Consider the following 55,332-nt stretch of genomic DNA (forward strand, 5'->3'; position numbering starts at 1 on the left):
GTTCGGGCAAGATCATGCGTCGCCTGCTCGAGGACATCGCCTCGGGCAACGAACTCGGCGACACCTCGACGCTCCGGAACCCGGACGTCGTCGAGGACATCGCTGCCCAGGTTGGGGACGACTGAGGAGGGGCCTGGGTAGATCACCGCTTATCGATTATCGAGACCACAATCACAGCACACGATACACGAACGATACAATGTCAGATAATACCACTCACGAATCGGAGCGAGAGGAACGGACGGTCGTGACAGACGGCGGCCGTTCGGACGTCGAACGAGAGAAGGAGATCGACTACCTGGACGTCGAGATCAACCTGCTGAAGCCGGGAACGCCGTTCATGCGGGATCACAACAGAGTCATCCTGACGGGGTTCTTCCTCTGGGCGATCATCGTCTTCGGGCCGGTCACTGCGACGCGGCTGGCGCCGGATCTGATGACCCAGCCGATTCCAGGGCTGGGGTTCCCGCTTCACTACTTCCTGATCGCAGTCGGCGGCCCGGGCGGCGCACTCCTCCTGTCGGTCTGGTACGTGCGTAAGCGCGACAAGATCGACGAGAAGTACGGAATCGAGCAGGTACAGACGCCAGAAACGACCCGAACCGACACGAGCTCGGAGCCGGCGGCAACTGACGGGGGTGTCGATCGATGAACGGCCTCGCGTTCGCGGCGCTCTCGCTGATCGGGGACGCCGCCGTCGTGCTGCAAGCGGACGAAGAACTGCTCCCGGAGGGCCTGAACATCGGGTTCAAGCCGATCCCGGCGATCATCGTCATCGCGATGATGGGCCTGTTCCTGGCGGCCGGCGTCTTCTACAAAGTCGCCGACACGTCGGACATGTGGGTCGCCGGCCGCTCGATCGGGAACGTCGAGAACGGGATGGCTATCGGCTCCAACTGGATGTCGGCAGCATCCTATCTCGGCATGGCTGCGCTCATCGCACTGTCGGGCGTCTACGGGCTGGCGTTCGTCGTCGGCTGGACCGCCGGCTACTTCGTCCTGCTCATCTTCCTGGCCGCCCAGATGCGCCGGTTCGGGAAGTACACCGCGCCGGACTTCATCGGCGATCGATTCAACTCCGACGCCGCTCGCGCTATCGCGGCGGTCACGACGTTCCTCATCGGGTTCGTCTACGCGCTCGGGCAGGCCCGCGGGATGGGACTGGTCGGCCTGTACATCCTCGGCGACCCCGGTATTCCTGGCCTGAGCGGCTATCAGGCGATGATGGTCATCTTCATGGTCATCACGATCGCGTACCTTTCGCTGTCGGGGATGCTCGGCGCGACCAAAACGATGGTCCTCCAGTACGTCATCCTCATCGGCGCGTTCCTGATCGGACTGTGGGTGACCGGGTACACCGCTGGCTACTCGTCAGTCCTCCCCCAGCTCGAGTACGGAATGTTGATCAGCGAACTCAGCGCCGAGTTCTCCGAGCCGTTCGTGAACCAGAGTTACTACGTCTGGATCGCGACGGCGTTCAGCCTGATCTTCGGAACCTGCGGACTCCCGCACGTCCTCGTTCGTTTCTACACGGTCGAGAACGAGCGAACCGCCCGCTGGTCGTGTACCTGGGGACTGTTCTTCATCAGCCTGCTGTACCTCTCGGCGCCTGCGTACGCGGCATTCGGGACCGATCTATACAGCAGCGAGGTCCAGCCCGCATACGGTGACCCGGGCATGAGTGCCGAGGCCGGCGACGTCATCGTCGTGCTGGCAACGCAGCTGGCCGGCCTGCCCACCTGGCTCGTCGGCATCGTCGCGGCGGGCGGCATCGCCGCGGCGGTCGCGACCGTCGCCGGACTGTTCATCGCCGGCTCGTCGGCGATCTCCCACGACATCTACGCGAACATCATCAACCCCGACGCGACCCAACGCCAGCAGGTCCTCGTCGGCAGACTGAGCATCGTCGCACTCGGCGCGCTGACGATCCTGTTCTCGCTCGACCCGTCCGCCCCGATCGCCGCGCTGGTCTCGTTCGCGTTCTCGCTGGCAGCCACGGTGCTGTTCCCGATGTTCTTCCTCGGACTCTGGTGGGAGAAGACGAACCGCCAGGGGGCACTCGCCGGGATGTCCACTGGGCTGATCCTCTGGCTCATCCCGATGTTCAACGAGGGGCACTTCCAGATCGCGCCCCTGGGAATCGAGTTCCTCGAGACCTGGATGCCCGCGATCGGCTCCGGACTGATCGGCGTTCCGGTCGTCTTCGCCGTCACGATCGTCGTGTCGCTGGTGACGCCCGAACCGCCCCTCCAGACCAAGCAGATGGTTCGGCAGTGTCACAGCCCGGATCCGATGCCGAAGGACAAGACGGCGGCCGACGTCGTCAGGGAACGAAACGGAAACGGACCCACCCCAGCGGACGACTGACCAATGTACGAACGCATACTCATCCCGACGGACGGTAGCAGCGTGGCGGAAGTAGCGGTCGATCACGGGCTCGACCTCGCGGAGAAGTACGGCGCGGAAGTACACGCGCTGTACGTCGTCGACACCGACGCGGTGGCCTACGGCCTCGGAACGGAACAGGTCGATCGCCTCAGACAGGGCGACTTCCAGGGAATGACCGAGCTTCGCGAGAAGGCGGAGGCCGCGACCGGGTACGTTCGTGACCTGGCCTCGGCGAGGGGCCTCTCGGTGGTCGAACACTACTCGGGCGGTCGACCGCACGCCCTGATCGCCGACTATGTCGAGGACAACGACGTCGACCTCGTCGTCATGGGCAGCCACGGTCGCTCCGGGGTCAGACGCGCCCTGCTGGGCAGCGTCACCGAACGGACCCTGCGGTCGACGACCGTTCCGGTGCTCGTCGTCGACGCCCGGAAGTCGGTCGACGAATAACGGTAGACCCGGTAACCCGTTCCGTTTTTCGTGTTTTCATCGCTCAGTAGTATCGGTCTCGAGACTACGGTTCGCGTTCGCAGTGACCATCGGCTCGCGTTCGGTGACGACCTCGAGAACCCCGCCCCACCCTCACCGCTTCTCGCCGGAGCCGGACCACTCCCGGGCCAGTTCGAGATTCCAGACGAACGCGAAGTAGGCGACGATTCCCGCGAGCATGAGCGCGTAGTACGCCCAGGTTGGTCCCTCGAGGGCGCTGAAGATGAGCTCGACGATCGTCACCCAGATGATCGCGAACAGCAAGTCGACCAGCATTCCCCACCGCTCCTCGCGGGCGGTCTCGAGCCACGCGCCCGGCTTCATTGCGAGTCACCCTGCGCCGCCAGCGATCCAGTCGAGTGCATGCCAGTGTGTGTCCCGGTGCGAGCAAAAAGCTACCGCCGAAGCGGCTCTCGGGTTCCGCCGTCGATTTCGGCCGATCGAGCACAGGGTTGCGGGGCCAGACGTGCGATCGCGGATCCGGGCACGCCAGTACGGATCCGAACGCACATATGTCCCAGCAAGCTACGCGTTCGTATGAACGAGCGTCGCGACCCCGAGGTCGCCGTCCTCCGACTCGGCCACCGCCCCGGGCGAGACGAGCGAATGACGACTCACGTCGGCCTGACGGCCCGGGCGCTGGGTGCCGACCGCGTCCTCCTCCCGGACAACGCCGGCCAGTCCCTCGAGACGGTCGCGGACATCACCGAGCGCTTCGGTGGGCCGTTCGCAGTCGAGTTAACCGGCTCCCCACAGGGAGTCATCCGCGGGTGGGAGGGCAAGGTGGTCCACCTGACGATGTACGGCGAGCGCGTCCAGGACGTCGAGGACGCCGTTCGAATGACCCACCACGAGAACGGCGCCCCCCTCCTGGTCGTCGTCGGCGCCGAGAAAGTGCCCTTCGACGTCTACGAGGAGGCTGACTGGAACGTCGGCGTGACGAACCAGCCCCACTCCGAGGTTGCGGGACTGGCCGTCTTCCTCGACCGCCTGTTCGAGGGGCGCGAACTCGAGCACGAGTGGGAAGACGCGGATCGGCGCGTGGTTCCGATGGAGACGGGCAAGCGGGTCGTCTCGGCCGACGAGGAGTGAGTGAGTGGCGGCAGATCGGCTGACGGAGAGTGTCGGCAGATGGCACCGAGGACACCCCCACTCGAGCGGCACGGACTCGCGGTTCGACGCCGACACGGTATACAGCGTCGTGGTCAGCGTACCGTGTAACAAGCACCGAGTAACAAGACTTAATGGCCGCATGCGATTAGTACGGGGTAATGGCTTTTGAGGACCTGCTCGAGGACCCGGTTATCCAGAAGTACTTACACGAGCTCGTCGGTCCCAAGGGGATGCCCGTCGCGGCGGCACCACCGGACGGAGAGGTGACCGACGAGGAACTCGCCGAGACGCTGGACCTCGAACTGAACGACGTGCGGCGGGCACTGTTCATCCTGTACGAGAACGACCTCGCCACCTATCGCCGCCTCCGTGACGAGGATTCCGGCTGGCTCACCTACCTCTGGACGTTCGAGTACGAGAACATCCCGGAGAACCTCGAGGAGGAACTCTACCGGCTCTACGACGCCCTCCTCGACCGCCGGGAGTACGAGCAGAATCACGAGTTCTACCTCTGTGAGATCTGTTCGATTCGCTTCGAGTTCGGCGAAGCGATGGACTTCGGCTTCGAGTGTCCCGAGTGTGGTTCGCCCGTCGAATCGATGGACAACAGTCGGCTCGTCCGCGCGATGGACGACCGCCTCGACGCCCTCGAGGACGAACTCAACGTCGAATCCACCGCCTGATGGTCGTCCTCGCAACCAAACTGTACGTCGACGGCGATGCCCGACAGCGGGCGCTGGATTCCCTGCGATCGCTGGTCGACAACGAGATCGGCGAACTCGACGTCGAGTTCGAGATCGGCGTCCGACACGACGACTTCCCCTCCGTCACGATCGAGGGCGAGGACGCCGTCGTCGCCCGCAACGTCCTCCGCGAGGAGTGGGGCGAAATCGTCCCCGACCTGGAGGCCGGAGAAACCTACGTCGGCACGCTCGAATCGTGGGACGACAACGGGTTCGTCCTCGACGTCGGAACCGAGACCGGGGTTCGAATCCCGGCCGACCAGCTGGGCCTGGGGCCGGGATCGCCTGCACAGGTCAGAGAGCGCTTCGGCCTGGTCCAGCACCTGCCGTTGCAGTTCGTCTACCGACCGGACGAGGCGGACGGTTCGCGGCTGACCGACGCCGAACGCGACCGCCTCTTCGAGTGGACGCGCGGGACCGGCCGCCTGAACGTCAACAGCGCGACCCGCGCGGAGGTCCGGGCGACGCTCAACCGCGCCGGCCACGCCCAGGACTACGTCACGATCGAACGGCTGGGCTTACTCGAGCAGAGCGTCATCTGTACGGACGACACGGACCCGCCGGGGCTACTCTCGAGCATCGGCTCGTACCTGCCGGCGGAGTTGCGCTGCGTCGTTCCCTGATATGGCACCTGTCACCCGCCGCCTCGTCCTCGCAACGCTCGCCGTCGCCCTGCTCGCGACGACTGCCGGGTGTACGATGCTCTTTGGCGGCATCTCCGACGAGACCCTCGACGAGTCCCAGTCGTACGATGATCTCCGGGACCGCGAGGCGGACGTCGCCATCGACGTCGAGAGCGGATCGTTCATCAGTGACGGAGAATTCCGCGCCGTCTACGACCTGAACGACACCGAAGACGTGTCGCTGTACCGGTCGACCCTCTACCGCGAGGAGCCACTCGAGGTTCGGGCCGTTCGCTACTGGTACCCGAACGGCACCGAACTCACCGGCTCCGAACTCGAGGTCGACCAGGACCGCTCGAGCACCGACATCCGAGTTCCGGACGGCAACGGGACGCTGGCGTTCACCGGGCCCGCGAGCCAGCGTCAGTTCTACCTGCCGGCGTACGTCGAGGGGTCCTACGAGGTCATCCTCCCTGCCGGATATCGATCGACGAACTACCTCTTCGGGTCGGTGAACCCGGGCGGGCACGAGCGGGAGGTCGTCGACGACCGGGAGCATCTCCGGTGGGACCACGTCGATAGCTCGATCTCGATCCGGTACTACCTGGGACGGGACGTCTTCATCTTCGCCGGCGTCGTCCTCGTGGTCGTCACCGTCGGTGGTGCCGGCGTCGCCTACTACTACCGGAAGATCAAGGCCCTCGAAGAGAAACGGAAGTCGATGGGCCTCGACGTCGAGCTCGAGGACGACTCGGGAAAGGGGCCGCCCCCGGGGATGTAGGCAGCTCGAGGCGTGGGTACAGTGGATACAGGCAGCTCTCGAGGCGTGATGCTCAGGACAGCGACAGACCGCGGATCTCGACCGTGTCACCTTCCTCGACGCGTCCGATGACCTCCCCGTCGGTCTCGTCGACGAGTGCCTCGGCGTCTGACTCGCCCAGAGCCACCACGAATCCGGTCCCCATGTTGAACGTGCGGTGCATCTCCTCGTCGGCGACGTTCCCCTCCTCGGCGACGAACTCGAAGATCGGCTGGGCCGGCAGGGGATCCTCGATCACGTACCGGTTCTCGCCCATTCGGAGCAGGTTCGTCCACCCGCCGCCTGTGACGTGTGCGGCGGCTCGAACGTCGTGGCGTCGCATCGGCTCGAGCAAGTGTGTGTACAGACGGGTCGGTCGAAGCAGTTCCTCGCCGATGGTGACCTCGGGGTCCAGCGGAAAGGTGTCGCCGTAGTCGTGGTTCCGGGTCACAGCCTCGCGGGCGAGCGTGAGGCCGTTCGAGTGGATGCCGTTCGAGGGGAAGCCGACGAGGACGTCGCCCGCCTCGGCGTCTTCATCGAGAATTTCGTCTTTGAGCGCGAGACCGGCGCAGGTTCCGGCGAGGTCGAAGCCGGTGACGACCTCGGGCATGACCGCGGTTTCGCCGCCGAGGAGGGTGAGGTTCGCTTCTTCGAGACCGGTCGCCAGCCCCTCACCGATTTCGGCGGTGAGGTCGTGGTCGGGTTCGTCGACCGCGAGGTAGTCGACGAACGCGACCGGTTCGACGCCCGCGGCGACGAGGTCGTTGACGTTCATCGCGATGCAGTCGATACCGATGGTCGAGAAGTCTTCGATGGCCTCGGCGACGAGGAGCTTGGTGCCGACCCCGTCGGTCGCCAGCGCGAGGTAGCGGTCGCCGATGTCGAGCAGGCCGGCGTACTCGGTCGTTATGCCGCTCCCGAACGCCTCGAGGAGCGCGGCCGTGGCGTCTTCGCTGGCGTCGATGTCGACACCCGTCTCGGCGTAGGTGAGTTCCTCTGGCTCGCTATCACTGTCCTTGTCGACGTCCCCAGCGCTGTCGCCGTCGCCGTCGCCGGAACCACCCCCCACCTCGTTCGCCTCGTTGGTCATGCTCGAGAGAGCACGGGGCGAGGCCAAAAGGTCACCGGTCCAGCGTCGGAGGGGGCGAGGCGGCGGATCCCACGCCGAGCGGCAGCATCGCGTGCGGCGGTGTCGAGTGCGGCATTGTCGAGTACGGCAGTGTGGCGTTCGGCAGTTCGATCAACCGCTCGAGGTCAGGCGTCACCGACAGCCAGTTCGAGGGCGCCCTCGGACGTGACGGACTCCGCCTTCTCGAGTAATGCAACGTCGCCCTTGTCCCTGTCGTACTCGACGAGCCCGTGATCCGCTACCATCGGGAGATGCACGTGGACGAGCGAAACGTGAACGTCCCGCCGAACGCGTCGACGGTCCTCGGCGTCGTCGTCCGGCAGACACTCCCGTCTCGAGATCGTCTCGGCAAGGCCATCGACTGTATCCTGCCCTCGCATCGTGAGTATAGTGAGGAGCCGTCGTCGTCGTGGATTCGCGAGTATCCGATGTGCGACCTCCTGATTGCGAACCGTCGGTCGTGTCTTTGACATCGTACCAGTCCATTTTCGAGTATCGAGGTGAGAACTGCGCCTAACCATGCAGGTGCGTCGACAGGAGGCCGCATCCAGGCACTGTCGACGGCGAAACACGCAACGGCAGCAATAGCGAACCGCGAACCCGCTCGAGTCGGTACCCGATCAAAACGGACTCGAGAGGTAGGCCTTCGGAATCGCGTTCCGAACCGTAACCAGCGGGTCGACAACCTGGCTGATCTCGAGGCCGCCGACCAGGCTCGAGAACATGTACGCCTCGGTATCGTCGAAGTCGTGCTCGGCGCCAAGCAACGCGATGGCATCCTGGTTCGCGAGCTCGCAGGCCGCCTCGAGCGTCTCGGCGCTCGCCAGCGACTTCCAGGCGTCGCTCGTCTCGACCAGCGGGCGCTCGAGGCTCGTCGCAGGGTCGGAGAGCACCTCGAGGGTGACGTCGATCTCGGTGGCGATTTCGGCGCCGGTGCCGCACATCTCGCCATCGGCCATCGCGGCCTTGCAGTCGCCCATCGCGAGCATAGCGCCCTCCTGGAAGACGGGGAAGTAGACCGCGTTGCCGGTCGTGATATCGGTCGTATCGAGGTTGCCGCCGTGGTCGTGGGGCACGAGCGTGCTGTAGCCGTCCTCGGCGGTGGCGACGCCGATGGTTCCAATCACCGGCGCGAGCGGCACCTCGAGGTCCTCGAACACGAGCGCGTCGTCCTCGACCGGCGTCATCTTCGATCGCGGAGCATCGACGTTCTCGTGGCCGTCGAGCAGCCCGAAGCCGTCGATGGTGACGACCCGGCCCGCGTTCTCCGCGACGCGGATTTCCTCGATCTCGACCCGGAGTACGTCCCCTGGCGAGGATCCGTCGACCGCGATGGGACCGGTCGCCGCGTTCACCTCCTCGGGAACCGCCTCGAGGACGTCCGAGTCCTCCTGAATCGCACCCTCGAGGCTGTCGGCCGTCTCGACGGTCAGGCTATCGCCCGAGTCGACGGTGATCGTTGGCTCGAGATCGGGAGTGAACTCGTAGAGTTTGCCGTCCTCGTAGCTGATCGTGTGGTCGGTATCGATATCGGTCATGGCTCGAGTACAAAGAGGGATGGCCCGGCCATCAAACCGCGTGGTCGTTCGCGGCCGTCGACCGTTCCAGTTCGATGAGGTGGCCCTCGAGTGCTCAGAACGTCACCCCACCCTCGAACGTCGCCACCAGCGTCCCGTCCTCGAGAGGATCCGGCGCCGTAGTCTCGCGTTCCTCCGGGTCGAGGGCAGCACCCGCGTCCCGGTAGTCGGCTCTCGCGACGCCACCCCTGTCGATGGCGTAGACGACCGCGCTGAATCCGATGTCGGCCTCCCAGACCGCTCCGTCATCGGAGAAACCCGCTGTCGCGCCGGCCGCACGCAGCAAGAAGACGGTCGTGACTCCCTCGTGCCAGTCGAAGGTCTCACGTTCTCGAACGCTGTGACCGATGCGGAGAATTCGACCCGAACCGGATCGGTCACACAGCAGGTCGTGAGTGAGGTACGCTTCGTCGAACGCGATGAGGTAATCGATCACCGCCTCTTCGTCGAATCCCTCCGGCATGACGGGGTAGGGGATCGTTTCGGCCGTCTCGTACTCTTCGTGGTCATCCCCGTACTCTACCTCGACCGTCTCCGACTCGACGTCGCACTCGGGCCGGGTCGGTTCGCCGTCGAACGCCTCGAGGACGCGGCTCTCGTCCCCACCGCCGTCAGCCCCACCGTCATCGCCGTTCCCACCGTTTTCAGCGTCGTTTCTGTCGTCCACACTCGAGGGCCTGGCTTCGTCGGCCAGACAGCCCGCCGCGGCCGCCGTCATGGCACCGAGTGCAGCCAGTATCGCTCGCCTGTTCATACCCGTTCGTACGAGAACAGCGGTGAAAAAGCCGATGAAGGGTAAAATCGTCGTTTTAGCTTGAAAGAACGGATCGAGATTAGAACGGGAGACCGAACTCGAGGTAAAACAGCGCGAGCAGGCCGGCACACGTCGCGAACGTCACCGCGAAGACCGGCTTGCTCCACTCGAGGACGGACTTGCCGTCGAGCGGCCCGAATGGGATCATGTTGAACGCGGCCAGGAACAGGTTGATCACGACGCCCATGTGTCCGACCTGCTGGAGGAGTGCGGGTCCCTCGAGCGCCCGCGTCCCGACGAGCATCGGCAAGAAGAGCCCGGCGAGGATCAGGTTCGTCACCGGGCCGGCGACGGAAATCAGCCCGTTCTCGCGATAGGTAATCCGTCCCCGGTGGTAGACGGCGCCCGGCGCGGCGAAGAGGAAGCCGATCAGCGCGCTCATGATCGCGAGAAAGAGCATCTGGTAGTCCGCCCGAAACGCCGCGACCTGGCCGAAGCGAACCGCGACGACCTTGTGAGCGAGTTCGTGCAAGAGGAACGCGACGCCGACGGTGACGAAGCTCAGCGCGATCATCGTCGCGAAGTGGCCAGCCGAAGCCAGTCCGAGGTGGATGGGGGCGAGCAGGAGGGCGAACGCGACGCTCAGGACGATCCACGCGAGCGCCAGGTCGAACAGTTCCCGGTCGCTGAACGTGAGTGGGGAGGGTCGTTCGTAGCTCACGAGAGGACCTCGTAGATCAACTCGAGGCTGTTCTGTGCGCCCCTGATGAGTTCGTTCATCAACGCGTCGACCCCGCCGAGTTCACCGCCGGCCAGCCACGGTAAGACGACCAGCGGGAAGAGGAACGTCGCGATCATGCTCCCGACGTTCGTCAGCGCGACGATCATGATGAGTCGGAACAGCGGCACGTCGAACATCTCCTCGATGGACTCCGTGATGGGTTTCGACGTGTCGCCGATGATGGTGTTGAGCGTCCTGATGTCCGTGACGTTCACCGGGCGGTACCGGAGTTCGACGTACCCGGCGAACCAGCCGGGAGCCAGCAGCGGGTTGATGCTCGTGAGCCAGGCGATGGCGCCGCCGACGCCGGCGCTGGTCCAGCGCGCCCCGGCCAGGCGAGCCAGCGTGAACGCGAAGACGCCGTTGAACAGGAACCACGCGAGAAACACCTTGAGCAAGAAGATGTCCCGGACGCCGGCCATCAACAGGAGGAAGAAGAAGCCGACGAACGCGACCATCACGAGATAGCCGATGACCTTGAAGATCGAGAACCGACGACTCGATGCCGTTCCCGTGATCGACTCCATGGGCGGCAGGGTCTCGGGCGCCGCGAGGTAGCGTTCGATGCCGGCCTTGTGACCGGCGCCGACGACGGCGACGACGTCGTAGCCCTGGCCCCTGAGCGTGTGGAGTTTGTGGGCGATGAAGGCGTCTCGCTCGTCGATCAGCGCGTTGGCCCCGCTCGGACTGAACCGGCGGAACTCCTCCATCATGGCGGCGACGACGTCCCCGTCGGTCATCTCCTCGATGTCGATCTCCTCGATGTTCTCGACGTCCGACGTGAGCGCTTCGAGCAAGAGACCGACGGCCGCGCCGATGGCGACGCCGATCCCGAGTCCGACGAGTCCGCTGACGATGCCACGGATAGCGAAGTCCCCGGCCGCCTCGAGTGCACCGGCGTCGAACGGGCCGACGAACGTCTCGGTTGCGACCAGTACCCCCATTCCGACGACGCCGAGCGCGGCACCCGTAACCACCCGGAGCGAGGACCCGCTGAGCAAGCCACCGGTGTACTCCCCCGCGTGCTCGAGTGACGGGAGAAAGAGCAATCCGACGAACAGCCCGCCGATCAGCCCGATGCCGATGGCGCCCACGTACTGGAGCATCGTCGGATTCGTAATTCCGAGGCCGAGTGCGCTCTCGAGGCCGGCCGTCGTGGCGAACAGGGTTCCGAAGAGGAGCCCGAGGGCGAGACCGAACACCCCGCCGAAGGCGACTGAAAGCGTCCGGGGGTCGGTGACTCCGAGGGCGAGCCCGCCGACCATCTTGAGCTTCTCGGTGGCGGTGAGCCGTGCCCAGAACCGTTGGATCGTCACCTGAATGTCCCGGTCGACGAGGGCGACGCCGTGGCCGTTTCGCTCGGCCGCCTCGATGGCCGCCTTCATGTCGGCGCCGGGTTCGACGTCGAACTGTTCGCCGAGGCGAGACTGGACGTACGAGAGCATCCAGTAGGCCAGAAACTGGAAGACGGTGTTGCCGCTCAGGAGATCCTTCGCTTCGATGTCGTCGGGCGTGCCGCCCTGCATCTGGCGGTACCGCCCCTCGTCGAGTTCGACGGCGACGACGTCGGGGTCCTCGCGGTCGATCGTCTCGTGGACGTCGTCGACGCTCCGCTGGGAGACGTGGGCCGTCCCGAGAACGTGAATCGAGCCACGACTGCGTTCCGGTGGTTCGGGCGGGTCCGGAACGGTCGCGTCACCTGCATCGCTCATTGTCGGGGTAACTCGCTCACGGCTTTTACCAGTATCGAAGGGTAACGAAATGTTCCTCGAGCGGTAGGCGGACGATCCGATACCGGTTCCGGGTACGAGCGCCCGATCACCGTCGTCGACGACCACCGGTCAGTGCGGCCACCTCGAGAAGCAGCGCCGGAGGGACGAGGCCGAGCACGGCGATCCCCGCCAGACGGAACGTCAGGCTGTCGATCGACCGCGCGGCCAGCCACGCGAGACCGAGCATGGCGGCGAGAACGAGGCCGCCGACGAGTAGCTGACCGGGGACCCCGAGCCATCGACGAAGGCTTCTGTAGCTGTCTCTATCTCTACCTCTGCCACTGTCTCGAGCACCCATCTGTGCGTTCGTCCCGAGTCCGCACGCGACCGTCATAAGTGCTGGTGCTGATACTCGAGGCGCGTCGCAGGTGATCGAACCCGATCGAAAGAAACTGATTCCCGGGCGGAGAAGCCAGCAGCGATGACCGCGCTCCTCGAGACGCTGATCGAAAACCGCGAGATGGTCCAGCCGAATCACTCGAACAACCTCGAGACGGCCCACGGGGGGAACGTCATGCTCTGGATGGACGAGATCGGCGCGATGTCGGCGATGCGGTTTTCGGGCGAGACCTGCGTCACGGCCCGGGTCGACCGAATGAACTTCGAGCGGCCGATCCAGGTCGGCGACGTGGCGTTCATCTCGGCGTACGTCTTCGAGGCCGGTCGGACGAGCATCAAGACGCGACTCCGGACCTACCGCGAGGACCTCCGGACGGGCGAGCGAGAGAAGACGACCGAGTCGGTCTTCACGTTCGTCGCCGTCGACGACGACGGCAAGCCGACCCCGGTTCCGGACCTGACGGTCGAGTCCGAGCGCGGCGACGAGTTGCGTCGGGAGGCTCTGGAGTACGATACCGGCGACCGCTGAGCGCACGGTGACACGAGCAGCGACCACGTTGGGAGAGCCAGTACCGGACCACCCCGGCGCCCCACCGACGGAACGCGACCGACGCTACTAACCCGACGAGCACCGTCAGCCCCGACGATGAGAATCGCGATCACGGGTGGCACCGGATTCGTGGGGTCACACCTGGTTCGACGCCTCGGCGACGACGGGCACGATCTCGTACTGATCGCTCGAGGGCTCGACGAACGAAACGTCGACCTGCTCGAGCGTGAGAACGTCGAATTCGTTCCAGCCGCCGTGACCGACGAGCGGACGCTACGCGAGGCATTCGTCGACTGCGAGGCCGTGGTCCACCTCGCCGGAATCAATCACGAGCGCGGGGCACAGACGTACGAGGCCGTCCACGTCGACGGGACGAGGAACGTGGTTGAGGCGGCGACCGACGCGGACGTCTCGACGCTCGTCCTCACGAGCTACCTGCGTGCCCGCCCGGATTGTGGGTGGCGATACCACGAGTCGAAGTGGGCAGTCGAGCGGATAGTCCGCCGGTCGGGACTCGAGTACACGGTCGTCAAACCCGGCGTGGTCTACGGACCGGGGGACCGGATGCTGTGGGGAATCGCCCGCTCGCTGGCGACCGTCCCGGTGTTTCCGCGTGTCGGGCTCGGCGAGCGCCGGATTCGACCCGTGGCGATCGAGGACCTCGTCGACGTACTGGCAGCGTCGATCGTCGAGGATCGGCTCTCGGAGACGACGGTCGCCGTCGCGGGCCCGAAGGAACTGACGGTCGCGGAACTCGTGAAGCGGGTGGGCGACGCAATCGGACGGAACCCCATCGTCGTCCCCGCGCCGGTCCGGGCACACCTCGCCTCGGCCTGGGCCCAGGAACGGATTCTCGAGACGCCGGTCGTGACGACCGCCGGCGTCCGGATGCTCGCCGAGGAGGCGACGGAGCCGGCGCCGGAAGCCGTGTGCGATCCCTTACCGGAGGCCCTCGAGCCAACCCGGCCGTGCTCGAGGCGGCGAATCGAGGCGGGGCTACCACAACTCGAGCCGTTCGGCGTCGGAGATCTCCGGTGGCCCTGACGGTCGAGGACGATCCGTCGAGTCCGAGTTCGCCCCTTCCCCGCCCTTCTGAACCTACGGAAACCGAACCGTCTCGTCGACGGGATCGATCTCGACCCGTCCGCCGATCGGGATGGGGACGGTCGGCCAGGCGTGGCCGAACTCGAGTCCCTGCACCACCGGCGCGTCGGGATTGTACTCCGCGAGGACGTCCGCGACGACCTCGCGCTGTTGCTCTCGGTAGGTTTCGCGCCACTCGGGCGGTCGGTCCTCCTCGTGTGACCGGGACGTGGGTCGACCGACGAGCACGCCCGCGAAGCGCTCGAGGAGACCGCGTTCACCCAATGCGCGCAACACGCCGGCGACCCACTCGGGGACGGGGACCTCCTCGGAGGTCTCGAGGGCGAGTACCGTCCCCTCGAGCGCGGCGTCCCCTGGCAGGTACCGGTCCGCGAGGAACTGCTGGTCGATGATCTCGAGACAGCCGCCCCAGACCTGTCCGGCGACGGCGTCGGTCCCGCCCGACCAGTGCCAGCCGTCGCTCGCTTCCGTCTCACGTGGCTCCTCGAGGGCCTCGGGATCGGCCCAGTTGCCGGGCTGGTCGGTGAATCGCTGGGCCGGTTCGACCGTCCCGATAGAATCCTCGAAGAACGCCCGTTCGGCGTACTCGATGGTGTGATCGAACATCTCGCCGTCCATCGCCAGTTCGACCATCACCGCGGGGCCGTAGAACGAGACGATCCCGAGGTTCCACAGGTACGTCGCGAGGTTGGTGTTGTCGCTGTAGCCGTAGAATCGCGTTGGGTTCTCGCGGAGGACGTCCGGCTCGAGGTGTGAGAGCATCCGGATCTGGTCGTTGCCGCCGATGACGGCAATTACCCCGTCGACGTCGGGGTCCACGAAGGCGTCCATCACGTCCCTCGCTCGCGCTTCGGGGTTCTCGTAGAGTTCCTCCCGGCCCATCTCCGTGGTCGGATACTCGACCGGCTCGAGGTCGAAGACGGTCCGCAGGCGCTCGAGTCCCAGTTCGTAGACGTGAGGTGCCTCGAGTGCGGGATTCGACGCCGGGGCGACGACGGCGATCCGGCTTCCGCGCTCGAGCGGCGGTGGCGTGACGAACTCTTGATCGTCCATAGGTGTGACTGTGCCGGTCGGCTCAAGAAACTATGCCAGGTTTGCGAGTCGATAGCACGGCCCGGTTCAGCCGAGCAGGTCCTCGAGTTCCGCCAGCGAATCGAGAACGTACGTCGGCTCCAGGTCGGCGGCCGCGACATCGGCGCGACTCGCCACGCCAGTCGTCACCAACGCGGTGTCCGTCCCGGCCCGTACACCGAGTTCGATGTCCGTATTCAACCGGTCGCCGACGACGAGGGTTCGCTCCGGGTCACCCTCGAGACCCAGGCGCTCGAACGCGGCGTCGGCCGCGATTTCCGAGGGCTTGCCGAGGATGCCGTCGACCTCGCGCTCCGCAACCGCCTCCATCGCGGCGATAATCGTCCCCGACCCGGGTACCATTCCCCCGTCGGTGGGAATCGTCACGTCCGGATCCGTCCCGTAGAACGCGTCGGCGTGCTCGAGTGCCGTCAGCGCGTCGCTGAGATCGTCGTAGGTCAGGTCTCGGTCGATCGACCCGAGGACGACGGCCGCCTCCCGTGGGTCGTCGGTCACGGCGAGCGAGGCCGCCTCGAGCAGGGCCTCGAGTCGCGACTCCCCGACGACGAAGACGGATGCTTCCGGGTGTGTGTCTGCGAGGAACTCGGCGGTGACGGTCCCGGACGTGAGCACTCGACGCGGGTCGACGGTGAGGTCGTGCGCCGACAGTCGCTCCTCGTAGTGGGCCGCCCCGCGGGTCGGGTTGTTCGAGAACAGCAGGCGATCACAGCCGGCGTCGTCGATCGCCCGGATGCCCGCGGCCGCGCCCGGCAGCAGTCGGTCGCCCCGGACGAGGGTTCCGTCGACGTCGAGGATCACCGCCTCGTAGCGCGTCATGGCCGGCATCTGGCGCGCGAGCGTGTTGAGCCTTCGGGTCTCGGTGTTCGCGCTGGCGCGAGATGGCTGTACCAATCCTTATTCACACCCCGGCCGTACCACCGACCATGACACTCGAGGTCGAGCCCCCGGATCCGCCCGAACTCTCCTACGTCGACCCCAACGAGTACGAGGACGCGACCGTCGTCGGCGAACCCGACGACATCGACTACCGCCGCGAGGAACTCCAGGCGTTCCTCGAGGAGGGCGCCTGGGAGGAGGCCTTCGACGCCTGGCGCGAAGACGCCGACCTCGAGCCGCGAGCGTTCGAAATCGCGACCGACCTCGGCCTGTTCTCGCAATTCGATTTCTTCTGGGACGACTTCGCCGACCGCGTCGGCTACCACGCACCGGGCATTCCCGAGGACTGGCAGGAGAAGGAGTATCACCCGGAACTCGACTCCTGGGGGACCGTCTCCTCGATCAACGCCGAGCTCACGGAGTTCGGGCAACTGGTCTGTGAAATCCTCAAGGACGAGTACATCGACTGGGAAGCCGAGTACGAGCCGCCGGAGGATCTGCCGGATTTCTAGACGCACAAGTCGGCCACTCACAGGTTCGAGGAGTACCGAGAAACAGTGACCGCAAGGAACAGTAATCGCGAGAAACAGAAACCGCGCCAGAAGCGTTTAGAAAGCCGTCAGCGGAGTTCAGGCGCGACCTCCTCGCCCAGTCGAGAGATGCACTCGCGCATGGCCTCGGTGTCGGTGCCTGGGTGGTACGTTCGGAAGATGACGTGGATATCATCACCCAGCACTTCCCGATAGGTCTCGAGCTCGTCGGTGACCTGTTCGGGCGTGCCGAAGATCGCCTGCTCCTTCAGTTCCTGCGTGCGCTCTGCGGGGAGTTCCTCGACGGGCTCACCGGAGAAAATCTCGGCGTAGCGTCGCTGGATGTAGAGGTAGCCGTCTCGCATCGTCTCCCAGGCCTCCTCGCGGGAATCACCGACGAAGCCGTGTTTGATGACGTAGATGCCGAAGTCGTCGTCGTCGTCTAAGCCTTCCTCCTCGTGTACGTTTCGAATGTCCTCGACACGCTTCTCGAGGCCCCGAAGTGAGAGTGACGAGGGCGCACACCAGGCGTCGGCGGTGCGCGCAGCCCGCCTGACGGCCGGCTTGGCCTTTCCGCCCAGCATGATCGGGACGTCACCGTCGGGTTTTGGTGTGACGGTCACGTCGGGAGAGACGTCGTGAAACTGCGCGTCGTACTCGAGCGGGCCGTCGGACCAGGCGGCCCGACACAGGTCGACCTGATCGGCCAGGCGCTCGACCCGTTCCTCGCGGGGAACGCCGAAGGCGTCGAACTCCCGGGGATTAGAGCCGATGGCGAGACCGAGAGTCATCCGCCCGCCAGAGAGCAGGTCGACGGTCGCGGCGTCCTCCGCGAGGCGCACGCCGTCGTACAGCGGCGCGAGCGCGATGCAGGTCCCGATCTCGACGTTCTCGGTTGCGGCAGCGAGCGCACCCAGGGTGGGCATCGTCGCCGAGAGGTAGCCGTCCTCGGCGAAGTGGTGTTCCGAGACCCACGCGCTGTCGAGGCCGGCGTCGTCGATGGCCCGGCCTAGCTTGAGGACCTCGTCGTAGAGCTCGCTCATCGAGCGGTTGTCGTCCGGCCGCTGCTGGCACGTGAACAGCCCGGTGCCGAGTTGCATGGTGTGAAAATTGCACGAGGGAGGTAAAGTCGTTTCTAACGACGGCGCTCCGCCCGACGCCCGACCCATGAACGTCAATCAACGGCTACTCGTGACCGCCTCGCTCGTGGCGATACGCGTCGCCCGCTCGAGCCAGCGTACGTGCGACGCGAATCGGCTCCGGGCGGCCGCCTTCTGGCGTGAACGCCCGGACGAACGACGCGGCCTGGTCGGCGTCGAGGCCGACCGTTCGAACGTAGACGGTCTCCGCTCCGTCTGAACTCATCTCGTCTGAACCTGCCCCGTCCAAATCCGTCCCGTCTGAACCCGCCTCGTTAGAACCCGTCTCACCCTCGAGACGAACCGATCGCCTCGGCGGGAGCGACCGATACCGCTCGAGGCGCGTCTCGAGCGCCTCGCCGTAAAACGCCTCGCGGAGCCCCGACTCGAGGCCGTCGCTCTCCTCGAAGGTGACCGCGACGACGGGAACGCCCGTCCGATCGTGGATCGCCTCGAGGTCGAGCAGGTTGTACCAGGCGGGAGCGACCGCCCCGACGAAACAGATGCGAACGTCAGGGCGCTCGAGACCGGTGACGAGCGAGACGATCGTATCGGTCGCATCGAGGCCACCGACGGTACACCGGTCGAAAATCGCGCCGTCGAGCACGCGGTCGGCGCGGACGACGGCCGCGGCGAGCGTACTCTCGTCGGCCTCGGGTCGGTACGACTCGGCGACACCGAACGCTCGCGTCCCGGATTTCAGGTTCATCGCGGCCCCGCCCTGTGAACCGACGCGTTAGTTGCGATCCTTGATGTCTTTGAGCCGGTCGAGCAGTTCCTCGCTCGAGGCGCCGTTTTCGAACTCGATACTCCCCTGGTGGTTGGTTTCGTCCGATTCCACCGCGTCGTCCTCGTCAAAATCCGCATCGACGTCTCGTTGTTCGGACTCGTCGTAGCTTCCGAACCCCATATGGAGTAAACTACAGGCCGAAGCCAAATAAGGATACTGGCACCAGAACGATACGTTCGCCGACTCGAGCACGTCAGTCACTGATCGAAATCTCTCGTTCCCGTTCCAGTCGCTGACAGCCCAGGACCAGCGACTCGGGGAGTTCGGTGGCGTGAGAATGGAGCGCCTCGAATACCGCGGCCACCTCCTCGAACCGCGGACCGCGGGAGGCGACGAACGGGTCCGACTCCCACTCGACGAACCCCAGGCCGTCCAGGAGCGGCAGATGGCGGTGGAAGAGTTCCGTTCGGAGTACGTCGGGGTCGGCAGGAGCGTCCGGATTGATCGCATGCTCCGGGAGCGAAACCGCCTCGTCTCGCGGGGCATCCATGAGCGAGACGACGAGTTGACGTCGCGGTTCGGCCGAGAGGGCTTCGAATACGTCGTTCCACTTCCGCATCGTGTCCGTGCCGTTCTCTAATCGAACCGTTGTCATACCAACACGTTAGAGGCGATAGTACTTAAGCGACCGACCTAATCAACCGGTAGTTGATGGGTCACGAGGCCAGATAGTGGCGATGACAAACCCATTTCGAGTGTATCGGACGGCATCGACGGTACCATCGCTCCTGCTCGAGTCGGCACCCTCTCGCCAGTTCAAGGGCCGTCGACTCTCGACTGACGAGTCTCCTCCAGGCCAGCGCTTTTGTCCGTTGGTGCGGATTCGTTCGTATATGGACGTCCACCACGTCACCGAGGATGCCGATACGTTCACTTGCAACGCGTTCCTGGTCACCGGCGCCCGAACGACACTCGTCGACGCCGGCTCGATGGACGGCGTCGTCGACGTCATTCGCGAGTACACCGACGACCTCGAGGCCGTCGTCCTGACCCACCAGCACGGCGACCACGTGGCCGAACTCGAGGCCGTCGTCGACGCGTTCGACCCCGCGGTCTACGCCTACGCAGATCATCCGCTCCGGGCCGAGGCGCTCGAGGCCGGCGAGGCGGTTCGGATCGGCGACGAGGACTTCGAGGTGGTGTACACGCCGGGACACGCCGACGACCACGTCTCGCTGGTCTCGGCAACGACCCTGTTTAGCGGCGACGTCGTCGTCCACGACGACGGCGCGTTCGACTACGGCAGTTTCGGACGGACCGATATGCCAGGACAGTCACGGGAGACGCTCATCGAGAGCCTCCAGCACCTGCTCGATCGGCTTCCCGATGGCGTCGAGCACCTGTACGCGGGTCACGGCGAGGTGTTCCACGGCGACGTCAGGGACGTAATCGAGACGGCGCTCGAGCGAGCGGAGAAGCGGGAGCCGAAGTACCCTGAGGAGTAGTGGTCTCTCGCCGCGAGCTCGCTATAGGCTAAGATTTTTCGACCCCACATCTCCGAAGCAAGAGGAGACGAGAACACCCGTTTGCATCGAGGTCGAAGAGGTTCTGCCGTCGCTATTTACGACGTGAATAGCCTCGAGCGAAGAGAAATCGGAGCCGAGTCGATCAGGCCGCGCGGGCTTCCTTCGCCTTGGGACGGAGATTCTTGTAGCCGCACTTGCGACAGCGCGTCGCTCGCTGGGAGTTGCGGGCGTTACAGCGCATGCAGATCATCTTCTCGAGCGTCCGTTTTTCCGCGGCGTCGAAACTGGCCATACCGGTCGTTAGCCAGAGGGCCATATAACGGCTGTGATCCCTCGTTGGTACCACGCGAGCCTCGAGTCGCGCGGGACGCGAGCCGTCGAACGGTACGCTTACAACCGGTTCGACCCTTTCGCCGGACGTGAGCGACGACAGGGCGGCTTCGATGCGAGCGATACTGGTCCACCGGGGCCTCCAGGCGATGGCCGTGGGCTTCGTCCTCTCGGGACTCGGCGTCGGTGCGCTGCTCGCCAGCCAGGACGGCGTGGCGTTCGGCGTCGTCGCCATCCCGCCGCTGGTTCTCTGCGGGGTCGGCGTCCTGTTGCTGGTGCTCGTCGGGTATCGGGGCTCGAGTGAGAACTGATATTGGGTTCAGATCCAGGTCCAGGTCCAGATCCAGGTTCAGGTCCAGGTTCAGGTCCAGGTCCAGGTCCAGGTCCAGGTTCAGGTTCAGAGTCAGGATCGGGTCCGGGATCGAGTCGGAGCCGAAGCCAAATGCGGAGTCAGGACTCCTCGTCCGCCAGATACTCCTCCTGGACGGCGACGACTTCGCTCGAGTCCGCACACCCGGCGTACCGTCGCAGCGGTTCCTCGTTGAGCGTCAGGAACGTCTCGCCCCAGCGAAACGGCTCGAGCAGGTCGGCAGCGGCTTCCTCGTGACCGAAGATCCGGAGCGCCGCGGCGAGCGCCTCCACGGTCGTCAGCCGAAACGGTCGGCCGTAGTTGACGGGATTAGCGGCGACCAGGAAGGGGAGCGCCCGGTGGACGCCCGACATCGAGAAGGCCGCCTGCTCGGCGGACTCCCAGGAGCAGTCGAGGGCAACGAGCGTGTCGAGGGCGTCGTCGGCGTCCGCCGGCGAGAGCGCCCGCTCGGCGTGGGGGTTGAGCACGACGCCGTAGGGGACGGCCCGCATCGAGCGATGGAGAATTGCCCGGTTGAAGCGCTCGAGGCGCCGGGCCGTGCACTTCTTCGGGTCGTCGTCGCCCTCGTAGTAAACGTGACACTCCACGCCCCGAGAGAGGGGCGAGGGGACCAAAAGGGGGTCGATCTTCGCGTTCCCTGCGAGCGTCAGGAGCAGGGACGGGGCCGGGGCCGGCTTTGAACCGACGACCGCTTCAGGCCTCGTGAATCGCCTCCCCGCGATTCAGCCGCGAGGCGATCCGGAACGTCTGCTCGGCCTCGCGGTTCGTCGGGAAGTGGGCGGCCATGTACCGCGCCGTTGCGAGCAGCGGCATCCGTCGCGCACGCTCGTCGGCCAGCGCTTCGCCAGTTCCCGTACCGGCCGCTCTCTCCGCTGCGAGCAGGTCGAACTGTCGGAACGCCGCCTCGACGTTCTGGAGGGTATGGAAGCCGGCGTCCTCTCGGAGGAGCCCGCGACCGAGCGTCTCTTTGAGGTCGGCAGGGTCGCCGCCGCAATCGAAGAACTCGGCGACGAGTCGGCCCGCCTCGTTGACCTCGCCTTCGCGGTCGAACGTCTCGAGGAGGCCCTCGAGGATCAGGTCCGGCTCTCGTCCGGTCTCGTTGTCTCCCGGCTCCGGTACCGGCGCGGGCGGCGTGTTGAGGAATCGATCGAGGTAGACGCTCATCGCGGCGTCGAACACGCCCCGGTACAGTTCGACGGCGTCGGTCCGGCGGGTCGTCTGGTGAACGGCGTTGGCGTAGCTGAGCGTGTGGTGGACCGTGTTCCAGTCGGTGAACTCGTTGGCGACGCCGAACTGGGCGACCCGCGTCGTGGCCGCTCGCGTGACGACCGCCGCGAGGTCCTCGGTCGTCGCGCCGTCGGCGACGGCGTCGGCCAGCGCGTCGACGATGGCTTCGGGGTCGTCACCCAGTAACGTGGCCTCGAGATCGGCCGGCACTTCCCACTCGCCCGCTTCGCGAGCGTCCGCTCCCTCCGCGGCCAGCGCCTCGAGCCCGCTCGTCTCGCCCACGTCACCGCCGTAGACCTCCTCGAGCAGGGCCACGAGGTCGACCGGTTGGCGCCACGCCGAGGACTCGTCGCTCCGGCTGGCGGTCACCAGCGGCTCGACCAGCGACGCGAGGACGTCCCCTGCGAGGTCCCAGCCGACGTGCTCGAGGGACTCGAAGGCCGTGTTGGCGAAGTCCAGGACGTGGCCGGTCGTGAGGTAGGGGTGGTCCGTGGCGGCGGCGAAGACGATCTCCGCGACCTCGGCTTCGGTGTGGCCGGCCGCAACGGCCGTCCGCAGACAGCGCTCGGCGCCGTCGGCGTCCCGGACCTCGACGCACTCGCGGAACCAGTCTTTGAGGCGCTCGAGGGACACCTCGCTCGTCGAGAACGACGGCTGGTCGAACTTCGGTGGCTCCCCCGCGCAGTCGCTCGCGACGTGGCGAACGCCGGTGTAGAGCGCCCGCTTACGGTCCTCGGGTGCGAGATCGTCCATCACGTTCGCCATGCAGCCGAGAATGGTCGCGCCAGAGGACCAGCCCATGTCCCGGTAGCGGGTGGCGAACTCGAGCGTCGTCGCCATCGGTTCCGTGGACTCCACGTCGGCGTCCAGCAGGCCGATGGTCGATTTGGCGGTCACCAGCCGCAGGTTCTCCTCGAGACCCGTTTCCAACCTCTTTGCCCAGTGTTCGGCCGGCGAAGTCTCGAGCGGCGGGTTCGGGTCGACGTAGACGGTGCCGTTGCGAACCTCCGTCGGGTACGTGCGGACGTCGTCGGCCCACGGATCGAACGTGTCCCCGCAGGAGAGTTCGAACCGGGCGTGGTGCCAGTGGCAGGTCAGAATGCCGTCGTCGACGGTTCCCTCTGCGAGGGGAAAGCCCATGTGTGGACAGCGATTGTCGACCGCCCGGACCTCGCCCTCGTGGTAGAAGAGGGCGATGGCCGTGCCGTTCTTCGAGAGCAGTTCACGACCGTTCTCTCGCAGGTCTTCGAGGGAAACCGCCTCGACGAACCCCGATTCACTGTCGGATGACATACGAGAACGATGGACGGGGAGTCCTAAAGGCGTTCCCTGAAATCAATTTAAGCACGTCGAGCGGCAGAAACGCGTCTCGTGGTGAAAAGAGAACGCGGCGAGACTCGTGACTCGAGAGTCGAGGGTCGAATCTCGAGCGGCCACCGACGAAAATGGATTCGAAGGCCCGAAAAACCGAATCAGGATCGGATTCGAACGCGGGGTTACTTGTGGCGCTCGAGCAGGTCGTAGCTGCGCTCCCACTCGGCGTCGTCGTCGAAGTATCGCTCCGCGAGCGGCTCCTCGGGCATCTCACCCAGTTCCTTCTTCTGTTGCTGGTAGGACGGACGCTCGTCGACGAAGTACCGCCCGGTGAGGACGGTGCCCTCGTAGAGGGCGTTCTCGGTCTCGAACATCATCTCCTGGGCCTCCTGGCGGTCGTGGATGTCGAAGTCGTAGTCGTCGGACTCCTGCACGTCGACGTAGGGGACGTACTGACGGGCGTCCTTGTTCCAGGTTGGGCACTGGGTCAGGAAGTCGATGTGGGCGAAGCCGTCGTGCTCGATGGCCTCTTTGATGATCTCTTTGGCCTGGTTCGGATTCACCGCCGCCGTGCGGGCGATGTAGGTCGCACCCGAGGTCAGCGCCAGCGAGAGCGGCCGAATCGGAGACTTCGCGTTGCCGTGGGGCGTCGTCTTCGACGTGTGGCCCTTCGGGCTCGTCGGCGAGGTCTGCCCTTTCGTCAGGCCGAAGACCTCGTTGTTGAACACGATGTAGGTCATGTCGTGGTTCTCTCGAGCCGTGTGCATGAAGTGGTTGCCACCGATCCCGTAGCCGTCGCCGTCGCCGCCCGCAGCGACCACGGTCAGGCCGTCGTTGGCCAGTTTCGCCGCGCGGGCGACCGGCAGCGAGCGGCCGTGAATCGTGTGGAACCCGTAGGTGTCGAGGTAGCTGTTCAGCTTGCCCGAGCAGCCGATGCCGGTGACGGTCAGGACTTCCTCCGGGGTGAGTCCGACCTCCGGGAGGGCCTGCTTCAGCGCCTTGAGGACGCCGAAGTCGCCACATCCCGGACACCAGGTCGGCTGGGGCTCGAGACCGGGCGTGAACTCGTCACGGTCGATCTCGCGTTCGTCGCCGATTGCGTTGAATGCACTCATAGTCAGTCACCTGCAGCGGGTTCGATCCGAACCTGCGCGTCCGGCTCTGCGTCCGAGCCGTCGACGTTGAGCTCGTAGCCCTCGACGACGTCGGCGGGTTCGAACGGATTGCCGTTGTACTTGAGCAGGCTGGTCAGCTTCTCGCCATAGCGGCCGAGTTCCTTCTGGATCAGGCCGCGGAACTGGGCCGTGGCGTTCATCTCGACGACCATCGCCTGGTCGACGCTCTCGATGAACTCGGTGAGTTCGGTCTCGGGGAACGGCATCATGTCGGAGACGCCGACGGCCTTGACCGAGTGGCCCTGCTCGTTCAGGCGCTCGGTCGCCTCGAGGACGGCACCCTGGGCCGATCCCCAGGTGATGATGCCGAAGTCGGCCGACTCGTCGCCCGCGTACGTCTGGTTCGAGTCGTGTTCCTCGTCGAGTTCGGCGCGGATGGCCTCGAGCTTCTCGAGCCGTCGGTCCATCTGGAAGACGCGGTTGTCGGGGTCCTCCGAGATGTGCCCCGCCGGCGTGTGCTCGTTCCCGGTCGCCAGGAAGCGCCCGCCCTTCTGGCCGGGCAGCGAGCGTGGGCTGACGCCGTTTTCGACGTCGTGTTGGAACCGGTGGAACTTCCCGGACTCGTCGTGCGGGAGGTCCTCGAGTTCGTCCTCGGTGAGCGTCGAGCCCAGCGACGGGTCGGGCTCGCGGTCGAGGAAGCTGACGGGGACGTTCTCGTTCTCCCCGCTCAGCTTCTGGTCGTAGATGATGATCGTCGGAATCTGGTACTCGTAGGCAATGTGGAACGCCAGGCGCGTCTGCTCGTAGGCCTCCTCGATGTTAGCGGGCGCAAAGACGACGCGCGCGGAGTCACCCTGGCTCGTGTAGAGGGTGAACTCGAGATCGCCCTGCTCGGGTTTGGTGGGCATCCCCGTCGAGGGGCCGGCCCGCATCGACTCGAGCAACACGATCGGCGTTTCGGTCATCTCCGCGAGGCCGAGGGGTTCGCTCATGAGAGCGAATCCGCCGCCGGACGAGCCGGACATGGCCTTCACGCCGGCGTGGCTCGCGCCTACGGCGAGGGCCGCGGCCGCGATCTCGTCTTCGACCTGCTCGGAGATCCCGCCCATGTCGGGCAGGTTCTGGGACATGATGGTGAAGACGTCCGTCCACGGCGTCATCGGGTAGCCGGCGATGAACCGGCAGCCGGAATCGATGGCACCGTAGGCGATGGCGTTCGAGCCCGAGAGCAGCGCCTGCTCGTCCTCGTGTTCGCCCTCCGGGATGCGGAGGTCGTGCTCGAAGTCGTACTCCTCCGTGACCATGTCGTGGGCGTCGTGGAGGATCTCGAGGTTCGGCTCGAGGATCTTCTCGGGCATGGCGTCGCGCATCAGGTCCTCGATGTGCTCGAGGTCCATCTCCAGCAGCGCCGCCGTGACGCCGACGCCCGCGGTGTTGCGCATGACCTCGCGGCCGTGCTCTTTGGCCATCGCCCGAAGGTCGATCGGGAAGACGTGCCAGTCGTTCTCCTCGGCACGCTCCTCGAGGTCGAGGTCGGACACGTCGTCCTCCGAGAGCAGCCCCGAGTCGTAGACGATGATTCCGCCCTCGTTGAGTTCGTCTAAGTTCTCCGAGAGGGGCTTGATCTCCTCGTTGCCGTAGTAGGCGCCTTCCTTCGGGTTCCGGGCGAAGGAGTCGCCGAGTGCGAGGAGGAAGTTGTACCCGTCCCCCCGAGACTGTACCTTGTGCCCCGCCGCGCGGATCTCGACGTAGGTGTGGCCACCGCGAATCCGAGACGGATAGTGTCGGTGGGTAAATACGTCGAGGCCCGACCGCATGAGGGCCTTCGCGAAGTTCTGACTCGTCGAGTCGATTCCGTCTCCGGAACCGCCTGCGATTCGCCAGATAAGTTCATGATCGCTCATGGTGGATAAGCGGCCTCGGTGGCCAGCAGTATGCGGAATTTTGCTCCAGCGAACCTAAAGCCTTTGCTATAGATTACCAAGAAACTTTCGTGAAGAATGAGGGTCCGGGCAGGATATCTCGGCCGTTTCCGGGTGTACGTACAGAAAACGCATTTAGAATTGTAGACAGAGGCCCGTCATATCGAGGCTCGAGACCTACCACTAACGAGCGATCGGTCGATCACGTCTCGCTCCCGAACGGCCTGGTCGCAACCTCGTCGTAGAGAACCGTCGACGGTGGCTCGGAGAACCAGCCGATGTCGGCGATTTCGCCGTCTCGAGCACGCGGTTCGCCGCCGGCGTACTCGCCGGCGAAGATCACGATCAGGTCGAATACCGGGGGATCGTCGGTCTCGACCGAGCGATGTTCGATCACGTGCACCTCGAGCACGCCCACGATATCGCACTCCACCCCCGTCTCTTCTCGGAGTTCCCGACGGGCGGCCTCCCGGTAGGTTTCCTCGCGTTCGCGCTTGCCACCGGGGTCGCCCCAGCCCTCGTCTCCCTCGTTTCGCACCAGCAGCACTGCTCCGTCGTCGTTCGTCAGCCAGACGCCCGCGCCACCGAGTGCCTCCTCGTCGGCCCGTTTGCGGATGCGACGGTACCGCTCGAGTGCGTGCTCCCACGTCTTGTCGACCGTTTCGAACTCGCCGTGCTCGCCCCGCAGGTCGGCAATCGACGACTCGACGCTGCTTCTGGTTCGTTCGGTGACGGGGGCGGCCATCTCGCGATACTGATGGTGCCGCCCAGTTAGCGATTTCGCTCGAGTGATGGGCGATGGACGAGTACGAGTACGAGTACAAGTGCAAACGTGAGCGAGGGCGGACGCAGGACGCCCTCACTCGTTCCGCGGGTTGGTCGGATGGTAGTCGGTATCGTACTCGCCGGGCGTCCCATCTACCCGGTCGGGATTGATTCGGCCCGAGAGCAACATGAAGTCCACGAGCGTGAGCGCGAGCATCGCCTCGACGACTGGCACGCCACGCGGCGGGAGGACGGGGTCGTGACGCCCGATGACCTGTGCGTCCTCGACGACCTCGCCGGTCTCCCAGTCGACGGTCTGCTGGGGCGAGGGAATCGAGGTTGGTGCGTGGAGGGTGACCTCGCCGTAGATCGGTTCGCCGCTCGAGATGCCGCCCTGGATGCCGCCGTGGTCGTTTTCGACGGGCGTCGGGTTTCCGTCCTCGCCGAACTCCCAGTCGTCGTTTCGCTCCGTCCCCGAGTACTCCCGTGCCTCCCGACCCAGCCCGAACTCGAAGGCCGTCGTCGCCGGAATCGCCATCATCGCCTGCCCGAGTCGAGCGGAGAGCGAGTCGAACCGCGGGGCGCCGAGACCGACCGGGACGCCTCGAGCCTCGAAGTAGATGCTCCCGCCGATGGAGTCGCCCGCCTCCTGGTACTCCTCGATGAGTTCCTGCATCGCCGCGGCGGTCTCGGGGTGGGCACACCGCACGTCGTTCTCCTCACTGTGCTCGAGAATCTCCTCGAAACTGACCTCGGGCGCCTCGACGTCCCCGATCTGATTGACGTGGGCCTTGAGTTCGATCCCCTCGCCCGCGAGCAGTTTCTTCGCGACTGCGCCCGCGGCGACCCAGTTCACGGTCTCGCGCGCGGACGAGCGCCCGCCGCCGCCCCAGTTTCGCGTACCGAACTTCGCGGAGTACGTGAAGTCGCCGTGGGAGGGTCGCGGTGCGGTGATGAAGGGTTCGTACTTGCCCGAGCGGGCGTCCTTGTTCTCGATGACGAGGCCGATGGGCGTCCCGGTGGTGTAGCCGTCCTGGATCCCGGACTTGATCGAGACCGAGTCGGGTTCGCCGCGGCTGGTCGTGATCATCGACTGGCCGGGTTTTCGCCGGTCGAGGTCCGCCTGAATGTCGTCCTCGGTCAGCTCGAGGCCGGCGGGACAGCCGGAGATCGTACACCCCATCGCCTCGCCGTGGCTCTCCCCGAAGGTCGTCACCTGGAAGAGGCGACCGAAGCGGTTGCCGTTCATGGCTGGCTCTCCGTGACGGGCGTACTTATCGGTGCAGGATTGTGCAAGAAGAGGCGATACCGATGGTCGTTGGGGTCACTCGGTTCGGGTCTCGAACTGGGTTTCGTCCCCGAGTGCCGAACTGGGCTGGAGTCTCGACCTCGGGCTCCGGCAACGGCCGACTCGAGCTTCGAGCGACTCTTGATCCTCGAGCCTCGAGTTACCCGTCGTACGCCGGAATGCCCGTCAGGTCGTGGCCAAGCACGAGCGTGTGGATGTCGTGGGTCCCCTCGTAGGTGTAGACCGTCTCCATGTTCGCGAGATGGCGCATCGGCGAGTAGTCGGTCGTGATACCGTTCCCGCCGAGCATCTCGCGGGCCACCCGCGACTGCTCGCGGGCCATTCGGACGTTGTTGCGTTTGGCCATCGAGACGTGCTGCGGGCGCAGGTCGCCACGCTCTTTCAACTCGGCCAGTCGGTACGCGAGCAACTGCGCGAGCGTGATCTGGGTCGCCATCTCCGCTAGCTTGTCCTGCTGGAGCTGGAAGCGACCAATCGGCCCGCCGAACTGCTCGCGGTCGGTCGCGTACTGGCGAGCGGTCTCGAAGCAATCCCGCGCCGCGCCGACGGCGCCCCAGGCGATGCCGTACCGGGCCTGGGTGAGACACGACAGCGGTCCCTTCATCCCCTCGACGCCCGGCAGGACGTTCTCCTCGGGCACGCGCACGTCGTTCAGGCCGATCTCGCCCGTGATCGACGCCCGCAGGGAGAGCTTCTCGGTGATCTTGTTCGTCGAGACGCCGTCCCGATCGGTCTCGACCAGGAATCCCCGGACCGCGTCCCCGCCCGTCTCGTCGCTCGAGCGATCCTTCGCCCAGACGACTGCCACGTCCGCGATGGGGGAGTTGGTGATCCAGGTCTTCGATCCGTTGAGCACGTAGCCCTCCCCGTCCTTCTCGGCACGAGTCTCCATTCCCGACGGATTGGAGCCGTGTTCAGGTTCCGTGAGCCCGAAACAGCCGACGGCCTCGCCAGCTCCGAGCTTCGGGAGCCACTCTTCCTTCTGGGCCTCGCTGCCGTAGGTGTGGATGGGATACATGACCAGGGCGCCCTGGACCGAGGCCATCGACCGAAGCCCAGAGTCGCAGGCCTCGAGTTCCTGCATCAACAGTCCGTACGCCGTCTCGGAGACGTTCGGCGAGCCGTATCCCTCGAGGTTTGGGGCGTAAAAGCCCATCTCGCCCATCTCGGGGATAAGGTCGGTGGGGAAGGTCCCGTTCTCGAAGTGGTCGCCGATATCGGACGCAACTTCTTTCTCGACGAATTCGCGGGCAGTATCGCGGATCAACCGTTCTTCCTCCTCGAGGTCGGCCTCGAGGGAGAGGTAATCGAGCATGGGTGTACGTCCGCGAGAGGGCGTGAAAAGAACTCCTATCTCGTCGCAAGAATTGCCGGGCGCTACCGACGACGGAGGGTCGTCCGTGCGGTCTCGAGATCGCTGACGTCGGCAATCGAACGGCCTCGAGTCGTCGCCGACCGACTGCGGGCACCCGATCCGCGAGCGCACGGCTTTTGGCCGTGCCGTCGGTAGTGGCGGATATGAACGTGGACCTCACGCACCGTCCCCGCCGACTCCGCAAGGACCGAATTCGGGGACTCGTCAGCGAGACGACCCTCGAGCCGTCGGACTTCATCGCACCCGTCTTCGTCGACGCGACGGCCGACGAGCGCATCCCCATCGAGTCGATGCCCGGTCACGAGCGCGTCCCGATCGCGGAGGCCGTCCCCCGCGTCGAGGAGGTGCTCGAGACCGGCGTCGAGGCGGTGATGCTCTTTGGCATCCCGCGGTCGAAGGACGCCGAGGGAACTCGCGCGTGGGCCGAAGACGGCGTCGTCCAAGAGGCCACTCGCCGGATTACCGCCGAAACGGACGCCTACGTGATCACCGACGTCTGTCTCTGTGAGTACACCGAGCACGGTCACTGCGGGCCGCTCGAGGCGGGGGCGCGCAACCTCGAAGGCGAACAGCATTCCTCGGGCGCGAGCGGCGGCCTCACCGTCGACAACGACGCTACTCTCGAGTCCCTGGAGCGAATCGCCGTCTCCCACGCCGACGCGGGCGCGGAGATGGTCGCCCCGAGCGGCATGATGGACGGGATGGTCGGCGCGATCAGGAGCGCCCTCGACCGCGAGGGCCACGCCGACGTGGCGGTCATGAGCTACGCTGCGAAGTACGAGAGCGCCTTCTACGGTCCCTTCCGGGACGCCGCCGACGGCGCGCCCAGTTTCGGCGACCGCCGCCACTACCAGATGGACCCGGCCAACCGCCGCGAGGCGACCCGCGAGGTCCGCCTCGACGTCGACCAGGGGGCAGACGTGCTGATGGTCAAACCCGCCTTGCCTTACCTCGACGTCGTGAGCGACCTCCGCAGAGAATTCGACCACCCCGTCGCCGCCTACAACGTCTCCGGCGAATACGCCATGCTCCAGGCCGCCGGCGAGAAGGGGTGGCTCGACCTCGAGGCGGCCGCCCTCGAGTCGCTGCTCTCGATCAAACGAGCGGGTGCCGATCTGATTCTGACGTACTTCGCCGAGGACGTCGCCCCACGTCTCTGAGTCGGGTTCGCCGCTATTCGGAGGATTCGACGCACTCGGACTGATGACTCGAGTGCGTGTGACTCGAGTTCGTACGACTCGAATCGACGGTTCGTCGCGCTCGAGCAGGGGCGCTCGGACGTTCGTCCAGTCGGAGTTCCGGGCTCCGTGACGACTGGCAACGTTTGCCGCGCGTGAACTCGAAATCACCCGTTCCGAATGCCTACGGTGGCGACTCGGCCATTCTTGCCGCGAACGGACGCTGACAATCGTCCAGTTTCGGTCGCTCGGGAATCACGCTGCCGGACGGACGGACACCTTAGATCGGTAAAAGGCACATTATATGCTGTAGGATTTCACTCTTATAGAGGTATATTTGGACATTCATCAACACTAATCCTTATACAATACACTATCATCCACACTTAACGTGAGATACAGTCCAAACATGCGAAAAAGGTGGTTGAAAGCGAACGAACGTCTGCACGATAGCTGCACCTCATCGGAGGTGCTACCATGATCGACGCCGCACCGTTGCAGGTTGATCCCGAGGTGCTCGTCGAGGGCGTCAACCTCGCGTGGGTGCTGACGGTCACCTTCCTGATCTTCTTCATGCACGCGGGCTTCGCCATGCTCGAGGCCGGCCAGGTGCGCTCGAAGAACGTCGCGAACCAGCTAACGAAGAACCTGCTGACCTGGAGCGTCGGCGTGACCGTATTCTTCCTCGTAGGCGCCGGGGTCGAAAGCCTCGTCGCCGGTGACGGATTCGTTCCGGCCTTCGACGTGGCCGAACCCAACGCGTGGGTCGACTGGCTGTTCGGCGCCGTCTTCGCGATGACGGCGGCGACCATCGTCTCCGGAGCCGTCGCCGGCCGCGCGAAACTCCGCGCGTACGTCGGCTACACGTTCTTGCTGGCAGCGGTCATCTACCCGGTCGTCACCGGCCTCACCTGGGCCGGGAGCCATCTGGCCGTCGGTGGGGTCGTCTTCGAGGACTTCGCCGGCGGCATGATCGTCCACGGGATGGGCGGCATCGCCGGCCTCACCGCCGCGTGGGTCCTCGGCCCGCGCCTCGACCGCTACAACCAGGACGGGTCGGTCAACGTGATCCCCGGCCACTCGATGACCTTCGCCGTGCTCGGCACGCTCGTGCTCGCCTTCGGCTGGTACGGCTTCAACGTCGGCACCGCGGCGACGGTCTTCGCGCTCGAGGGCGGGGAGCTCGTCCTCGGGGACTTCGCCACCGTCGGTCGCGTCGCCATGACGACGACCATCGCGATGGGGTGTGGCGCCATGGGTGCCGGGCTCGTCGCCTGGCTCAAGACCGGCAAGGTCGACACGCTGTACGTCGCCAACGGCCTGCTCGCCGGGCTCGTCGGCATCACCGCGATTCCCCACACGACCGCGTGGTGGGGCGCGTTCGTCGTCGGCGGCCTCGCCGGCGCCCAGCTCCCGCTGGTCTTCGGCTTCGTCGAGAACGTCCTGAAGATCGACGACGTCTGCGCGGTGTTCCCCGTCCACGGCTCGGCCGGGGTCCTCGGGACGCTCCTGTACCCGTTCGTCGCCGCACCCGGCGTCGTCGAGAGCGTCGCGAACGCGTTCGCCGCGCAGGTCGTCGGCGTGGTCGTCATCGCCGGCTGGACGATCCTCGCCACGGGCCTCGTCTGGGGCGCGTTCAAAGCGGTCGGCCAGGCTCGAGTTACGCCAGAACACGAACGCGACGGCCTCGACGTGAGCGAACACGGCGTCGACACCTACCCCGAGTTCGGCACGCCCGAAGTCGCGGCTGACGGCGGTGCGATCCGGGCGGACGGCGGTACTGCAGACAGCGGCATCTGGATGGTCACCGCCATCGTCCGCCCCGACCGCCTGGGCGACGTGAAGACGAACCTCGCCGGAATCGGCGCCCCCTCGCTGACGGTCACGAACGTCTCCGGTCGCGGCTCCCAGCCCGCGAAGACCGGCCAGTGGCGCGGCGAGGAGTACGCCGTCGACCTCCACCAGAAGGTCAAGATCGAGTGCGTCGTCGCCGACGTCCCGGCCACCGAAGTCGTCGACGCGATCCGCGAGGCCGCGAACACGGGCGAACCGGGCGACGGCAAGATCTTCGTCATCCCGGTCGAGGACGCCTGCCAGGTCCGCACGGGGGCGACCGGCCCCGAAGCCGTCTAACGACTGATTGCGTGTGTCTCGGACGGTTTCTAAACGAACCTCGAGACGGATTTCGGACGCTTCTCCCGCGTCCTCGCTCGACAGTTCGGCATCAGAACTGGTCGTGACCGCCGACTGTCAGTATACACTACGTTTCAAGAGGACGTGCGGAATACGTCGAACCGATGCGCCGTTCGCTCACCATCGGTCTCCTACTCGTCGCGCTGAGTCTCGTCCTCGTCGGTGGTCCGTCGGCGTTGCTCTCGCCGTCGACGGAAGACGTCGCACCCGAGACGAGCGAGGACCCCGAAATCGAACTCGTCACCTTCGAAGACTCCGAGAGCGCGATCTGGGCGTACATGAGCCCGAGCAAGACGCACAAGAAACACAGCCCGCTCAACGTCTTCGTTCGGGGCGACAGCGACGAGGTCGTCCGCCTGCTCCAGGAGGAAGCCGACGGCGACTGGGAGGAACTCGAGGAAGACGAACAGGACGCCGACGCCGACACCTATGCGGTGTTCGGGGGGAACGAAACGAACGAAACCGCCAACGGGACCGACGAAGTCAACAGAACCAACGGAACCACCGAGACCGACGAAAACGAAACCAACGAAACCGCGAACGAAACCGGACTCGAGTCCATCAACCGGCAGATCGCTACCACCACGAACTGGGGCGAAACCGCGGGCGGAACTCGATACGCCTGGATCGATCCCGGTCCCGACGAGCCAGCCTACTGGGCCACCGAAACAGTGCAACTCGACGACGGCACCTACTACGGTCAGCGGACCCACATCCGGGTCTACGCGAGCCCCAACCCCGACGACCAGTGGGTCGCTATGCAAGCCCACAGCGAGCACTTCGACTGGTTCACCCTCCGCCACCGCGTCGACGGCGTCGAGAACGCCCAACTCGAGGTCGAACGCGAGTTCATGGCCCTCCCGCAGGTCGATCCGAAGGAGGACGTCGTCCGCCGGAACGTGGACAACGCCGGCCCCTCCGACGCCGACGGTTGGGCGACCAAAGTCGATCTAATTGGCCTCCTCGTCCTTCCGATATTCGGGCTCGCCGCCGGACGGGAAATCGTCGAGCGCACCCCCCGACCCCTCGAGGACCGTCTCACGGAGGTCGACAAGCGACGGCTCGCCGCCGCCTACGACCGGATCGAGGTTCGCCACCCCATCCTGGCGGGGACCATCGTCGCACTGTTTCTCGGCGTTCGCGTCGCCGGCATCGCCCTCGAGCAGTGGGCCACATTCCTCACGATGCACAACATCGCGGCGCTCCTGTATCCGGTGATAGCGCTGGGCATCCCCATCGCCACCTACCTGATCGCCCGCGGCCTCGAGTCCAGGCTCGACGCAGCCGTCGCGGCCTCGATCTCGCTCGCGGCGGCGATGTGGATCGACTACGGAATGGTTGGCGTCAGTTCGCTCCCCATTGACATCGTACTCCAGCGGATGCTCGTGATCGTCGCCATCGGGCTCATCGCCGGCGGGGCCGCCCGACGAGCGACTCGAGACCGCGTCCTGAACGACATGCTGCTGGTCGGCGTCGCGATGTGGGGGCTCGTGCTGGTCGGCACGCTGTTCGGATACTTCTGAACGCGGCGCCGTCAGCACTCGAGGCAGAGCGAAGGGCGAAGGCCTCCAGGCCGAGTGAGAATAGCGTAACGCGGCTCAGTCGTCCGCTTGCGCCGGTTTCGGATCAGCACCTGCTCCGGTCTCGAACGCGTCGTCCTCGAGTCGCGGGAAGTGACCGATGGTGTCTGCGCGGAACGCCTCCTCGTCGAAGGTGTAGTCCTCCTCGAAGAAGTCGACGACCGTCTTCGCGTCCTGCATCGCGTTCTTCAGGCTGGTCGAAGCCCCCGGGGAGGGCGTGATGTTGAAGATGATGTCGTCGCCGACGATCTTCGCCTCGCCCATATCGAGGGACTTCTTCTTCGTGTCGACGATCTGGGGGCGTACGCCGCCGTAGCCCTTCGCCCGCTCGATATCCTCGAGTTCCGCGCTCGGGACGACCTTCTGGACGTGCGGGAGGAACGACTTCGGGCCGACCTCGGGCAGGTCGTAGACGAGGTTCCGGAGCACGTAGGGGAGGAGGATGCGATCGGAGAGGATGTTGGCGTAGCTGGCGAACGCCGCGACGTTCAGCCCGAACACGTCGAGGAAGTCCTCGACCGTCGATAGGCGACCGCGTTCGAGCGTCGGCACGAGCTTCGCGGTCGGTCCGAAGCGGGTGATCGAGGGGTCGTGTACGTCCGCGTCGCCGTGGACCGCGGCGAAGGGGAGTTTCTTCATCTGCAGGGTGTAGACCTTGCCGTTGAGGAAGTTCTCGGCCAGGAAGAAGCTACCTGCGATGGGGAGCAAGACCTTGTCCTCGCCATAGCCGAGTTCCTTGGCGATCTGGAGGCTGTGTGAGCCGGCGGCGACGACCGCGACGTCGCAATCGAACTTGCCGCGGGCCGTGTCGAGGGTGTAGCCCTCGTACGTCTCGGTCAGGTCGGTGACCTGGGTGCCCGTGAAGACGTCGACGCTGGCCTCCTGGCGGGCGTTGTCGACGAGCGATTTGGCGACCTCGCCGTAGTCGACGACGTAGCCGTCGGGCGTCTGCAGGGCCAGCAGGTCTTTGGCGGGATCGCGACCCTCGACGACCTTCGGCTCGAGTTCGCCGATTTCCTCGCGACCGATCGGGCGCAGCTTCGGAAAGAGGTCGCCGAAGCCCTCGTCGTGGTAGCGAGCCTCGAGTTCGGCGACCTCGTCGTCACCGACGCCGAGTACCATCTTCGAACGCTTCGAGTGAATCTCGCGTTCCGGGTCGTGGTGCTCGAGGTAGCCGGCGAGGATCTCGGCGCCTTCCTTGACCTTCTCGGCCTTCTCGAGGGTGTAGTTGGTCTCGATGTCTCCGAAGTGCAGGGTCTGGGAGTTGTTCGTGTGGTGGGAGTTGATCGCCGAGATTTCGGCTTCCTTCTCGAGCAAGGCGATCGACTCGATGTCGGTGAACTTCGCGGTCGTGTACAGGAGCGACGCGCCACTGATTCCACCGCCGACGATAACGAGGTCGTATTTGCCTGACATGCGTGGTACTGGTGGTTGTCTGAACTACGGACCTGCTCCGGTTTAAGTCATGTTTTATCGGCACGTGTGCCATCAACGATTGTCAGAAGGCGTTTCGACGATCGTAGAAGAACGCGGCAATTGACGTCGAGCGATTCAGTCTGCTCCGACGATCGAACGGTTCAGTCCCGTCCGTGCCTCGTCACGCACCGCGAGAGTCCGATCAACTCCACGGGTTCGGAGTTGTCCGGCGAGTAGACTACCATCTGCCCCTTCTCCATGTAGGGGACCTTCGACTCGAGGTCGCTCGGAATGTTGACGCTCTTGATCGCGTCCTCGTCGCCCAGGTTGAGGACGACGGTCGTGTTGATCTGTTTGAAGACCGCGTCGTGAATGTCCTGGGGGTCCTGGGTGATCAAGAAGAGTCCCAGACGCTCCTTTCGGCCCTGTTTGGCGGCCTCGGTGAACTTCGTGATGACCTTCCGGGCCTGCACGCTGTCGGCGTCGGTGAGGAAGTTGTGCGCCTCGTCCATTCCCAGAATCAGGGGCGTCTCCTTGATCCGGTCGAAGTCCGGGTCGTTCGACAGTTTCTGGTCGATCAGCAGGCTCGAGAGCGCGAGGACGACCGCCTCCGTCGCCCGCGAGTCGTTGATGTGGTAGGTCGGAACGACGCTCAGTTGCCCGGGCGCGACGAACTCCGAAATCAGGTCCGTGATCGGACGCGCGTCCTGGTCGAACACGTCGTCGAACCCGAAGACGCGCCGCCGAACGGCGTCGTACGTCGCCTCGTGGACCCGACCCGACTCGTCGAGTTCCTCCCGCAGAGCCGGGTCGTCGAGGAAGGATTTGAAGCCCGCGTAGCTCGCGCTCGACGTTTCTTTGAAGTACCGGTCGAGCAGGTACGTGAGTCCCCCGTACTGATTGTCGTTGAGCGACCCGCCCGAGACCAGCCACGGCCGGGAGCGACACATCGAGAACGGGATGGTGAACTCAACCTGTTCGGCGCGGTGGTGACCTGCGGCGTAGCTCGAGTCCCCTACTTTCGGAACGAACGCCGTCGTGTCGTCGTGGCCACCGTAGGCGATGCCCTCGCGCTCGAGGCGGCGGGCGAAGTCGTCCCCGGCCTCGAGGTCCGGGTTGTCGTCGTGCATCTGGGCGTACTCGTCCTGGGGGTCGAACTGGACGACCGCGGGCGTGACCTCCCGGCCGTCGGCCATCGGATACCGGCGCTCCTCGGCCAGATACTGCCGCAGGATATTCTTCGCGCCGTGGGTCTTCCCGGAGCCCGTCCCGCCAGCGATCAGCGTGTGCCGGAAGACGAGTGGGTCGCCCGAGTCGTAGTCGTCCTTGAGCCGGTAGTCGATGGTCGGCGGCGAGGCGTTCGTCCGGACCTTCTCCCCGCCAACCGAAAGGTGGCCGAGGAAGACGCCCTCCTCGGGCATCTTCAGCCCGGTCTTGATCTCGTCGGTGTCGCTGGCTTCCTGGATCACCGTCTGGGGTTTGGGCACCCGGTCGGTCATCCGGCGCTTGAGTTCGCCGTCGTCGCCGGACGACGTCCGGCTGCTCGCGGAGCTGGGCTCCGCGCTGTCGTCGTAGAGAACGGCGATCGGCTCGAGTTCCGCGACGAATTTGAAATCGGCCTCGTCGTCGGGGTCGAAGCCGCCGCCGTGCATCGCCCGCCGGGCGTGGATTTCCGTCGCGTCGTCTGCGTGGTACTGCTGGGCGTACTCGAGGCCCGCGATCTGGCAGAACAGGCGCTCGCCGTCGGGGTAGCTCGCGAGGACGTACGTTCCCAGCCGGATATCGGAGCGATTGTCGGCGGTGACGTACGCCCGCAGGGTCGTCTCGTCGCCGTCCGTCGAGACGCGCAGGCCCTGCGAGACGCAGATGGTCCCGATACCGCTCTCCCGGCCGCGCGGTTCGACGGCGGTTCGCTCGAAGTCGCTATCGGTCGTCCCGCTACTCGTGTCCGCGCCCGCGTTCGCGCTCGCAGACGCCGACTCCGCCGCTTCCGACTCGTCGTCGGCCGCCTCGCTCGAGGCGTCGGCGTCGAACGCCTCGAAGTCACCCAGGTCAGTCATACACTCAGGTCAACTGATGGGAGCTACAAACACGTTTCCCTCCGAACGTTCACGAGTGAAAAAGCCTCCTCTCGATCGACAACCGCGTCAGGACCTCTGTCACGGCGAAAATGGGCGTGACGTTCGGGGAGCGTCCGATAGATCGGTCGCTCGAGGCCGAGGCGGGAACGGCAGCGGGCACCGACACCCTCGATGAAGTGACGGATACGGTCGCTCGAGCGCGTGACGCGGCCGCGTTCGGTTCCAACAGGCGAGTGTCTGCCGTTGACTTAACCGAGGTGGACTCCGAGAAGCCGTATGACTCCACCGGATGTACGGACCCGTCGACGGTTCATTCAACTCGCTGCCGCGGCGAGCGCGACGGTCTCCCTCGCCGGGTGCGCCGGACCATCGGGAGACGGCGAACCCGAAGCCGAGGAGGGAACCGGAAACGGACAGGATCAGAACACGGACGACGAACACGAGGCGACCGAAAATGAGTCCGACGAGGGAGCAGGCGACGAGATCGGAGCTGACGAGGAGACGGACGCCGAGCGCGAGGCGGAGAACGAGACCAAGGGTGCCGAAAACGAGACGGACGGCGACGGAAACGAAACCAGCGCCGATGAAAACGAGACCAGCGCCGACGACTGGAACGACGTCGACAGCATCACCCTCGGCGCGAACGAGAACGGGTGGAACGGTCGCTCGCCCGGCCTCATCGAGGGCGTGACGAATCCGACCCTCGAACTGTACGCCGGACGGGAGTACGAACTCACCTGGATCAACAACGACGGCCAGCAACACGAGTTCGTCATCGTCGGCGAGACGGGACCGCTCGAGGGAACGGAAGCCGACGACGAACAGTCCGAATCGTACGGCCTCTCGTTCGAGGCCACGGCGGACATGGTCGAGTACCAGTGCGGGATCCACACCGAATCGATGACCGGTGATATAGTGATTCGCGAGGAGTAGCGTCGCTCTTACAGCGGTCAGGCTCGAAACTTCGAGCCGACTGACTCCACGTGAACTACCCTGCCCTACTCGCTCACGGCTAATCCAGGCTCGCTCGAGTCTCCTTTACCGAAATCCGGTGCGTACAGGTGAACGGCTCGTCGTCGGTTTCGGACGAGAGCGTGACGGTCGTCTCCTCGGGGACCGATTCGACGATCTCGTCGAAGTCGTACTCGGCGGGTGGACACACGATGTAGTCGCCGTCACTGTCCGTCTCGGTCCGGACGGTGATACCGGCGTCCCAGTTCTCGCCGTATCCCGAGGCACCCGCGGAAATCCACCACGAATCCGGGTCGGTGAGTTCGAGGTCGACTCGTTCGTCCGCCGCCTCGAGGGCGATATCGGCGGCCGCCCTGGCACACTCCTGATGGAGGCGATCCGTTTCTTCGACGGCGACCGTTTCCTCGATTGGATCCGCCTGGCCGGGAGACCATCGCTGATCGTATTGACGGCAGGCTCTGGAGTCTTCATACGATTCCTCGTTTTCGGAGAACGAATCGTCTCGAGTGGCGTCGTCGTTTCCGGATGCGTCTGTCCCCCCGGAAGTACTTTTGTCCTCGTGGGCCCCTTCGTCGTCCGACGAACCGTCACCGTCGTCGCTGTCGGAATCGTTCGACTCAGCGGTTCGCTCCGAACTGGGGTTTCCGGTTCGCTCACCGAGACAGCCCGAAACCACGACGGCACCGACGCTCTCGAGGAGCGTACGGCGGGAGGGGTTCGTCGCCATATTCAAAATCCCCAACATGACGTGATAAGTCTTCAGGTGGCTCGAGCGCTCACTTTCGGGCCGGGTGGTGTCGCGGGAACGACGAGAATGAGGACACGCTGGTTCCTGTAGCAGCAGTGGCTCTGGTGAACGATGTGGCGCTCGTTCGGTGACACCAGCAAAGGAGGTCGAGAGGGGAACGGTCGGTCGAGCAGTACGCGACTTCGGGCGCCACCGCAACGCCGTGGACACCACTCAAGCGTATAGGTCACATTACTATACATTCGATAGTAAGACTAGTGCCGTGATTATCCGGAACTCGAGGGAACAGAAACGACTGACGAACAGTGTCCGAGAAACAGTTTGGTAAGTGAGTGAGGAGCGACCTACTCGAGACGCGCCTGAATCAGGTCCTCGAGGTCCTCGCGCAGCTCGTCGACGGCGACTTCCTCGAGCACGGGCACGAAGAAGCCCTCCACCAGCATGTTGCGCGCGAGCCGCGGCGAGACGCCGCGCGAGGTCATGTAGAGCAGGTCCTCGGCGTCGATCTGGCCGACCGTCGCGGAGTGACTGGCCTCGGTGTCGTGGTTGTTGATGATGAGCTTCGGCGAGGCGTCGGCCTCGGACTCGTCGCTCAGCATCAGGGTGTTCTCGCGCTGGTAGGAACTCGTGTCCCAGGCGTCCTTGCCGACGTCCTGGACCCCCTCGTAGACCGAACGGGCGGTGTCGTCGGTGACGCCGCGGGTCACGAGGTCCGCGGTCGTGTGCTCGGCGCGGTGCCAGACCTTCGCGTCGATGTCGAAGTGCTGGTCGTCGTGGCCGAAGAAGGCCCCGACGATCTGGGTCTCCGAGGAGTCCCCGGAGAGCAGGGTCGAGGTCTCGGTCTTCGTGAGCTTCGTCCCGATGTTGCCCTCGATCCAGTTGATCGTGGCGTAGGTGTCGGTCTCGCCGCGTTTGGCGCTGAAGCAGTACGACTCCTCCGAGAGGTTCTGGAGGCTCCCGTACTGGACGTAGCTGTTCTCGCCGGCGGCGATCTCGACGATGCCGCTGTAGTATTGCTCCTCGTCGAGTTCCGTCCCCGTGGACTGACGCTCGAGAATCGTCACCGAACTCGAGTCCTCGGTGACGACGAGGGTGTAGTTGAACAGCGACCGGGAGTGCATCTCGGTCCGAATCGTGACGTCCTCGGCGTCGACGCCCTCGGGGACGTAGATCACGGTCCCGGTGCTGAACAGCGCCGTCGACAGCGCCGTCAGGTAGTTCTCCTGGGGATCGACGATGGAGCCGAAGTGCTCGCGCACGAGGTCTTCGTGCTTGTCGAGGGCCTCCGCCCACGGGAGCACGTCGACCTCGTCGGGGCCGACCTGGTCTTTCTCCTCGGCCGCGTTGAGCGGGTCGACCAGGGACTCGAAGTCCAGTCCGTGGAGGTTCGTCCAGTTGCGACCCGGCGTCCGGATCACGTCGGGCATGTCCAGTTCGTCGAGGGCCTCGAGAGCCTCGAGACGGGTCTCGAGCATCCACTCGGGTTCCTCGAGGTCCCCCGAAATCTCGCGTACCTGTTCCGGCGTCAGATTGGCGTGTACCTGCGTGCTCATGTTATCCGAGGCTTCCCTCCATCTCGAGTTCGATGAGGCGGTTGAGTTCGACCGCGTACTCGATGGGCAGTTCCTCCGTGATGGGTTCGATGAACCCGGCGACGATCATCTTCTTCGCGTCGTCGTCGTCCAGTCCACGAGACTGGAGGTAGAAGATGTCCTCGTCGCCGATCTTGCCGACGGTGGCCTCGTGGGCGACGTCGACCTTCGACTCCTCGATCTCCATGTACGGCATGGTGTCGGAAGTCGACTCGTTGTCGAACATCAACGCGTCACACTCCACCGCGGTGGAGGAGTTCTCCGCGCCGTCGGCGATGTGGACCAATCCTCTGTAATTGGTGCGGCCGCCGTCCTTCGAGATGGACTTCGACTCGATCGTCGACTTCGTGTCCGGCGCGTTGTGGTAGACCTTCGCGCCGGTGTCGATGTTCTGACCCTCGCCCGCGAAGGCGATGGTGATGTGCGTATCGGTGGCGCCGCGACCTTTGAGGATCGAACACGGGTAGAGCATGGTGGCCTTCGAGCCCATCGAGCCCGAAACCCACTCCATCGTCCCGTCGGCCTCGACGATGGCGCGCTTGGTGTTGAGGTTGTAGGTGTTCTTCGACCAGTTCTGCACGGTGGAGTACTGGACGTGCGCACCTTCCTTGACGAAGACTTCGACGCCCCCGCTGTGGAGGTTGTGCTTGCCGTACTTCGGAGCCGAACAGCCCTCGATGTAGTGGACCTCCGAACCGGGTTCGGCGACGATGAGCGTGTGCTCGAACTGGCCCATACCCTCGCTGTTCATCCGGAAGTACGCCTGGACCGGCATCTCGACGGTTACGTCCTCGGGGACGTAGACGAACGAGCCGCCAGACCAGACCGCGCCGTGGAGCGCGGCGAACTTGTTGTCGCTCGGGGGGACGCAAGTCGTCATGAAGTGTTCCTTGACGATCTCGGGGTGCTCCTTGACCGCCTGGTCCATGTTCATGAAGATGACCCCCTTCTCCTCCCACTGTTCTTGCATGTTCTGGTAGACGACCTCGGACTCGTACTGCGCGCCGACGCCCGAGAGCGCCTTCCGCTCGGCCTCCGGAATGCCGAGCTGTTCGAACGTGTCCTTGATGTCGTCGGGGAGTTCGTCCCAGTCGTCGACGCCTTCGCGCTTGTCGACGTCCGGGCGGATGTAGGGGACGATCTCTTCGATGTCGAGCTCGGTCAGGTCTGGCTGGCCGGGCCAGTCCGTCGGGAGCGGCATCGCGTGGTACTGCCGAAGCGCGCGCAGGCGGCGCTCGCGCATCCAGTCGGGTTCGTCCTTGTCGTCGCTGATGAGGTTGACGACTTCTTCGGTCAACCCCTTCCCCGATTTGACGGCCGAGCGCTCTTCTTTCTTGAACTCGAACCTGGCTTCGGTGTCGGTGTCTTTGAGGTGGTCTTGTTCTGAACTCATGATTGGTGTATGTAGTTGGTTGCGGCCCTGGCGTTATGACGGTTCGCCTAGGCAGATTCGGTTACGCGGTCTCGTAGACCTCCTCGCGCACCCAGTCGTACCCCTTGTCCTCGAGTTGCTCGGCGAGGCTGGCGTCGCCGCTCTTGACGACCTGGCCGTCGAGCATGATGTGGACGCGGTCGGGTTCGACGTAGTCGAGGATGCGCTGGTAGTGCGTGATCTGGAGGATTCCCGTGCCCTGGTCGTCGCGCAGGGAGTTGATCCCGTTGGAGACGTCCTGGAGGCGGTCGATGTCGAGCCCCGAGTCGATCTCGTCGAGGACGGCGATCGAAGGCTCGAGGATCGCGGCCTGGAGCACTTCGTTCTGCTTTTTCTCCCCGCCGGAGAAGCCGGCGTTGAGGTAGCGGTGGGCGAACTTCTCGTCCATGTCGAGCTGTTCCATCTTCTCCCGGAGGAGTTCCTGGAACTCGGAGACGCCGATCTCGCCCTCGTCGGCGGGGCCTTCCATCGGCGACGTGGTAGGCGTGTCGTCTGCTTCTTCTTCTTCCTCTGCTTCCTCGTCTTCGTCCTCGAAGAGCTCCTCGCGCTCTTCGATCTTCGCGTTGAGTGCCGTCCGCAGGAAGTTCGTCATCGTGACGCCCTCGATCTCGGCTGGGTACTGGAAGCCGAGGAAGACGCCCAGCGCCGCGCGCTCGTTAGGCTCGAGTTCGAGCAGGTTCCACGTTCGCTTGTCCTCGGGGATGTCGATCTCGTCGCCGAACTCGCCCTCCTCGAGGTGGAGCAGGACCTCGCCCTCGGTGACTTCGTAGGCCGGGTGGCCGGCGACGATCTTCGAGGTCGTCGACTTCCCGGAGCCGTTCGGTCCCATCAGGGCGTGGATCTCGCCCGAGTTGACCTCGAGGTCGACGCCGCGCAGGATCTGTTCGTCGCCCTCAGCTACTTTCGCGTGCAGATTTTTGAGTTCTAGGCGTGCCATATGATCGGATACCTCTGTCGTCTCGAGAGTGGGGCGTGAGCCTGATAATGGTTTCGTATCTGAGTGGATGATGTGCCGATTTGGGAAGATAATTTTCTGAAAGAGAAAGGGCTGACGAGGGGTCGAGAACGCCCGTATCCGTTCTGGAACGTGAGGCCCGACGCTGTATTAGCCGAGCACGGTAGGTACACCGTCGTTCGCATAACTGGTAACCGAACGGGCTAGCATATTCGTTGTCCCGCACGGCGTGTCCCGGGGCCGGTCTCGCTCGAGGTGACGAAACCCCCCAAAAACTACATGAACGAATCGAGGCCCGTCTGGGTCTGGCCCGACTTGACCTCTTCCCAGGACATGTCGAGCGCCTCGAGGATCCGCTCGATCGGCCCCTTGAGCGTCTTCTCGAGCATCTTGTCGTAGTCGACCGCGAACGCCTCGGGTACCTGATCGTCGTACTCGAAACAGATCACGTCAGGGTCGCGCTTGAACGCGCCGTAGACGGGATCGGTGTGGGGATCCAGCCCCTGCTCGTCCTCGACACGCCGGAAGAAGGCGGGGTCGACGCGCTCCAGATACAGCCGCTTGGGCTTGCTCCCGCGGTCGAAGTTCGTCCCCAGCAGGAGGTTCGCGTACTTCGCCCCGCGAACGTGGGCCGTGTCGGTGTCGTAGTTGTCCAGGCGCTTGCCGATTCCGCCCGGAATCGCGATCTCCTCGAGGCTGACGTTCCCGTCCTCGAAGTCCTCGATGATCTCGGCGACGTACTCCTCGACGCCCTCGATGTCACCATCGCGGACGATCATCTCGATCACCCGGTGTTGCACTTCTTTGGTGATCGGCGCGATGTCCGAGCGCTTGTACTCGAAGCCGGTGATGTCGACGTCGTCGACTTCCTTTCCCTCCTTCCAGACGATGTGGCCGGCGTAGCGCTTCTTGGTACCGGCCTGGAAGAATCGCCGGTACAGTTTCTCGAACTCGATCTGGAAGCGGTGTTCCTCGGCGTTGAGTTCTTCGCGTGCGAAGTCGTCGTAGCGGCCGTTGACGTACTCCTCGATTTCGAACGACTGCTCGATGGCCTCTTCCTTCGTGACCTCGGGGCCCAGCTCGAGCATGACGCTGTCGGTGTCACCATACGAAACATGATAATTCAGTTCGTTTGCGGCAGTCTCCGTAAATTCGATGACTTCGCGCCCAGTGGCCGTGATTGCGGATGCGGCTTCTTTGTCATATAGACGAAAACGTTCCCACCCCGACACGCCATAGAGCGAGTTCATGATAACCTTGACAGCACCCTGCTGGCGGTCGTACTGCTCGTACTCGAGGCTGCCCGGTTCGTGCTCGTTTCGGAGCGATTTCTTCTCCTCGCGCTCGGCCAGCAACTCGGTGATCATCTCGCGCATGACGCCGTCGGGTTCCTGCCGAAAGTGGGTCGGTTCCGGGGTCGTAGGCGCGACGAACGTCTCCCCGTCGTACTCGTCGGGATCGACTCTCGTCTCCGGGGAGGCGTTGATCGTCGTCATACACATCGGGTACAGGCTCTTCAGGTCGAGCACGGTCACGTTCTCCTTGACGCCCGTGATCGGCTCGAAGACCGCCCCGCCCTCGTACTCCTCGCCCGCCTCTTGCTGGCCCTTCGAGGGGAGGGCGAACCGCCCGTGGGCCTCGTGGAGGACGTACATGTCGACGGTATCGCCGGGCGTGGGCGCGTCCTCGAGTTTGCACCCGACGAACGTGCGCACCTCGTCCCAGAAGGCAACGATCTCCTGTTGGCGGTCGAGTTCGACGCAGAGTTCCACGTCTCGGAGGTTGTACTCGAGCAGGCGGGTGGGGTCGTCCTCCCAGAGGTCCCCGATCGACCCGGCGTAGCGCTCCTTACCCACACCCAACTCGGCCTCACCGACCGCGTCGAGGCGGTAGGAGTCCAGTTCCGAGAAGACCATCCGCTGGTAGCCGTAGAGCAGGTCGAAGACGACCCGACCCTTTATGTCGGGGCCACCCCAGTTACTCCGCCAGACTTCGCCGATTCGAGAGAGCCGGTCCGGGTTCAGGTCGAAGTCGTGGTGTGGGCCCTCCAGCACCTCGAGGCGGTCGAGGAAGTAGGGGGCGTCGAAGTCGTCGAAGTTCCACCCGGTCAGAACGTCTGGATCGGTCTCGTCGATGTAGTCGAGAAACGCCTCGAGCATCGCCTCCTCGTCCTCGAACGCGCGGACCTCGTGGTCGATGTCGCCTTCGATTGGGTCGTAGTCCTCGAGGGCCGCCGGCGACTCGCCGTCACCGTCGTCGGCTTCGAAGATCCACAGGATGTACTCGTTGCGGTAGGAGTCGTGGCTGGCCAGACAGATGATCGGCTCCTCGCCGTCCTCGGGGAAGCCATTCCGGTCGTCGACCTCGATGTCGAACGTCTGGACGCGCGGGTCGGCCTCGACCTCGCAGGCCTCGAGTTCGTCGTGCGGGACGACGAGGCTCCCATCGTCCGCTCGTCGCTCGGGCAGGCGAATCCCGCTCCGGATGTCCTTGTCGATCAGCAACCGGTTGGGAAACAGGATGTCAGCCTCGTAGTGGTCGAACTCGTCGCGCATCTGGCCGACGTCCCGGGGCGTCTGGCCGAAAATCTTGGTCAGTCGCTCGCCGCGGATACTCTCGTATGGTTCGCCGTCGTCTCCCGTCTCTTCCCAGCCCGTGATTCGGTCGTGACGCTCTAGGGCATCTTCCTCGAGCGTCTCGGTCGGCGCGTAAAAGTACGGCCGAAAGCCGAGTACCTTCACGTGCTCGAGGTCGTTTTCGCGCGTGCGCCCGAAGACGTGCACGATCGGGAACTCGTCGTCGCCGTAGCCCGACACGGTGTAGTCGACCTGCATCACGGCGAGTTCGAGCGTCCCGTCGGGGTCCGGGAGCGTCTCCGCTTGTACGTCGATCACCTCGCTGCCGAGCGCGCCGCCGTTGCCGGCGACGTGTACGGCTTCCTCGTCGGGACGTTCGTCGGCATCGTCGTCCGACGCCGAGAACGCATCCAGCCCTGCCTGGCCCGCGTCAGTCATGGTGTCGGGTTTGGCAGTCACCGGATAAAAACCCACGCGAATCGGCTTTCGGGCTCTAACTCACGTTGCCTGCTCACAATCCGGACGTGGTAGTGTTCTGACAGGGGGCAACAAGACATTTAACGTGGTAACACATAGCACATAACGAGGTACATGCCGTGTCTATCCATATGAACGACGATACGACGGACGGTGGCGAACCGCGTGGCGAACCAGCGGGCACCGCCACGATCGAGAGCTACGAAACCGACGACGGAACCGTCTTTTACGACGCCGAAAACCCCCTTGCCTGGATGGAGACGACCCAGACGTTCTCGCTCGAGGAAGTCGCCTGATCTGACGGCCTCGAGCGTTTCCAGGTGCACGGTTCCGGGGTGCGCGGTGCACACCCCTCGACAACCCAACGCGAACGCTTTTTTGCGATACTCCCCTGAGAACAGTCGTGGATCTCGAGCCGAGCGACCACGAACCCGAGGAGGTCGATCCCGAGAGCGACCTCTACGATCCGACCACCGACTCGCTGACGATCCCACAGGTCGAGACTGATGCCAGCGACGCCGATCCGAAACTGGTTACAATGTTCTGGGCGCTCGTACTCGTCGTCAAAGCCTCGATTCTCACGACCTCACTCGGGATTCTGTTGCTCGCGTTCGACGTCATGCCGCAGTTTGGCCTAGCGGCGCTCGCGGCCGGAGTCGTGCTCTCGGGGTTCGCCGTCTACCGGTACCGGACGTTCGATCCGTCGGCCGTTTCGAGCGACGTCGACGGCGATTCAGAAGAGATCGGAGCCAACGCCCACGCCGGAAGACCTTCCGACGAGACAACGCCCGAGGATCCGGCGAACAGCACCGCGGAGGACCAGCCGTGAAACCCGTCCGCGGCGACGACGGCACCCGCTACCTGCTCGTCAAACGCTCGTCGGACTCGAGTCTCGTTCGCGACCCCACTACCGGCGAGGAGCGCTACGTCGATAACGCTCGACTCGAGCCGCTTCCCGAGCTATCGGCGCTCGAGCTGGCCACCCAGGCGGTCGACGACGACGTCCGTCCCCTCCTCCTGTCGATTCACGACGAGCGAACGCTCGGACTCGTCCTCGAACTCGCCGAACGCGGCCCTCTCGGCGTTCGAGAGATTCTCGGGTACAGCGACTTCTGCGAGAGCGACCTCCACGGCCGACTGACCGTCCTCACGGCTGGCGGCGTCCTGGAGGAGACCGAGGTCGGCGGCGAGCGCGGGTACGCGATAAGCGACTCCGCGCGTCGCGGGCTCGAGGTGCTCACCGGGGGAAGGCTGTCGTGAAAAGACGGCGTCGGACGGAGAGTGACGACCTCCCTCAGTCGCTAATCTGACGCCAGCAGCGCCGCCTCCGGGGGTTCGCCCCGCTCGAGGCGCGAGCGATTCGACGTGGAATCCTTCTCGACACGCACGATGTCGTCGGCCGCGCCCACGAGTTCTTCGTCGTGGCTCACGACCACGATCTGTTCGACGCCCAGGTCGCGCATCGACTCGATGAGCGACACGAGCTGGGTGACGTGGCCCGAATCCAGGAACACGGTCGGCTCGTCGAGGATCAGCGGCGGCATCGGGGCCGATCCCTCGACGCCCTCCGCCAGCAGCCGGTAGATCGCACAGCGGAGGCTCAGGTTGAACAGGGCCCGCTCGCCTCCGGATAGCTGTTCGGGCTCGAGCGCCTCCCCATCCTTCTGGTAGACCGTCAGCCGATAGTCGCCATCCAGGTCGATCGCCGCGTAGGAGTCGTTCTGGTAGACCAGGTCGAACGTCTCGTTGAGCAGGCGCTCGAGCGTCTCGACGTTCCGCTGGCGCAGTTCGGCCCGGAGGTCGCCGTAGGTCGCCTGCAGCGTCTCGGCCTCGTCGTACAGCGACTGGAGGTCCGCCACCCGATCCTCGACGCGCTCGAGATCTGTTCGGAGATCCTCCAGATCCTCGAGTTCCTGCTCGACGGCTCCGATCGCGTTCTGGATGCCCTCGCGCTTCTCCTCGAGCTCCTCGAGTTTCGGCTCGACCTGCTCGAGGTAGTGCTCCGCGTTGTGTTTCTTCTCGCGAGCGTCTTCGATCCGGCCCTCGTCGAACTCGTCCTCGAGGGCCCGCTTTCGCTCCCGTTTGTCCGAGAGACGGGTCCGGCGCTCCTCGTTGAGTTCGGCCTTGTTCGCCCGTTCCGTGCGGGCGCGCTCGATGTCGCCCGCGAGTTCCTCGAGCCGGTCGGTGAGGGAGTCCACCGACTCGAGACCCTCGAGTTCGGTCTTGATCTCGGCGCGCTCGCCGTTGAGGTCGCCCAGGCGTTTCCGGGTTTCGGCCAGGCCGTCCTCGAGCGCGTCCGCCTCGTCTCGTTTCTCGGTCGCCGTCTCCCGAAGGTCCTCGACGCGCCCTTCGAGTTCCTCGCGCCGCTCGCGGCGCTCCCCGATCGTCTCGCGCTTTTCGTCGAGCAACTGGGCGACGTTCTCGCGGTTCCCCTCGAGATCCGCGACCTCCCCTTCGACCTCGACCAGCTCCTCGGCGCGCTCGAGTCTGGTTTCGGCATCTTCCAGGTCGGCCTCGATATCGCCCCGCTCGGTCTCGAGGTCGGCCAGTTCCTCCTGGCGTTCGTCGAGCACGTCGACGTGCGGCGAGTCCTCGACGGGCTGGCCACACTCGGGGCACTTCCCCTCCTCGAGCAGGGCCTCGCCCTCCTCGATCGACGCCTCGACGGCCTCGATTTTGGCCGTCACGGTAGCGAGATCGGATTTGTACTCGTCTCGCTGGGCTGCCAATTCCTCATGGTGGTCGTCCGCGTCGCCGAACGCGATCGGCGCGTCCTCGAAGCGATTTCGCTGCGCCTCGATCTCGTCCTCGAGGTCCGAAAGCGTCTCCTCTCGCCGTTCGATCGTCTCGGCCTCCGCCTCGAGCGTCTCGGCGAGGTCGTCGATCGTCGCCTGCTTCTCGTCGGCCTCCGCCTCGAGTTCGTCCGCGCGCGTTCGGAGTCGGTCGACCTCGCCGGTCGTCTCGGTGATCTCGACGCGAATCTCCTCGAGCTGGTCACGAAGTTCGTCGTCTCGTGACTCGAGGGTGTCGATGCGGGCGTCGACGGTCGGGGCGTCCTCGTCCTCGTCTGCGACGGGTGCGTCCTCAGGGTCGTCGAAGTCCGCGGCGGTTCCCGACGGGAGCGAAACCGGTTCCTCGAGGTCCTCGAGCAACGATGCTCGTTCATCCATCACGCTCTCCCGCTCGGACTCGAGGTTCTGAATCGTCTCGAGCAGTTCCTCGCGCTCACGCTCGGTCGCCGAAATCGTCTCCCGGAGCTCCTCGACGTCGTGTTCGAGCGCTGTGATCTCCTCGCGGGTTTCCTCGTGGCGTTCGAGGACCTCCGTCGCGTCCTCGAGCGTCTCCCGCGCGGCTTCGCGCTGGGACTCGAAGTTGTCGATCTCCGCGACCACGTCAGCCCGCCGGGTCTCGAGGGCGTTGAGCCGCTCGGGGAGGTCCTTCTCCTCCTTCGTCTCGATCTGCTCGCGCAGTTTCTCGAGGGCACCCTCCTGGCGGTCGAGAACGTCCTTGACGCCCAGGCGGGCCTCGCTCGCCCGCTCGCGGTACTCCTCGAGCGCGCCGAGCTGGAGGAGGTCGTCAATCATGTCCTGGCGCTCGCGCGGAGAGGCGTGGATGAGCTTGTTGACCTCGCCCTGGCGGACGTACGCGCAGTTGACGAACGCGTCGGCGTCCATCCGCAGGAGTTGCGTCACCTCCCGGCGGACGTCGCGGGCGCCCTCGACCGTGTCGTCGGGCGTCTCGAGGACGCACTTCGTGGTGGTCGCCCGGTCGCCCCGAAGTTTGAGTTCCCGGCGGATGCGGTAGCTCGTTCCGTCGTGGGTAAAGGCGAGGTCGACCTCGCTCTCGTCTTCGCCGATGGTGATCACGTCGTCGAGGGTCCGGTCGTCGAGGGCCTTCGAACCGTAGAGCGCGAAGAAGACGGCCTCGAGCAGGGTCGACTTGCCGCTGCCGTTGACGCCGTGGACGACGGTGACGCCGTGCTCGAGGCCGAGGTCGGCCTCGGCGTAGCACTTGAAGTTGCGCAGGGAGAGGGAGTCGACTCTCACGCGAAATCACCCAGGGAAGTAGTATCGGCCTGGTCGTCCGGTTCGGTTGCGCTCCCCTCGTCGGTACCCTCGGCTTCGGTTTCGGCGGCGACTTCCGCGACATCCGCCGTTTCGTCCGATTCGTCGGCTTCGAGCGCCGCTGCTGAGTCGCTGTCCTCGAGCGCCTCTGCCGCTTTGCCGCTCTCGAGCGCCTCCGCCGTCGCATCGTCCCCACCCGAGAGCGCGTCGGCGACGGTCTGGACGTCCTCCGGGTCCCGTTCCGGAGCCGGGGCAAACGCCGAGTCGTCGGACTCGAGGAGTTCCTCGACCCGCCGCTTCGTCGATTCGCGAACGTTCGCGTCGACCACGTCGTCGTCTCGGACCGTCTGGTCGATCTCGAGGGCCGCGTCGCTGAGTCCGAGTTCGCGCACGCGCTCGCGAACCGCCGCGTCGGGGTCCGCGAAGCTCACTGAAATCTCGGCGTCCTCGTCGGCGAGTTCCCGGCGGTCGTTCACCCGTGCGACGAGCGCGCCGCGCTCGAGGGCGAGTTCCTCGACGGCTGCGGGAGCGACCGGTCGGCCCTCCCCCTCGATAGTGACGATCACGACCGCGTCCTCGAGGTCGTACTCCCGCACCCGTTCCTGGACCCGGTCGACGCCCTCCTCATCCGCGAGGTCGACGTCGACGAAGACGAACTCGCGGGTGCCGGGGATCGACCGTCGGCTGATCGCCACGTCGGAGTCGGAGTCGAACGTGACGAGGTTGTACCCTCGATCCTCGCGCTCGCTCGCGCTCGCACGCTCGGTCGACCCGCAGTAGGTGACCCAGGTGTCGGCCACCTCCGCGGTGTCGGCCGCGTGGTTGTCTCCGAGCAACATCGCGTCGAAGTTGACCGACGCCTCCTCGAGGACGAATTCGGTGTCCCAGTCGGCGTGGGCGAACGGTTCGAACAGGCCGTGGCTCACGAGGGCGGCGTGGTCGGCGTCGCCGGGAATCGGGTCGAAGTCGTAGGCGAGGTCTTCGCGCCGTGAGCGGGGGACGAAGTCGAGACCGTAGAAAGCCACGTCGTCGACCACCACCGGATCGGGCCCAAGTCGGGTCGCCAGCCCCAGGTCGGCGAAGAGGTCGAGCCACTGGGCGTCCCGTTTGCCCTCGTGGTTGCCGACGACCGCCAGGAACGGAACCTCGGCGTCGGCCAGGCGCCGGAGCACCTCGACGGTTCCCTGGAGGTCGACCAGGCCGGGCCGCCGGTCGTGAAAGAGGTCGCCGGCGTGGATTACGGCGTCTACCTCGTCCTCGATCGCGTCCGTCGCGACGCTGTCGAACGCCTCGAGAAAGTCCCGTCGTCGCTCGGGCGCGTTGTACTGCTGATACCCGATGTGGGTGTCGCCCGTGTGTATCACCCGCGTCATCTACGACGACATTGCGCGTCGGCGACTAAAGGGGTTCCGCGACCGGACCGAAAGTGAAAGATCGGTTTGCATTCGAGTTCGAGGTCAGGTCCGAACGAGTGATCAGTTCTCGAGTTCGAGCGAGTAGAGTCGCTTGCGGGCGTCCGAGAAGGAAAACCGAGACGCGACGACGTTCTGCTCCTCGAGTCGGCTGAGGGCGTAGCGGACGGTTCGCGGCGGCAACAGGCTCTCCTGGGCGATCTGTTGCTGGGTCATCGTGTCATTGTACTCGAGAACCTTCGCGACGAGCTTCGCACTGGGCGGCAGGTCGCGGACGTCCTCCCACGTCCCTCGCTCCGGCTCCTCTCCCTGAAACGATTCTGAGATACTCATTACACGACCACCTTCCGCATACAGGGTGATAATATTTTCTGTTTCAAAATATTCCTAGTGGTTATTCATCGGAGGGGTGTACCTACCCGAAGTCTCTTATGATGGAATGCCCTACCAGTGCGTAATGACCGATACTGTGGACGACGTCGAAGTCCCGTACGACGAGGACGAGGCGTCTCAACAGGAGAAAATACGGGCTCTCGAGGAGCGTCTGGAACTCCTCGAATCCCAGAACGAGGAGATGCGGGACAAGCTCCTCGACGCGAACGCCGAGAACAACAAGTACCAGCAGAAACTCGAGCGTCTGACCCACGAAAACAAGAAGCTCAAGCAGTCGCCGCTGTTCGTCGCCACCGTCCAGGAGATGACCGACGAGGGCGTCATTATCAAACAACACGGCAACAACCAGGAGGCGCTGACCGAGGTCACCGAGGAGATGCGCGGCGACTTAGAGCCCGACGCCCGCGTCGCCGTCAACAACTCGCTGTCGATCGTCAAGTCCCTCTCGAACGAGACCGACGTCCGGGCCCGGGTGATGGAAGTCACCGAGAGTCCCGACGTGAGCTACGAGGACATCGGCGGCCTCGACGAGCAGATGCAGGAAGTTCGCGAAACCGTCGAAATGCCCCTGAAGAGCCCAGAGATGTTCGACGAGGTCGGTATCGATCCTCCGAGCGGTGTTCTCCTGTACGGGCCGCCGGGCACGGGGAAGACGATGCTCGCCAAAGCCGTCGCCAACCAGACCGACGCGACGTTCATCAAGATGGCCGGCTCAGAACTCGTCCACAAGTTCATCGGAGAGGGTGCGAAGCTGGTCCGTGACCTCTTCGACGTCGCCCGCGAGCACGAGCCTGCCGTCATCTTCATCGACGAGATCGACGCCATCGCCGCCAAGCGTACCGAGTCGAAGACCTCCGGCGACGCCGAGGTCCAGCGGACGATGATGCAGCTGCTGAGCGAGATGGACGGCTTCGAAGAGCGCGGTGACATTCGCATCATCGCGGCGACGAACCGCTTCGACATGCTCGACCGTGCGATCCTCCGCCCCGGCCGGTTCGACCGCCTCATCGAGGTCCCGAAGCCGACCGAGGAAGGACGGGAGCTGATCTTCCAGATCCACACCCGGAACATGAACGTCTCCGACGACGTCGACTTCGCCCAGCTGGCCGCCGAGACGCCCGAGGCCTCCGGGGCCGACGTCAAGGCCATCTGCACCGAAGCTGGGATGTTCGCCATCCGCGACGACCGCACGGAGATCCGGATGCAGGACTTCTACGACGCCTGGGAGAAAGTCCAGGCCGAGTCCACCGAGGACCCCGAGGTCTCGAAGACGTTCGCCTGAGCCTCGAGCGCCTGAATCCCGAGCGAGACTCTTTTCGCGTTCGCGTCTTCTTCGATTTCGATACCTGAATCTACGAGTAGCCGTCGAGTCACCACTCTCGATCGATTACCGCGTGACTCGAGTGATCGCTCCTCCTCGAGACTATCGGTCGAATCTCGAGGTGATCTCGAAGGTGAATCTCAAGAGCAAACGTCGAGGGCAAAAACGAACGCAGGTGCTACAGCGTCGCGAAAAGGGCCCAGGGAACCAGGAACAGCGCGACAGTCATCAGCCCGAGAATCGCCAGGTAGCCCGCACCCGTGCCGAGGGCTGTGAGCCACGTTGGATGCTCGTACGCCGAGAGATCGAGTGCCATACTCGATTCTCCGCCGAAGCGATCATAAACGTACCGGGAACGCCAGCCATCGTTCGGACCGTTTTTATCGCTCGAGTGGCTACTTCGCTGCAATGACGACAATCGCCGTGGTGGACAATCACGGACAGTTCACCCACCTGGAACAGCGTGCGCTGCGCGACCTCGGCGTCGACTGCACGCTCGTCGACAACGAGACGCCGCCCGAAGACGTCGAGGCCGACGGCATCGTCCTCTCGGGTGGCCCCGACATGGACCGCATCGGCCAGAGTGCCGCCTACCTCGAGGACGACCGCCCCGTCCTGGGCATCTGTCTCGGTATGCAACTCATGGCCGTCGAACTCGGCGGCGAAGTTGGCGGCGGCGACTACGGCGGCTACGCCGACGTCACCGTGGACGTGCTCGAGGAAGACGACCCGCTCATCGGATCGCTGGCCCCCGAGACGCGCGTCTGGGCGAGTCACGCCGACGAGGTCAAAACGCTGCCTGAGGGGTTCACCTGCACGGCCTCGAGCGACGTCTGCGGCGTCGAGGCCATGAGCGACACGGACCGGGACCTCTACGGCGTCCAGTGGCACCCCGAGGTGGCCCACACCGAAGAGGGCGAGGAAGTGTTCGAGAACTTCCTCGAGATCTGTCTGGCGTCGGCGGAAGCGACGCACTGACGGCCACCGCATCGAGTCTGCCGTCTCCTGCCGTCCCCTGGCGGCTCGAGGCTACTCACTCTCCGGCTGATTCACTCTCTGGCTCGGATCGATCACCGACCACTCGATACGTCCGCCCCCGCTTGCTACCGACGGCCTCGATCAGGTCGTAGTGAACCATCTTCGTCAGATAGTTCCGGAGCG

General features: G+C 65.0%; 55 protein-coding genes (1 of these 55 only partly in view). 21 read left to right on the forward strand and 34 right to left on the reverse strand.

The window, feature by feature from the left end:
* Positions 1–199: 199 nt before the first annotated feature.
* Genes ACFQO4_RS08310 through ACFQO4_RS08320 form a run of 3 tightly spaced genes read left to right on the forward strand, consistent with a single transcriptional unit; the run spans position 200 to position 2,838 of the window.
* On the forward strand, positions 200–652 hold the full coding sequence (locus tag ACFQO4_RS08310; protein ID WP_500260488.1) for a DUF4212 domain-containing protein: 453 nt from the start codon (positions 200–202) through the stop codon (positions 650–652).
* On the forward strand, positions 649–2,367 hold the full coding sequence (locus ACFQO4_RS08315) for a VC_2705 family sodium/solute symporter (RefSeq protein ID WP_500260489.1): 1,719 nt from the start codon (positions 649–651) through the stop codon (positions 2,365–2,367). Before ACFQO4_RS08310 ends, ACFQO4_RS08315 begins: the two co-directional genes overlap by 4 nt.
* A 3-nt stretch (positions 2,368–2,370) precedes the next feature.
* Entirely contained in the window at positions 2,371–2,838 is a 468-nt protein-coding gene (locus tag ACFQO4_RS08320) for a universal stress protein (protein WP_500260490.1), read from the forward strand.
* Between the two features lie 132 nt (positions 2,839–2,970).
* On the opposite strand, the gene ACFQO4_RS08325 is transcribed toward ACFQO4_RS08320, so the two are convergent.
* Complete coding sequence (locus ACFQO4_RS08325; RefSeq protein WP_500260491.1) at positions 2,971–3,201, reverse strand: DUF8119 family protein; 231 nt, start codon at positions 3,199–3,201, stop codon at positions 2,971–2,973.
* A 213-nt stretch (positions 3,202–3,414) separates the two neighbouring features.
* Here ACFQO4_RS08325 and ACFQO4_RS08330 point away from each other — a divergent pair, with 213 nt between their 5' ends.
* From ACFQO4_RS08330 to ACFQO4_RS08345, 4 genes are all read left to right on the forward strand, one after another.
* Positions 3,415–3,969: a tRNA (cytidine(56)-2'-O)-methyltransferase gene (locus tag ACFQO4_RS08330; protein WP_500260492.1), complete on the forward strand. Its 555-nt coding sequence runs from the start codon at positions 3,415–3,417 to the stop codon at positions 3,967–3,969.
* Positions 3,970–4,148: 179 nt separating this feature from the next.
* The gene (locus tag ACFQO4_RS08335) at positions 4,149–4,673 is read left to right on the forward strand and encodes a transcription factor (protein WP_254158196.1); all 525 of its coding nucleotides are present in this window, start codon (positions 4,149–4,151) and stop codon (positions 4,671–4,673) included.
* On the forward strand, positions 4,673–5,356 hold the full coding sequence (locus tag ACFQO4_RS08340; protein WP_500260493.1) for a DUF2110 family protein: 684 nt from the start codon (positions 4,673–4,675) through the stop codon (positions 5,354–5,356). The genes ACFQO4_RS08335 and ACFQO4_RS08340 overlap by 1 nt, the downstream gene beginning before the upstream one ends.
* Position 5,357: 1 nt before the next feature.
* Positions 5,358–6,137 (forward strand): DUF5803 family protein, encoded by a 780-nt coding sequence (locus tag ACFQO4_RS08345; RefSeq protein WP_500260494.1) that lies wholly within the window; start codon positions 5,358–5,360, stop codon positions 6,135–6,137.
* A gap of 52 nt (positions 6,138–6,189) precedes the next feature.
* Here the strand turns inward: ACFQO4_RS08345 and purM are convergent, their stop codons facing one another.
* From purM to ACFQO4_RS08380, 7 genes are all read right to left on the reverse strand, one after another.
* Positions 6,190–7,245: a phosphoribosylformylglycinamidine cyclo-ligase gene (gene purM / locus ACFQO4_RS08350; RefSeq protein WP_500260495.1), complete on the reverse strand. Its 1,056-nt coding sequence runs from the start codon at positions 7,243–7,245 to the stop codon at positions 6,190–6,192.
* 164 nt (positions 7,246–7,409) lie between these two features.
* Entirely contained in the window at positions 7,410–7,805 is a 396-nt protein-coding gene (locus ACFQO4_RS08355; protein WP_500260496.1) for a DUF7344 domain-containing protein, read from the reverse strand.
* Between the two features lie 99 nt (positions 7,806–7,904).
* A complete protein-coding gene (locus ACFQO4_RS08360) occupies positions 7,905–8,822 on the reverse strand; it encodes an acetamidase/formamidase family protein (protein ID WP_500260497.1) in 918 nt (305 codons plus the stop codon).
* 94 nt (positions 8,823–8,916) lie between these two features.
* Positions 8,917–9,615, reverse strand: a complete 699-nt coding sequence (locus tag ACFQO4_RS08365; protein WP_500260498.1) for a hypothetical protein — start codon at positions 9,613–9,615, stop codon at positions 8,917–8,919.
* A 79-nt stretch (positions 9,616–9,694) separates the two neighbouring features.
* Positions 9,695–10,336: a zinc metalloprotease gene (locus ACFQO4_RS08370; RefSeq protein WP_500260499.1), complete on the reverse strand. Its 642-nt coding sequence runs from the start codon at positions 10,334–10,336 to the stop codon at positions 9,695–9,697.
* A complete protein-coding gene (locus ACFQO4_RS08375; RefSeq protein ID WP_500260500.1) occupies positions 10,333–12,108 on the reverse strand; it encodes a TraB/GumN family protein in 1,776 nt (591 codons plus the stop codon). The genes ACFQO4_RS08370 and ACFQO4_RS08375 overlap by 4 nt, the downstream gene beginning before the upstream one ends.
* 106 nt (positions 12,109–12,214) lie before the next feature.
* A complete protein-coding gene (locus ACFQO4_RS08380) occupies positions 12,215–12,502 on the reverse strand; it encodes a hypothetical protein (protein ID WP_500260501.1) in 288 nt (95 codons plus the stop codon).
* Positions 12,503–12,589: 87 nt separating this feature from the next.
* Between ACFQO4_RS08380 and ACFQO4_RS08385 the strand changes: the two genes are divergently transcribed.
* On the forward strand, positions 12,590–13,036 hold the full coding sequence (locus tag ACFQO4_RS08385) for an acyl-CoA thioesterase (protein WP_312909603.1): 447 nt from the start codon (positions 12,590–12,592) through the stop codon (positions 13,034–13,036).
* Between the two features lie 117 nt (positions 13,037–13,153).
* A complete protein-coding gene (locus ACFQO4_RS08390; protein WP_500260502.1) occupies positions 13,154–14,101 on the forward strand; it encodes an NAD-dependent epimerase/dehydratase family protein in 948 nt (315 codons plus the stop codon).
* A gap of 54 nt (positions 14,102–14,155) precedes the next feature.
* On the opposite strand, the gene ACFQO4_RS08395 is transcribed toward ACFQO4_RS08390, so the two are convergent.
* Together ACFQO4_RS08395 and ACFQO4_RS08400 are read right to left on the reverse strand one after the other, a co-directional pair.
* Positions 14,156–15,214 (reverse strand): S66 family peptidase, encoded by a 1,059-nt coding sequence (locus ACFQO4_RS08395; RefSeq protein ID WP_500260503.1) that lies wholly within the window; start codon positions 15,212–15,214, stop codon positions 14,156–14,158.
* A gap of 66 nt (positions 15,215–15,280) precedes the next feature.
* A complete protein-coding gene (locus ACFQO4_RS08400; protein ID WP_500260504.1) occupies positions 15,281–16,069 on the reverse strand; it encodes an HAD-IIA family hydrolase in 789 nt (262 codons plus the stop codon).
* A gap of 107 nt (positions 16,070–16,176) precedes the next feature.
* Between ACFQO4_RS08400 and ACFQO4_RS08405 the strand changes: the two genes are divergently transcribed.
* Positions 16,177–16,641: a DUF7992 family protein gene (locus tag ACFQO4_RS08405; protein WP_500260505.1), complete on the forward strand. Its 465-nt coding sequence runs from the start codon at positions 16,177–16,179 to the stop codon at positions 16,639–16,641.
* A 107-nt stretch (positions 16,642–16,748) separates the two neighbouring features.
* Here ACFQO4_RS08405 and ACFQO4_RS08410 read toward each other — a convergent pair whose 3' ends face one another.
* From ACFQO4_RS08410 to ACFQO4_RS08425, 4 genes are all read right to left on the reverse strand, one after another.
* Positions 16,749–17,759 (reverse strand): LLM class flavin-dependent oxidoreductase, encoded by a 1,011-nt coding sequence (locus ACFQO4_RS08410; RefSeq protein WP_500260506.1) that lies wholly within the window; start codon positions 17,757–17,759, stop codon positions 16,749–16,751.
* A gap of 85 nt (positions 17,760–17,844) precedes the next feature.
* Entirely contained in the window at positions 17,845–18,501 is a 657-nt protein-coding gene (locus tag ACFQO4_RS08415; protein WP_500261162.1) for an endonuclease dU, read from the reverse strand.
* A 33-nt stretch (positions 18,502–18,534) separates the two neighbouring features.
* The gene (locus ACFQO4_RS08420; protein WP_500260507.1) at positions 18,535–18,708 is read right to left on the reverse strand and encodes a DUF5786 family protein; all 174 of its coding nucleotides are present in this window, start codon (positions 18,706–18,708) and stop codon (positions 18,535–18,537) included.
* 73 nt (positions 18,709–18,781) lie between these two features.
* Entirely contained in the window at positions 18,782–19,183 is a 402-nt protein-coding gene (locus tag ACFQO4_RS08425; protein WP_500260508.1) for a hypothetical protein, read from the reverse strand.
* A gap of 238 nt (positions 19,184–19,421) precedes the next feature.
* Here ACFQO4_RS08425 and ACFQO4_RS08430 point away from each other — a divergent pair, with 238 nt between their 5' ends.
* Positions 19,422–20,033, forward strand: a complete 612-nt coding sequence (locus ACFQO4_RS08430) for an MBL fold metallo-hydrolase (RefSeq protein ID WP_500260509.1) — start codon at positions 19,422–19,424, stop codon at positions 20,031–20,033.
* 163 nt (positions 20,034–20,196) lie between these two features.
* Here the strand turns inward: ACFQO4_RS08430 and ACFQO4_RS08435 are convergent, their stop codons facing one another.
* Positions 20,197–20,346, reverse strand: a complete 150-nt coding sequence (locus ACFQO4_RS08435; protein WP_253429994.1) for a 50S ribosomal protein L40e — start codon at positions 20,344–20,346, stop codon at positions 20,197–20,199.
* A gap of 127 nt (positions 20,347–20,473) precedes the next feature.
* On the opposite strand from ACFQO4_RS08435, the gene ACFQO4_RS08440 reads away from it, so the two are divergent.
* A complete protein-coding gene (locus ACFQO4_RS08440) occupies positions 20,474–20,695 on the forward strand; it encodes a hypothetical protein (protein ID WP_500260510.1) in 222 nt (73 codons plus the stop codon).
* Between the two features lie 139 nt (positions 20,696–20,834).
* Here the strand turns inward: ACFQO4_RS08440 and ACFQO4_RS08445 are convergent, their stop codons facing one another.
* The 7 genes from ACFQO4_RS08445 to ACFQO4_RS08475 form a co-directional block, all read right to left on the reverse strand.
* The gene (locus ACFQO4_RS08445) at positions 20,835–21,341 is read right to left on the reverse strand and encodes a DUF367 family protein (RefSeq protein WP_500260511.1); all 507 of its coding nucleotides are present in this window, start codon (positions 21,339–21,341) and stop codon (positions 20,835–20,837) included.
* Positions 21,342–21,447: 106 nt separating this feature from the next.
* A complete protein-coding gene (locus tag ACFQO4_RS08450; protein WP_500260512.1) occupies positions 21,448–23,274 on the reverse strand; it encodes a Rieske (2Fe-2S) protein in 1,827 nt (608 codons plus the stop codon).
* A 203-nt stretch (positions 23,275–23,477) separates the two neighbouring features.
* Positions 23,478–24,410 carry a thiamine pyrophosphate-dependent enzyme gene (locus ACFQO4_RS08455; RefSeq protein WP_253430006.1) on the reverse strand — a complete coding sequence of 311 codons (933 nt, stop codon included), beginning with the start codon at positions 24,408–24,410 and terminating at the stop codon, positions 23,478–23,480.
* A gap of 2 nt (positions 24,411–24,412) precedes the next feature.
* Positions 24,413–26,314, reverse strand: a complete 1,902-nt coding sequence (locus tag ACFQO4_RS08460) for a 2-oxoacid:acceptor oxidoreductase subunit alpha (protein WP_500260513.1) — start codon at positions 26,312–26,314, stop codon at positions 24,413–24,415.
* Positions 26,315–26,534: 220 nt separating this feature from the next.
* Positions 26,535–27,077, reverse strand: a complete 543-nt coding sequence (locus ACFQO4_RS08465) for an NUDIX domain-containing protein (protein WP_500260514.1) — start codon at positions 27,075–27,077, stop codon at positions 26,535–26,537.
* Positions 27,078–27,191: 114 nt separating this feature from the next.
* A complete protein-coding gene (gene aroC / locus ACFQO4_RS08470) occupies positions 27,192–28,346 on the reverse strand; it encodes a chorismate synthase (RefSeq protein ID WP_500260515.1) in 1,155 nt (384 codons plus the stop codon).
* Positions 28,347–28,545: 199 nt separating this feature from the next.
* On the reverse strand, positions 28,546–29,721 hold the full coding sequence (locus tag ACFQO4_RS08475) for an acyl-CoA dehydrogenase family protein (protein ID WP_500260516.1): 1,176 nt from the start codon (positions 29,719–29,721) through the stop codon (positions 28,546–28,548).
* A 209-nt stretch (positions 29,722–29,930) separates the two neighbouring features.
* Between ACFQO4_RS08475 and hemB the strand changes: the two genes are divergently transcribed.
* From hemB to ACFQO4_RS08490, 3 genes are all read left to right on the forward strand, one after another.
* Positions 29,931–30,941, forward strand: coding sequence for a porphobilinogen synthase (gene hemB / locus ACFQO4_RS08480; RefSeq protein WP_500261163.1), 1,011 nt, complete (start codon positions 29,931–29,933; stop codon positions 30,939–30,941).
* Between the two features lie 495 nt (positions 30,942–31,436).
* Positions 31,437–33,092, forward strand: coding sequence for an ammonium transporter (locus tag ACFQO4_RS08485; RefSeq protein WP_500260517.1), 1,656 nt, complete (start codon positions 31,437–31,439; stop codon positions 33,090–33,092).
* A 164-nt stretch (positions 33,093–33,256) separates the two neighbouring features.
* Complete coding sequence (locus ACFQO4_RS08490) at positions 33,257–34,675, forward strand: hypothetical protein (RefSeq protein ID WP_500260518.1); 1,419 nt, start codon at positions 33,257–33,259, stop codon at positions 34,673–34,675.
* Positions 34,676–34,750: 75 nt separating this feature from the next.
* Here ACFQO4_RS08490 and ACFQO4_RS08495 read toward each other — a convergent pair whose 3' ends face one another.
* Both ACFQO4_RS08495 and ACFQO4_RS08500 read right to left on the reverse strand, forming a co-directional pair.
* Positions 34,751–36,148 carry an FAD-dependent oxidoreductase gene (locus ACFQO4_RS08495; protein ID WP_500260519.1) on the reverse strand — a complete coding sequence of 466 codons (1,398 nt, stop codon included), beginning with the start codon at positions 36,146–36,148 and terminating at the stop codon, positions 34,751–34,753.
* Between the two features lie 161 nt (positions 36,149–36,309).
* Positions 36,310–38,208, reverse strand: coding sequence for an ATP-binding protein (locus ACFQO4_RS08500; RefSeq protein WP_500260520.1), 1,899 nt, complete (start codon positions 38,206–38,208; stop codon positions 36,310–36,312).
* Between the two features lie 297 nt (positions 38,209–38,505).
* Here ACFQO4_RS08500 and ACFQO4_RS08505 point away from each other — a divergent pair, with 297 nt between their 5' ends.
* Positions 38,506–39,162: a cupredoxin domain-containing protein gene (locus tag ACFQO4_RS08505; RefSeq protein WP_500260521.1), complete on the forward strand. Its 657-nt coding sequence runs from the start codon at positions 38,506–38,508 to the stop codon at positions 39,160–39,162.
* Positions 39,163–39,241: 79 nt separating this feature from the next.
* On the opposite strand, the gene ACFQO4_RS08510 is transcribed toward ACFQO4_RS08505, so the two are convergent.
* The 5 genes from ACFQO4_RS08510 to ACFQO4_RS08530 all read right to left on the reverse strand — a co-directional run bounded on the left by ACFQO4_RS08510 (position 39,242) and on the right by ACFQO4_RS08530 (position 46,942).
* Positions 39,242–39,928: a hypothetical protein gene (locus ACFQO4_RS08510; protein ID WP_500260522.1), complete on the reverse strand. Its 687-nt coding sequence runs from the start codon at positions 39,926–39,928 to the stop codon at positions 39,242–39,244.
* 365 nt (positions 39,929–40,293) lie between these two features.
* A complete protein-coding gene (sufD, locus tag ACFQO4_RS08515) occupies positions 40,294–41,502 on the reverse strand; it encodes a Fe-S cluster assembly protein SufD (RefSeq protein WP_500260523.1) in 1,209 nt (402 codons plus the stop codon).
* A gap of 1 nt (position 41,503) precedes the next feature.
* Positions 41,504–42,934, reverse strand: a complete 1,431-nt coding sequence (gene sufB, locus ACFQO4_RS08520) for a Fe-S cluster assembly protein SufB (RefSeq protein ID WP_253430038.1) — start codon at positions 42,932–42,934, stop codon at positions 41,504–41,506.
* A 61-nt stretch (positions 42,935–42,995) separates the two neighbouring features.
* Positions 42,996–43,910 (reverse strand): ABC transporter ATP-binding protein, encoded by a 915-nt coding sequence (locus tag ACFQO4_RS08525; RefSeq protein ID WP_500260524.1) that lies wholly within the window; start codon positions 43,908–43,910, stop codon positions 42,996–42,998.
* A gap of 293 nt (positions 43,911–44,203) precedes the next feature.
* The gene (locus ACFQO4_RS08530; RefSeq protein WP_500260525.1) at positions 44,204–46,942 is read right to left on the reverse strand and encodes a DNA-directed DNA polymerase; all 2,739 of its coding nucleotides are present in this window, start codon (positions 46,940–46,942) and stop codon (positions 44,204–44,206) included.
* A gap of 170 nt (positions 46,943–47,112) precedes the next feature.
* On the opposite strand from ACFQO4_RS08530, the gene ACFQO4_RS08535 reads away from it, so the two are divergent.
* The 3 genes from ACFQO4_RS08535 (at position 47,113) to ACFQO4_RS08545 (ending at position 48,241) form a co-directional block, all read left to right on the forward strand.
* Complete coding sequence (locus ACFQO4_RS08535) at positions 47,113–47,277, forward strand: DUF7331 family protein (protein ID WP_500195112.1); 165 nt, start codon at positions 47,113–47,115, stop codon at positions 47,275–47,277.
* 107 nt (positions 47,278–47,384) lie between these two features.
* Positions 47,385–47,810, forward strand: coding sequence for a DUF7322 domain-containing protein (locus ACFQO4_RS08540; protein WP_500260526.1), 426 nt, complete (start codon positions 47,385–47,387; stop codon positions 47,808–47,810).
* On the forward strand, positions 47,807–48,241 hold the full coding sequence (locus ACFQO4_RS08545) for a DUF7346 family protein (protein WP_500260527.1): 435 nt from the start codon (positions 47,807–47,809) through the stop codon (positions 48,239–48,241). The genes ACFQO4_RS08540 and ACFQO4_RS08545 overlap by 4 nt, the downstream gene beginning before the upstream one ends.
* A gap of 41 nt (positions 48,242–48,282) precedes the next feature.
* On the opposite strand, the gene rad50 is transcribed toward ACFQO4_RS08545, so the two are convergent.
* The 3 genes from rad50 to ACFQO4_RS08560 form a co-directional block, all read right to left on the reverse strand.
* Positions 48,283–51,027, reverse strand: coding sequence for a DNA double-strand break repair ATPase Rad50 (gene rad50 / locus ACFQO4_RS08550; protein ID WP_500260528.1), 2,745 nt, complete (start codon positions 51,025–51,027; stop codon positions 48,283–48,285).
* The gene (gene mre11 / locus ACFQO4_RS08555; protein ID WP_500260529.1) at positions 51,024–52,418 is read right to left on the reverse strand and encodes a DNA double-strand break repair protein Mre11; all 1,395 of its coding nucleotides are present in this window, start codon (positions 52,416–52,418) and stop codon (positions 51,024–51,026) included. Before mre11 ends, rad50 begins: the two co-directional genes overlap by 4 nt.
* A 102-nt stretch (positions 52,419–52,520) precedes the next feature.
* Positions 52,521–52,790 (reverse strand): MarR family transcriptional regulator, encoded by a 270-nt coding sequence (locus ACFQO4_RS08560; RefSeq protein ID WP_500260530.1) that lies wholly within the window; start codon positions 52,788–52,790, stop codon positions 52,521–52,523.
* Between the two features lie 124 nt (positions 52,791–52,914).
* Here ACFQO4_RS08560 and pan1 point away from each other — a divergent pair, with 124 nt between their 5' ends.
* A complete protein-coding gene (pan1, locus tag ACFQO4_RS08565; protein ID WP_500260531.1) occupies positions 52,915–54,132 on the forward strand; it encodes a proteasome-activating nucleotidase Pan1 in 1,218 nt (405 codons plus the stop codon).
* A 217-nt stretch (positions 54,133–54,349) separates the two neighbouring features.
* Here pan1 and ACFQO4_RS08570 read toward each other — a convergent pair whose 3' ends face one another.
* Complete coding sequence (locus tag ACFQO4_RS08570; RefSeq protein WP_253430069.1) at positions 54,350–54,487, reverse strand: hypothetical protein; 138 nt, start codon at positions 54,485–54,487, stop codon at positions 54,350–54,352.
* Positions 54,488–54,579: 92 nt separating this feature from the next.
* On the opposite strand from ACFQO4_RS08570, the gene ACFQO4_RS08575 reads away from it, so the two are divergent.
* Positions 54,580–55,149 (forward strand): GMP synthase subunit A, encoded by a 570-nt coding sequence (locus ACFQO4_RS08575; protein ID WP_500260532.1) that lies wholly within the window; start codon positions 54,580–54,582, stop codon positions 55,147–55,149.
* A gap of 55 nt (positions 55,150–55,204) precedes the next feature.
* Here ACFQO4_RS08575 and ACFQO4_RS08580 read toward each other — a convergent pair whose 3' ends face one another.
* Positions 55,205–55,332, reverse strand: partial view of a Cdc6/Cdc18 family protein gene (locus tag ACFQO4_RS08580; RefSeq protein WP_500260533.1) — the end only. The gene runs 910 nt beyond the window's last position; the window shows 128 of its 1,038 coding nt (coding positions 911–1,038); its start codon lies beyond the right edge, outside the window; its stop codon occupies positions 55,205–55,207.

It is taken from the genome of Saliphagus sp. GCM10025334 (assembly GCF_042663485.1).
GTDB lineage: Archaea > Halobacteriota > Halobacteria > Halobacteriales > Natrialbaceae > Natronosalvus.

What these genes read in the sequence shown, in the direction of transcription:
- ACFQO4_RS08420 (WP_500260507.1), bottom strand. Translation starts at nt 18,708, where the DNA reads ATGGGGTTCGGAAGCTACGACGAGTCCGAACAACGAGACGTCGATGCG.
- ACFQO4_RS08560 (WP_500260530.1), bottom strand. Translation starts at nt 52,790, where the DNA reads ATGAGTATCTCAGAATCGTTTCAGGGAGAGGAGCCGGAGCGAGGGACG.
- ACFQO4_RS08530 (WP_500260525.1), bottom strand. Translation starts at nt 46,942, where the DNA reads ATGACTGACGCGGGCCAGGCAGGGCTGGATGCGTTCTCGGCGTCGGAC.
- sufB (WP_253430038.1), bottom strand. Translation starts at nt 42,934, where the DNA reads ATGAGTTCAGAACAAGACCACCTCAAAGACACCGACACCGAAGCCAGG.
- ACFQO4_RS08455 (WP_253430006.1), bottom strand. Translation starts at nt 24,410, where the DNA reads ATGAGTGCATTCAACGCAATCGGCGACGAACGCGAGATCGACCGTGAC.
- ACFQO4_RS08490 (WP_500260518.1), top strand. Translation starts at nt 33,257, where the DNA reads ATGCGCCGTTCGCTCACCATCGGTCTCCTACTCGTCGCGCTGAGTCTC.
- pan1 (WP_500260531.1), top strand. Translation starts at nt 52,915, where the DNA reads ATGACCGATACTGTGGACGACGTCGAAGTCCCGTACGACGAGGACGAG.
- ACFQO4_RS08500 (WP_500260520.1), bottom strand. Translation starts at nt 38,208, where the DNA reads ATGACTGACCTGGGTGACTTCGAGGCGTTCGACGCCGACGCCTCGAGC.
- ACFQO4_RS08435 (WP_253429994.1), bottom strand. Translation starts at nt 20,346, where the DNA reads ATGGCCAGTTTCGACGCCGCGGAAAAACGGACGCTCGAGAAGATGATC.
- ACFQO4_RS08395 (WP_500260503.1), bottom strand. Translation starts at nt 15,214, where the DNA reads ATGGACGATCAAGAGTTCGTCACGCCACCGCCGCTCGAGCGCGGAAGC.
- ACFQO4_RS08345 (WP_500260494.1), top strand. Translation starts at nt 5,358, where the DNA reads ATGGCACCTGTCACCCGCCGCCTCGTCCTCGCAACGCTCGCCGTCGCC.
- ACFQO4_RS08385 (WP_312909603.1), top strand. Translation starts at nt 12,590, where the DNA reads ATGACCGCGCTCCTCGAGACGCTGATCGAAAACCGCGAGATGGTCCAG.
- ACFQO4_RS08575 (WP_500260532.1), top strand. Translation starts at nt 54,580, where the DNA reads ATGACGACAATCGCCGTGGTGGACAATCACGGACAGTTCACCCACCTG.
- ACFQO4_RS08450 (WP_500260512.1), bottom strand. Translation starts at nt 23,274, where the DNA reads ATGTCATCCGACAGTGAATCGGGGTTCGTCGAGGCGGTTTCCCTCGAA.
- mre11 (WP_500260529.1), bottom strand. Translation starts at nt 52,418, where the DNA reads ATGACGCGGGTGATACACACGGGCGACACCCACATCGGGTATCAGCAG.
- ACFQO4_RS08390 (WP_500260502.1), top strand. Translation starts at nt 13,154, where the DNA reads ATGAGAATCGCGATCACGGGTGGCACCGGATTCGTGGGGTCACACCTG.
- ACFQO4_RS08405 (WP_500260505.1), top strand. Translation starts at nt 16,177, where the DNA reads ATGACACTCGAGGTCGAGCCCCCGGATCCGCCCGAACTCTCCTACGTC.
- ACFQO4_RS08335 (WP_254158196.1), top strand. Translation starts at nt 4,149, where the DNA reads ATGGCTTTTGAGGACCTGCTCGAGGACCCGGTTATCCAGAAGTACTTA.
- ACFQO4_RS08375 (WP_500260500.1), bottom strand. Translation starts at nt 12,108, where the DNA reads ATGAGCGATGCAGGTGACGCGACCGTTCCGGACCCGCCCGAACCACCG.
- ACFQO4_RS08410 (WP_500260506.1), bottom strand. Translation starts at nt 17,759, where the DNA reads ATGCAACTCGGCACCGGGCTGTTCACGTGCCAGCAGCGGCCGGACGAC.
- ACFQO4_RS08510 (WP_500260522.1), bottom strand. Translation starts at nt 39,928, where the DNA reads ATGGCGACGAACCCCTCCCGCCGTACGCTCCTCGAGAGCGTCGGTGCC.
- ACFQO4_RS08475 (WP_500260516.1), bottom strand. Translation starts at nt 29,721, where the DNA reads ATGCTCGATTACCTCTCCCTCGAGGCCGACCTCGAGGAGGAAGAACGG.
- ACFQO4_RS08360 (WP_500260497.1), bottom strand. Translation starts at nt 8,822, where the DNA reads ATGACCGATATCGATACCGACCACACGATCAGCTACGAGGACGGCAAA.
- purM (WP_500260495.1), bottom strand. Translation starts at nt 7,245, where the DNA reads ATGACCAACGAGGCGAACGAGGTGGGGGGTGGTTCCGGCGACGGCGAC.
- ACFQO4_RS08355 (WP_500260496.1), bottom strand. Translation starts at nt 7,805, where the DNA reads ATGGTTAGGCGCAGTTCTCACCTCGATACTCGAAAATGGACTGGTACG.
- ACFQO4_RS08330 (WP_500260492.1), top strand. Translation starts at nt 3,415, where the DNA reads ATGAACGAGCGTCGCGACCCCGAGGTCGCCGTCCTCCGACTCGGCCAC.
- ACFQO4_RS08325 (WP_500260491.1), bottom strand. Translation starts at nt 3,201, where the DNA reads ATGAAGCCGGGCGCGTGGCTCGAGACCGCCCGCGAGGAGCGGTGGGGA.
- ACFQO4_RS08505 (WP_500260521.1), top strand. Translation starts at nt 38,506, where the DNA reads ATGACTCCACCGGATGTACGGACCCGTCGACGGTTCATTCAACTCGCT.
- sufD (WP_500260523.1), bottom strand. Translation starts at nt 41,502, where the DNA reads ATGAGCACGCAGGTACACGCCAATCTGACGCCGGAACAGGTACGCGAG.
- ACFQO4_RS08495 (WP_500260519.1), bottom strand. Translation starts at nt 36,148, where the DNA reads ATGTCAGGCAAATACGACCTCGTTATCGTCGGCGGTGGAATCAGTGGC.
- ACFQO4_RS08570 (WP_253430069.1), bottom strand. Translation starts at nt 54,487, where the DNA reads ATGGCACTCGATCTCTCGGCGTACGAGCATCCAACGTGGCTCACAGCC.
- ACFQO4_RS08340 (WP_500260493.1), top strand. Translation starts at nt 4,673, where the DNA reads ATGGTCGTCCTCGCAACCAAACTGTACGTCGACGGCGATGCCCGACAG.
- ACFQO4_RS08365 (WP_500260498.1), bottom strand. Translation starts at nt 9,615, where the DNA reads ATGAACAGGCGAGCGATACTGGCTGCACTCGGTGCCATGACGGCGGCC.
- ACFQO4_RS08525 (WP_500260524.1), bottom strand. Translation starts at nt 43,910, where the DNA reads ATGGCACGCCTAGAACTCAAAAATCTGCACGCGAAAGTAGCTGAGGGC.
- ACFQO4_RS08400 (WP_500260504.1), bottom strand. Translation starts at nt 16,069, where the DNA reads ATGACGCGCTACGAGGCGGTGATCCTCGACGTCGACGGAACCCTCGTC.
- ACFQO4_RS08460 (WP_500260513.1), bottom strand. Translation starts at nt 26,314, where the DNA reads ATGAGCGATCATGAACTTATCTGGCGAATCGCAGGCGGTTCCGGAGAC.
- aroC (WP_500260515.1), bottom strand. Translation starts at nt 28,346, where the DNA reads ATGAACGGCAACCGCTTCGGTCGCCTCTTCCAGGTGACGACCTTCGGG.
- ACFQO4_RS08380 (WP_500260501.1), bottom strand. Translation starts at nt 12,502, where the DNA reads ATGACGGTCGCGTGCGGACTCGGGACGAACGCACAGATGGGTGCTCGA.
- ACFQO4_RS08535 (WP_500195112.1), top strand. Translation starts at nt 47,113, where the DNA reads ATGAACGACGATACGACGGACGGTGGCGAACCGCGTGGCGAACCAGCG.
- ACFQO4_RS08320 (WP_500260490.1), top strand. Translation starts at nt 2,371, where the DNA reads ATGTACGAACGCATACTCATCCCGACGGACGGTAGCAGCGTGGCGGAA.
- ACFQO4_RS08465 (WP_500260514.1), bottom strand. Translation starts at nt 27,077, where the DNA reads ATGGCCGCCCCCGTCACCGAACGAACCAGAAGCAGCGTCGAGTCGTCG.
- ACFQO4_RS08425 (WP_500260508.1), bottom strand. Translation starts at nt 19,183, where the DNA reads ATGACAACGGTTCGATTAGAGAACGGCACGGACACGATGCGGAAGTGG.
- ACFQO4_RS08315 (WP_500260489.1), top strand. Translation starts at nt 649, where the DNA reads ATGAACGGCCTCGCGTTCGCGGCGCTCTCGCTGATCGGGGACGCCGCC.
- ACFQO4_RS08485 (WP_500260517.1), top strand. Translation starts at nt 31,437, where the DNA reads ATGATCGACGCCGCACCGTTGCAGGTTGATCCCGAGGTGCTCGTCGAG.
- ACFQO4_RS08310 (WP_500260488.1), top strand. Translation starts at nt 200, where the DNA reads ATGTCAGATAATACCACTCACGAATCGGAGCGAGAGGAACGGACGGTC.
- ACFQO4_RS08430 (WP_500260509.1), top strand. Translation starts at nt 19,422, where the DNA reads ATGGACGTCCACCACGTCACCGAGGATGCCGATACGTTCACTTGCAAC.